Origin of the sequence: Dyadobacter sp. 22481 (assembly GCF_052044875.1) — a bacterium.
Taxonomy (GTDB): Bacteria; Bacteroidota; Bacteroidia; order Cytophagales; family Spirosomataceae; genus Dyadobacter; species Dyadobacter endophyticus.
This window is the reverse complement of record NZ_JBQENV010000002.1, coordinates 633,260-690,930: the sequence shown is the minus strand read 5'-3', so window position 1 is coordinate 690,930 and position 57,671 is coordinate 633,260. Positions and strand designations below refer to the sequence as shown.

The 57,671-nt window shown below is 48.7% G+C and carries 45 protein-coding genes and 1 pseudogene (2 of these 46 running past the window's edge); 22 read left to right on the top strand and 24 right to left on the bottom strand.

Translation table 11 applies throughout. The features are described 5' to 3' along the window. The 3 genes from ACTJJJ_RS12955 to ACTJJJ_RS12945 form a co-directional block, all read left to right on the top strand. Positions 1–86, top strand: the 3' portion of a protein-coding gene (locus ACTJJJ_RS12955) for a lysylphosphatidylglycerol synthase transmembrane domain-containing protein (RefSeq protein ID WP_188934553.1). It extends 952 nt beyond the left edge of the window; only the last 86 of its 1,038 coding nucleotides appear in the window; the start codon falls outside the window, past its left edge; the stop codon is at positions 84–86. Positions 87–166: 80 nt separating this feature from the next. Continuing rightward, positions 167–655 carry a D-glycero-beta-D-manno-heptose 1-phosphate adenylyltransferase gene (gene rfaE2 / locus ACTJJJ_RS12950; RefSeq protein WP_426292899.1) on the top strand — a complete coding sequence of 163 codons (489 nt, stop codon included), beginning with the start codon at positions 167–169 and terminating at the stop codon, positions 653–655. Positions 656–663: 8 nt separating this feature from the next. Beyond that, the gene (locus ACTJJJ_RS12945) at positions 664–1,338 is read left to right on the top strand and encodes a zinc metallopeptidase (protein WP_188934557.1); all 675 of its coding nucleotides are present in this window, start codon (positions 664–666) and stop codon (positions 1,336–1,338) included. A 205-nt stretch (positions 1,339–1,543) separates the two neighbouring features. Here the strand turns inward: ACTJJJ_RS12945 and ACTJJJ_RS12940 are convergent, their stop codons facing one another. Then, complete coding sequence (locus ACTJJJ_RS12940; protein ID WP_440702007.1) at positions 1,544–2,713, bottom strand: FG-GAP repeat domain-containing protein; 1,170 nt, start codon at positions 2,711–2,713, stop codon at positions 1,544–1,546. 160 nt (positions 2,714–2,873) lie between these two features. On the opposite strand from ACTJJJ_RS12940, the gene gcvT reads away from it, so the two are divergent. The 8 genes from gcvT (at position 2,874) to ACTJJJ_RS12900 (ending at position 12,251) form a co-directional block, all read left to right on the top strand. Beyond that, positions 2,874–3,956, top strand: a complete 1,083-nt coding sequence (gcvT, locus tag ACTJJJ_RS12935; RefSeq protein WP_440702006.1) for a glycine cleavage system aminomethyltransferase GcvT — start codon at positions 2,874–2,876, stop codon at positions 3,954–3,956. A gap of 30 nt (positions 3,957–3,986) precedes the next feature. Then, complete coding sequence (locus ACTJJJ_RS12930) at positions 3,987–4,697, top strand: 2-phosphosulfolactate phosphatase (protein ID WP_188934563.1); 711 nt, start codon at positions 3,987–3,989, stop codon at positions 4,695–4,697. A gap of 21 nt (positions 4,698–4,718) precedes the next feature. Further along, on the top strand, positions 4,719–6,710 hold the full coding sequence (locus tag ACTJJJ_RS12925; RefSeq protein WP_440702005.1) for a hypothetical protein: 1,992 nt from the start codon (positions 4,719–4,721) through the stop codon (positions 6,708–6,710). 9 nt (positions 6,711–6,719) lie between these two features. Continuing rightward, positions 6,720–8,546 (top strand): PorZ beta-propeller-like domain-containing protein, encoded by a 1,827-nt coding sequence (locus ACTJJJ_RS12920; protein WP_440702004.1) that lies wholly within the window; start codon positions 6,720–6,722, stop codon positions 8,544–8,546. A gap of 48 nt (positions 8,547–8,594) precedes the next feature. After that, the gene (locus ACTJJJ_RS12915) at positions 8,595–9,248 is read left to right on the top strand and encodes a uridine kinase family protein (protein WP_188934569.1); all 654 of its coding nucleotides are present in this window, start codon (positions 8,595–8,597) and stop codon (positions 9,246–9,248) included. 24 nt (positions 9,249–9,272) lie between these two features. Further along, positions 9,273–9,989, top strand: a complete 717-nt coding sequence (locus ACTJJJ_RS12910) for a hypothetical protein (protein WP_188934571.1) — start codon at positions 9,273–9,275, stop codon at positions 9,987–9,989. 136 nt (positions 9,990–10,125) lie between these two features. After that, positions 10,126–10,281 carry a lasso RiPP family leader peptide-containing protein gene (locus ACTJJJ_RS12905; protein ID WP_188934573.1) on the top strand — a complete coding sequence of 52 codons (156 nt, stop codon included), beginning with the start codon at positions 10,126–10,128 and terminating at the stop codon, positions 10,279–10,281. 260 nt (positions 10,282–10,541) lie between these two features. Further along, positions 10,542–12,251: an asparagine synthase-related protein gene (locus ACTJJJ_RS12900; protein ID WP_440702003.1), complete on the top strand. Its 1,710-nt coding sequence runs from the start codon at positions 10,542–10,544 to the stop codon at positions 12,249–12,251. 59 nt (positions 12,252–12,310) lie between these two features. Here ACTJJJ_RS12900 and ACTJJJ_RS12895 read toward each other — a convergent pair whose 3' ends face one another. Continuing rightward, a complete protein-coding gene (locus tag ACTJJJ_RS12895; RefSeq protein ID WP_440702002.1) occupies positions 12,311–15,649 on the bottom strand; it encodes a C25 family cysteine peptidase in 3,339 nt (1,112 codons plus the stop codon). A gap of 41 nt (positions 15,650–15,690) precedes the next feature. Further along, positions 15,691–18,651 carry a C25 family cysteine peptidase gene (locus tag ACTJJJ_RS12890; protein WP_440702001.1) on the bottom strand — a complete coding sequence of 987 codons (2,961 nt, stop codon included), beginning with the start codon at positions 18,649–18,651 and terminating at the stop codon, positions 15,691–15,693. A 386-nt stretch (positions 18,652–19,037) separates the two neighbouring features. On the opposite strand from ACTJJJ_RS12890, the gene ACTJJJ_RS12885 reads away from it, so the two are divergent. Both ACTJJJ_RS12885 and ACTJJJ_RS12880 read left to right on the top strand, forming a co-directional pair. Beyond that, positions 19,038–19,619, top strand: coding sequence for a hypothetical protein (locus ACTJJJ_RS12885; RefSeq protein WP_440702000.1), 582 nt, complete (start codon positions 19,038–19,040; stop codon positions 19,617–19,619). 235 nt (positions 19,620–19,854) lie between these two features. Next, on the top strand, positions 19,855–21,381 hold the full coding sequence (locus ACTJJJ_RS12880; protein ID WP_440701999.1) for a malate:quinone oxidoreductase: 1,527 nt from the start codon (positions 19,855–19,857) through the stop codon (positions 21,379–21,381). A gap of 50 nt (positions 21,382–21,431) precedes the next feature. On the opposite strand, the pseudogene ACTJJJ_RS12875 reads toward ACTJJJ_RS12880, so the two are convergent. From ACTJJJ_RS12875 to ACTJJJ_RS12830, 10 genes and pseudogenes are all read right to left on the bottom strand, one after another. Next, positions 21,432–21,608 (bottom strand): annotated as a pseudogene (locus ACTJJJ_RS12875) (Uma2 family endonuclease); the annotation flags it as partial. A gap of 27 nt (positions 21,609–21,635) precedes the next feature. Further along, entirely contained in the window at positions 21,636–22,481 is an 846-nt protein-coding gene (locus ACTJJJ_RS12870) for a sugar phosphate isomerase/epimerase family protein (protein WP_440701998.1), read from the bottom strand. Between the two features lie 6 nt (positions 22,482–22,487). Further along, positions 22,488–23,660, bottom strand: a complete 1,173-nt coding sequence (locus ACTJJJ_RS12865) for an FG-GAP repeat domain-containing protein (protein ID WP_440701997.1) — start codon at positions 23,658–23,660, stop codon at positions 22,488–22,490. Positions 23,661–23,728: 68 nt separating this feature from the next. Continuing rightward, positions 23,729–27,301: a PVC-type heme-binding CxxCH protein gene (locus ACTJJJ_RS12860; RefSeq protein ID WP_440701996.1), complete on the bottom strand. Its 3,573-nt coding sequence runs from the start codon at positions 27,299–27,301 to the stop codon at positions 23,729–23,731. A gap of 161 nt (positions 27,302–27,462) precedes the next feature. Beyond that, the gene (locus tag ACTJJJ_RS12855) at positions 27,463–28,470 is read right to left on the bottom strand and encodes a T9SS type A sorting domain-containing protein (RefSeq protein WP_440701995.1); all 1,008 of its coding nucleotides are present in this window, start codon (positions 28,468–28,470) and stop codon (positions 27,463–27,465) included. Positions 28,471–28,485: 15 nt separating this feature from the next. Further along, on the bottom strand, positions 28,486–29,553 hold the full coding sequence (locus ACTJJJ_RS12850) for a tail fiber domain-containing protein (RefSeq protein ID WP_440701994.1): 1,068 nt from the start codon (positions 29,551–29,553) through the stop codon (positions 28,486–28,488). Between the two features lie 52 nt (positions 29,554–29,605). Next, the gene (locus ACTJJJ_RS12845) at positions 29,606–30,673 is read right to left on the bottom strand and encodes a tail fiber domain-containing protein (protein ID WP_440701993.1); all 1,068 of its coding nucleotides are present in this window, start codon (positions 30,671–30,673) and stop codon (positions 29,606–29,608) included. Between the two features lie 286 nt (positions 30,674–30,959). Beyond that, entirely contained in the window at positions 30,960–32,195 is a 1,236-nt protein-coding gene (locus tag ACTJJJ_RS12840; protein WP_440701992.1) for a DUF6786 family protein, read from the bottom strand. 2 nt (positions 32,196–32,197) lie between these two features. Continuing rightward, positions 32,198–33,280: an L-rhamnose/proton symporter RhaT gene (gene rhaT, locus ACTJJJ_RS12835; RefSeq protein ID WP_440701991.1), complete on the bottom strand. Its 1,083-nt coding sequence runs from the start codon at positions 33,278–33,280 to the stop codon at positions 32,198–32,200. 86 nt (positions 33,281–33,366) lie between these two features. Beyond that, positions 33,367–35,634 carry a T9SS type A sorting domain-containing protein gene (locus ACTJJJ_RS12830; RefSeq protein WP_440701990.1) on the bottom strand — a complete coding sequence of 756 codons (2,268 nt, stop codon included), beginning with the start codon at positions 35,632–35,634 and terminating at the stop codon, positions 33,367–33,369. 123 nt (positions 35,635–35,757) lie between these two features. Here ACTJJJ_RS12830 and ACTJJJ_RS12825 point away from each other — a divergent pair, with 123 nt between their 5' ends. The 3 genes from ACTJJJ_RS12825 to ACTJJJ_RS12815 all read left to right on the top strand — a co-directional run bounded on the left by ACTJJJ_RS12825 (position 35,758) and on the right by ACTJJJ_RS12815 (position 38,534). Continuing rightward, positions 35,758–37,065, top strand: a complete 1,308-nt coding sequence (locus ACTJJJ_RS12825) for a UDP-N-acetylmuramoyl-tripeptide--D-alanyl-D-alanine ligase (protein ID WP_440701989.1) — start codon at positions 35,758–35,760, stop codon at positions 37,063–37,065. 216 nt (positions 37,066–37,281) lie between these two features. Beyond that, complete coding sequence (locus ACTJJJ_RS12820) at positions 37,282–37,833, top strand: peroxiredoxin (protein WP_188934604.1); 552 nt, start codon at positions 37,282–37,284, stop codon at positions 37,831–37,833. 110 nt (positions 37,834–37,943) lie between these two features. Beyond that, positions 37,944–38,534, top strand: coding sequence for a carboxymuconolactone decarboxylase family protein (locus tag ACTJJJ_RS12815; protein WP_426292878.1), 591 nt, complete (start codon positions 37,944–37,946; stop codon positions 38,532–38,534). 89 nt (positions 38,535–38,623) lie between these two features. Here ACTJJJ_RS12815 and ACTJJJ_RS12810 read toward each other — a convergent pair whose 3' ends face one another. From ACTJJJ_RS12810 to ACTJJJ_RS12780, 7 genes are all read right to left on the bottom strand, one after another. Further along, positions 38,624–39,379, bottom strand: coding sequence for a carboxypeptidase-like regulatory domain-containing protein (locus ACTJJJ_RS12810; RefSeq protein ID WP_440701988.1), 756 nt, complete (start codon positions 39,377–39,379; stop codon positions 38,624–38,626). Then, positions 39,379–40,209 (bottom strand): TapB family protein, encoded by an 831-nt coding sequence (locus ACTJJJ_RS12805; protein WP_440701987.1) that lies wholly within the window; start codon positions 40,207–40,209, stop codon positions 39,379–39,381. The genes ACTJJJ_RS12810 and ACTJJJ_RS12805 overlap by 1 nt, the downstream gene beginning before the upstream one ends. A 57-nt stretch (positions 40,210–40,266) precedes the next feature. Next, positions 40,267–40,737 (bottom strand): hypothetical protein, encoded by a 471-nt coding sequence (locus ACTJJJ_RS12800; protein WP_440701986.1) that lies wholly within the window; start codon positions 40,735–40,737, stop codon positions 40,267–40,269. Continuing rightward, the gene (locus ACTJJJ_RS12795) at positions 40,724–41,047 is read right to left on the bottom strand and encodes a hypothetical protein (protein ID WP_440701985.1); all 324 of its coding nucleotides are present in this window, start codon (positions 41,045–41,047) and stop codon (positions 40,724–40,726) included. Before ACTJJJ_RS12795 ends, ACTJJJ_RS12800 begins: the two co-directional genes overlap by 14 nt. A gap of 106 nt (positions 41,048–41,153) precedes the next feature. After that, positions 41,154–42,623 (bottom strand): PKD domain-containing protein, encoded by a 1,470-nt coding sequence (locus ACTJJJ_RS12790; protein ID WP_440701984.1) that lies wholly within the window; start codon positions 42,621–42,623, stop codon positions 41,154–41,156. Positions 42,624–42,772: 149 nt separating this feature from the next. After that, positions 42,773–43,495, bottom strand: coding sequence for a LytR/AlgR family response regulator transcription factor (locus ACTJJJ_RS12785; protein WP_188934619.1), 723 nt, complete (start codon positions 43,493–43,495; stop codon positions 42,773–42,775). A 5-nt stretch (positions 43,496–43,500) separates the two neighbouring features. After that, on the bottom strand, positions 43,501–44,598 hold the full coding sequence (locus ACTJJJ_RS12780) for a sensor histidine kinase (RefSeq protein ID WP_440701983.1): 1,098 nt from the start codon (positions 44,596–44,598) through the stop codon (positions 43,501–43,503). 311 nt (positions 44,599–44,909) lie between these two features. Here ACTJJJ_RS12780 and ahcY point away from each other — a divergent pair, with 311 nt between their 5' ends. Then, positions 44,910–46,226, top strand: coding sequence for an adenosylhomocysteinase (gene ahcY, locus ACTJJJ_RS12775; protein WP_188934623.1), 1,317 nt, complete (start codon positions 44,910–44,912; stop codon positions 46,224–46,226). A gap of 78 nt (positions 46,227–46,304) precedes the next feature. Here the strand turns inward: ahcY and ACTJJJ_RS12770 are convergent, their stop codons facing one another. Further along, on the bottom strand, positions 46,305–47,180 hold the full coding sequence (locus ACTJJJ_RS12770; RefSeq protein ID WP_440701982.1) for a mechanosensitive ion channel family protein: 876 nt from the start codon (positions 47,178–47,180) through the stop codon (positions 46,305–46,307). 269 nt (positions 47,181–47,449) lie between these two features. Between ACTJJJ_RS12770 and ACTJJJ_RS12765 the strand changes: the two genes are divergently transcribed. Continuing rightward, a complete protein-coding gene (locus ACTJJJ_RS12765; protein ID WP_440701981.1) occupies positions 47,450–48,265 on the top strand; it encodes a hypothetical protein in 816 nt (271 codons plus the stop codon). Positions 48,266–48,337: 72 nt separating this feature from the next. On the opposite strand, the gene ACTJJJ_RS12760 is transcribed toward ACTJJJ_RS12765, so the two are convergent. After that, a complete protein-coding gene (locus tag ACTJJJ_RS12760; RefSeq protein WP_188934629.1) occupies positions 48,338–49,126 on the bottom strand; it encodes an SHOCT domain-containing protein in 789 nt (262 codons plus the stop codon). 196 nt (positions 49,127–49,322) lie between these two features. Between ACTJJJ_RS12760 and ACTJJJ_RS12755 the strand changes: the two genes are divergently transcribed. Continuing rightward, positions 49,323–50,210: a hypothetical protein gene (locus tag ACTJJJ_RS12755; RefSeq protein WP_440701980.1), complete on the top strand. Its 888-nt coding sequence runs from the start codon at positions 49,323–49,325 to the stop codon at positions 50,208–50,210. 350 nt (positions 50,211–50,560) lie between these two features. After that, entirely contained in the window at positions 50,561–51,415 is an 855-nt protein-coding gene (locus ACTJJJ_RS12750; protein WP_440701979.1) for a hypothetical protein, read from the top strand. A gap of 56 nt (positions 51,416–51,471) precedes the next feature. Here the strand turns inward: ACTJJJ_RS12750 and ACTJJJ_RS12745 are convergent, their stop codons facing one another. Both ACTJJJ_RS12745 and ACTJJJ_RS12740 read right to left on the bottom strand, forming a co-directional pair. Next, positions 51,472–52,560, bottom strand: a complete 1,089-nt coding sequence (locus ACTJJJ_RS12745) for a M48 family metallopeptidase (RefSeq protein WP_440701978.1) — start codon at positions 52,558–52,560, stop codon at positions 51,472–51,474. Positions 52,561–52,577: 17 nt separating this feature from the next. After that, entirely contained in the window at positions 52,578–53,531 is a 954-nt protein-coding gene (locus ACTJJJ_RS12740) for a YjgN family protein (RefSeq protein WP_440701977.1), read from the bottom strand. Between the two features lie 162 nt (positions 53,532–53,693). On the opposite strand from ACTJJJ_RS12740, the gene ACTJJJ_RS12735 reads away from it, so the two are divergent. Both ACTJJJ_RS12735 and ACTJJJ_RS12730 read left to right on the top strand, forming a co-directional pair. Further along, on the top strand, positions 53,694–53,945 hold the full coding sequence (locus ACTJJJ_RS12735; protein WP_440701976.1) for a filamentous hemagglutinin: 252 nt from the start codon (positions 53,694–53,696) through the stop codon (positions 53,943–53,945). A gap of 145 nt (positions 53,946–54,090) precedes the next feature. Next, on the top strand, positions 54,091–57,671 hold the 5' portion of the coding sequence (locus ACTJJJ_RS12730) for a carbohydrate-binding protein (RefSeq protein ID WP_440701975.1). It continues 595 nt past the right edge of the window; 3,581 of the gene's 4,176 nt are visible here — the first part of the coding sequence; the start codon lies at positions 54,091–54,093; the stop codon falls past the right edge of the window.

Here is a 57,671-nt window from a genome sequence, read left to right as displayed (position 1 = left end):
TGATCGGCGCATTGGCGTTCCTGTATGTACTGATTGTGAACAAAAACAAGGTCGAAGAGCCGGAGCAAGTATCTGCCGCAAACTAATTGTAACTTTAATAGTCCGGAAAAATGGAAATGGAGTATGTTACGTTATTCCATTTCTTAAATCCATATTGTCTTTTACGATGAATTTGACAGAAAGCAAAATCCTGAGACTAGAAGAAGCGATCCCGACCGTTGAAGCATGGCAACGCGCCGGACAAAAAGTTGTTTTCACCAACGGATGTTTCGATATTGTGCATCTCGGGCACATCGATTACCTCGAAAAAGCCCGTGCATTGGGCGACAGAATGGTGCTCGGCCTGAATACCGACGCCTCGGTAAGCCGCCTCAAAGGCCCGCTCCGCCCGGTGGTGAATGAATACGCAAGGGCACGGTTGATGGCAGCGCTCTCGTTCATCGATGCTGTCATTTTGTTCGACGAACCGACTCCTAGTCAGTTGATCGAGGCCGTAAAACCTGACATTTTGGTAAAAGGCGACGATTATACGGTCGAGAACATTGCTGGCGCGGATTTTGTTTTGGGTAGAGGAGGTGAGGTAAAAACGATCGCCTTGGTACAAGGCTACTCGACTACCGCACTGATCGAGAAAATAAAACAAGGATATAAATAACGATAACTATGGGACTTTTGATTGCTTTGATCGTAATGGGCGTCAGCTTTTACGTGCAATGGCGTTTGAAGAGTAAGTTTGAAGAATATTCACAAGTGGGGTTGAGTAACGGAATGAGCGGTAAGGAAATCGCTGAAACCATGCTCCGGGAAAGCGGCATTTACGACGTAAGAGTGGTGTCCGTGGAAGGACGCCTGACCGACCACTACAATCCGCAGGATAAGACGGTCAACCTCAGTCCCGATGTATATTACGGACGTAGCGTAGCGGCCGCGGCTGTGGCGTCCCACGAATGCGGGCACGCGGTGCAACATGCTACCGCATACAGCTGGCTGCAATTCCGCTCGCAAATGGTGCCATTCCTGAGCGTTGCCTCGCAATACATGCAATGGATCATATTGATTGGTGTATTGCTGATCAATACTTCTATTATTCCGTTGACCATTGGTGTAGCATTGTTCGCGGTAACTACATTGTTCAGCTTTATCACATTGCCGGTTGAATACGACGCGAGTAACCGTGCATTGGCGTGGATCCAGAAAAACCGTATTGTGAACGAACGTGAGTATGTTATGTCTGCCGATGCATTGAAATGGGCAGCCCGTACTTACCTCGTAGCAGCAATCGGTTCCCTGGCCACATTGCTTTACTATGTGAGCCTGTTAATGGGCCGTCGTGATTAAGGCTAAAATATTGTAAGGTGATACTGTCATCCTGAGCGAAGTCCGTCTGTCATCCTGAGCGAAGTCGAAGGATAATTGCGATGGCGCCTTGGCCCTTCGACTCCGCTCAGGGAGACAGTGTCATTGCTTCGCTCACGGTGACAGTAATATTGCTTCGACTTCGCCCAGGATGACAATCGTTTTTGCATGAACTGTAAATCCAGCCCTATTTCTTCCGCTGGTTCCAATACACCACCAGATTATGCGTCGCCCTGCCTGAGGCGATAATGTCCAAATCTCCATCGCCGTCCAGATCCGCTGGTAGCAGGTCTTCACAGGCGATCTTGATCTTTTCATCCAAAGTATATTCCGCCCACTTCTTGCCATCGGGATCAGCTCCCACATAGATCCGAACACCGGTTTCGCCGGTCACATTCGGGTTGCGCCAGCCCATTACCACCTGGTCGCGGCCCTGGCCGAAGAAATCCGCGCAGGCCAGCGCGTGGCCTTCCTTAATGCGGTCGGTGAGTACTGTGCGGCCGTCCTTGGTATAAACCACCAGCTCATTGCCGTGCATAGGCTCGATCGTAGCGGTGAATAACTGCCTTTTGCCCAGACTCCCAGTTCTGATCTCCCCTACCCCGCGCTCCGGCACCATCCAGTTCCCCGAGGGCGCCCAACCGTCGGCCCCGTCGAGAAATACCTGCACGCCTTCCTTGCTGGCAATGGACAGCCCAGCCATTCTGCCGGGAATTTCCATCGGCTGAAAGTTGTGGGTCATGTGCATGTTGGTTTCAATCAAATTGTAGGGCCAAATACCTTTTTTGTTTTCAGGAACATCGAAAACGATCAGCTTTACTCCGGCACCGTTTCCACCGGTATTTCCTTCGCCATGCAATGGTAAAACGGCCAGCTGATATTCACCGTCCGCTTTTCTGACCCAGTGCATTCTGTGAATAGTCACTTCATGATGCAGGCGCACCGGCTCCCAGGGTTTGGTGCGGTCGTCGGAGGCAACCATATAGAATACCGCTCCCGACGTTTTCAAATCCTTCGTTTCGGAAGGATTCCAGCCTGCACCTACGGCCACTTCCACCCTCCCGTCGCCATCGATGTCGCGGGCGGCGATGCATACGTTATCCTGCTCGGTGAGGTCCTTCGCGATCACGTAGCGCGTCCAGGCACCGTCTTTTTTCCCGGGATTTTTATACCATACGACTTCTTTCTTGTCGGCCAGGAGAATATCCAGCTTCCCGTCGCCATCCACGTCGCCGGAAGCCACGCCGTAGCCGATGCTTACCTTGTCATCAATCGTCTCGCCGTTGAAAGTGGCTGTTTGTGCAAATGCGCTTCCAGTTATTGAAAATGCTATCGAGAACAATAATCGTTTATTCATATTCCTGAAAAGCGGCCACTGCCGATGGGTAAAAGTTTTGACCTATTTTTTAACAATATACTTCAAAATGAACTCCACAGACATTGAAAAAACAGTTTTTTGTGTCGCTTTGCCCTGCATTACCTACTTTTGTGAATTATTGTAAAACCAAATATCCTTCATGAAAACAGTCCCTTTACATCAGCTCCACATGCGTTTGGGCGCAAAAATGGTCCCGTTTGCAGGTTTTGAAATGCCTGTACGCTACTCTTCGGATCTGGATGAACATCACACCGTAAGAAATGCCGTGGGTGTTTTTGATGTATCGCACATGGGTGAATTCAGTATAAAGGGGCCTGGTGCGCTGGCATTGGTGCAGAAAGTAACCTCCAATGATGCTACTGCGTTGTATGATGGAAAAGTGCAATATGGTTATCTCCCCAACGCCACGGGCGGTGTCGTCGACGACCTGCTTGTTTACCGCATTGCCGAGGATGATTATTTCCTGGTAGTAAATGCATCCAATATAGAAAAGGACTGGAACTGGATCCAGAGCCACAATACCGAAGGTGTAGCGATGGAAAACCTCTCCGATTCGCTTTGCCTGCTGGCCGTTCAAGGGCCGAATGCGACTGCCGCATTGCAAAAACTGACCGACGTGGAGCTCGCCTCAATGGAATACTATACCTTCAAAATCGGGGAGATGGCGGGTATTAAAGACATTATTATTTCCGCAACGGGCTACACCGGCGCGGGAGGTTTTGAGATATATGTAAAAAATGAGGATGCCGAAAAAATGTGGAATGCCATTTTCGAAGCAGGCGCTGAGTTGGGTATCAAACCAGTGGGATTGGGCGCGCGCGATACGTTGCGACTTGAAAAAGCATTCTGCCTTTACGGAAACGATATCGACGATGACACTTCGCCACTGGAAGCCGGCCTGGGCTGGGTGACCAAATTCACAAAGGATTTCATCAATTCCGAAGCCTTGAAAGCACAAAAAGATGCGGGTTTGAAAAGAAAACTGATCGGCTTCGAGATGATCGACCGCGGCATTCCGCGCGGACATTACGAGCTGTGCGATGCGGAAGGTAACAAATTGGGCGAAGTGACCTCGGGAACACAATCGCCTACGCTGCAAAAAGGGATCGGATTAGGCTATGTGCCCTCGGAGTTCAGCAAAGCCGGCACCGAAATTTTCGTAAAAGTGCGCGACAGGCTGTTGAAAGCACAGATAGTAAAAACACCTTTTGTAAAAAACTAATCCCTCCTATTCAGTCCGATTGCATTTTATATGAAACAACTTGACGTTTGTCTTACTCCCGATTTACTTCATCTGCACAAGCTCGATAATTCAATAGTGGTAGTGGCCGATATTTTCAGGGCTACTTCCTGCATGGTAACCGGCCTCGCTTACGGCGTGAAAAGCATTACGCCGGTCGCCAGTGTCGAAGAATGTAAGTTTTTGCAAGACAAAGGGTTTATAGCCGCGGCCGAGCGGGATGCACGGAAAGTGGAAGGTTTCGACCTGGACAACTCGCCGTTCAGCTACATGCACGAAAGCCTGATCGGCGCACAGATAGCCATGACGACCACCAACGGGACGTTGTCTATTTCAAAAGCGAAATCATCGGCAGTGAAAGTGATGATCGGCTCGTTCCTTAACCTAGGCGCGTTAGCCAATCACCTGAAAACGGAACCTTACGACGTATTGGTGCTTTGTGCCGGCTGGAAAGGCCGTCCTAACCTCGAAGACACCTTGTTTGCGGGCGCGCTGGCAGAAGCATTGAAGGACCAATTTATGCTACTCGAAGACGGAACCCTGATGGCGCAGCGTTTATACCAGCAAAGCAAGGATAACCTGCTAGCCAGCGTTTCAAATTCCTCGCACGTACGGCGCTTGCAACGCCTGGGCATTCAGAAAGATATTTCCTATTGCTTGCAAACCGACCTCTATGATATCGTACCAGTGCTCCGCGGAGGAACACTGGTGGCTATGAACTAATATTTACTCAATCGAAACTGCATGTACAGACTAGTTTTTACGATTTTTTTCGGGTTACTGCTCCTTGCAGGTAAGGTAGAAGCGCAGAGAAGAAACAACACACCCAGAAAAACTTTAATAACGCCTAAAAAGAAGGCAACCACTCCTGTGAAACCAGCGGCTGGCGTTCCAGCGGCTGGCGCCCCAGCCGCTACCAAAGCAGATAGCTTGCAGCAGATCCCGGCCATTGCTACCCCTGCTGCGGACACGGCGGTCGGGGACACCACAATGCCGAGTGCAATTTCGGCCAGTGGTGATACGCTGACCGAGGCCGCGAACGAGGCAAAGCTCCCGGTGGAAAAGGCCGATAGTATACATGCCTACAAGATTACAATCGAAGATATTTCGTACCTCTCGGTATGCCCGGGCACCAATATCACCATCCCGTTCAAAACGGAAGGCCCTTTCGACGAAGGCAATACCTTTATCGCGCATATTATCGACGCAACGGGCAAATCCGTGCCTATTTCACTTCCTGTGAAGAAGAGTCCGGTTAAAGCCGTGATCCCTTCCTACAAAGTGGGCGGCGAAGTTTACCGTATTCAGATCATTTCTTCTATTCCTGTGATAAAGAGTCAGGAAGTTCCATTAAGACTCCTGCAAGCGCCGGCAGCAAAGATCGACCTGATCGACGGGACTCAAACCGTCCGCATCATGCCCGGACAGGAAGCGCACCTGCGTGTGAACCTCACCGGCGCCGCACCATGGTCGTTCCGGCTTTCGGATAGTACCACCGTACTGCAAACGCTTTCGAACCCACATTATATTACTGTAAAACCAACGGACGTAAAAGCTTACCGTGTGACCGGCGTTTCAAATGCTTGCGGAAGCGGCACTACTTCCGGTGAGGCTATTGTGAATGTGAACAATAACCCGGAGCCCAAACTGGAACTGAAAGAGATCGAGAAAATCGCGAAACTTTGTGCGGGCGTTCCTTTTCAGGTGCCTTTCAATGCAACGGGGAAATATAAGGAAGGAAATAAATTCGTCGTTCAGATCGCTGAGCGGAGCGGTGCTTTCAAGAACATTTCAACACCCGACTCATCCGGCTATATTACCACTCAAATCCCCGACACGTACAAACCGGGCGAATACCGGCTGCGCGTAACTTCAACGGCTCCGTACCTCGTAAGCCAGACGACGAACATTTCGATCATGTCGCCTACCGTGGCAACCCTGCAAAAGGATTCATTGAGACTGGGCGAAAACGAATCAGGGCAGCTTACTGTGAAGTTCACCGGCGGAGGCCCGTGGTTTGTGCTGCTTTCGGACGGTACTTATGAGAACAATATCCAGGAATCACCCCATAAGATTAAGGTAAAACCATTTTACGACACCAATTACCAGATCAGTTCGGCAGGTGGTCTTTGTGGCGTGGGGAAATTCTCAGGCTCGGCGAAAGTGACCGTAAAAAGCCCGCCGGCAAGCATCACACTCGAAAGATTACCGCAAAATATGGCCTGTGCGGGTTCCACCATTGATATTCCCTACAAAACGGAAGGCAGGTACAATCCGAACAACAAATTCACGGTTCAGATGACCGACAAATCCGGAAGATTCGTGACCTTGCCCACGACGGTCACACCTACCGGCATGCAGGTTAAAATTGCAGCAGCAGCGCCGGGAGACACGACGAGGATCGAGAAAATCCGCATCGTGTCCTCCTCCCCAGCAGTTTCGAGTGCCATTGAAGAACTGGAGGTAATCGCTCCCGACAAAGCCGTTGCGGAAGTATCCGGACGCGGCACGGTTTCGGCAGGGCGTTCTACCCGCATTCAATTGAGATTCAAAAATGGGCTTCCACCCTGGTCATTTACGCTTTCCGACGGCACGACGATCAACGGTACATTCCTTAACCCGTATCTGATTTCCGTATCGCCGGCTTCTACCACAGAATATACCATCAACTCACTGAAAAGTGGATGCGGTACGGGTACCGGGCGGGGTTCGGCAGTCGTGACGGTGGAAAACTAGCATTCAGCCATGCTCAAAGGGAGGATACTATTTTTTTTAATTGCCGTCATATCCGGCCCTTCGCGCATTCTCGGACAGACTTTGCCGTTAGGCGAATGGCAAAGCCATTTTCACTACCTATCTGCCAGACAAGTCGTTGAAGCAGGTTCGCGGATTTACTGCGCTTCCTATAATGGCCTTTTTTCCGTAAAAACCGAAACCGGAGAACTACGGGCGCTTTCCAAAGCCGACGGACTCAGCAATACCGGGATCGGCACTATGGGTTACCTGCCTGCCGCCCGGCTCTTGTTACTGGCTTACCGGAACGGCACGATCGATTTTGTTTACCTTAATGAACAATCCGAACCCGAGCAGATCGAAACCTGGGATCTTTTGAACAACACGCAGGGATTGCCGGCTGATAAAGCCATTCGGCGCATTGTTTTCAGGGATAATCTGGCTTATGTCGCAACCGGTTTCGGGGTGCTCGTTCTGGATACTCAGCTTCGGCAGGTAGAAGAAACGTATCGCTATATTGGCCCCAATGGTACGCAGATAGCTGCAAGCGATCTGACGTTTTCGGGAGATTCGCTTTTTGTCCTGAATGCGCAAGGCATTCTGGCGACCTCTATGGGTGAAGATCTGAACCGGCAATATTTCGCAAACTGGAAATCGATAGCGAGTCCGGGTAACGTTTCAAGTATTGCGTTCTTTTCCGGTGCCATTCATGTAGCTGTTTCAGGAAAAGGTATTTTTAAATATGAAAAAGGAGTTTGGAAACTCGTCTACACTTCCATTGCACCTGCATTGCGTATCCTGGACACTGGGGATTTGCTAACAATTACGACCGGGAGCACCGTACTCACGCTCGATCCGATTTACACCTCCCAGACTTTTAGCAGCCCGCTTTTCGCAAACGTCCGGTCAGGTATTCGTCAAGGAACGAAAGCATTGTGGTTGGCCGATCAAAAAAATGGTCTGATCTCCAATCGGTTCTCAGACTTTAAACCGGTTTCTCCGGCGCAGGGCGATACCACCATTTCACCCCGCCCGGATTCGACAATCACCGACCTCAATGGCCTATCATGGACCCGACTGCCCGAAACACTGGGTGGCGGTATTAGGGTAAACAGCGCAGATGGCTTACGAAGAAAGGTACTTTCAACATCCATCGGCAGCGGTGCATTACCTGCTTCGAAAATCAACAGCCTCGCGCTGGATCAGGACGGGTTTGTCTGGTTTGCCAGTGCTAAAGGCGCTGGTTATTTCATCCCGGATGGGGTTCTGGAAGCAGCCCGCGTAGATGCGATCCTGCCTATTTACGGTCAGCGAAAGCTATTCAACAACGAAGAATGTACGGCCCTGGCCGTTGAACCGGGTAACCGGAAATGGATCGGCACGCGAACTGGTCTTTACCTTTTCAATGCAGATGGTACCGAGCTGCTCAGAAAATTCACTTCTGCCGACAGTCCGCTACCATCGGATGTGATCCGTACGCTGCGGTTCGAGGCGGAAAGCGGATTACTTTTCATAGACACTCCCGCCGGAATGGTCTCCTACCAAAGCGATGCAAAGGCCCCGACCGAAAATCTGGGGCGTATCACCATTTTCCCCAATCCAATTCGACCAGGCTATTCCGGCAATGTGGGAATCAGCGGTCTTACCAGCCAATCGACCATCAAAATTACCGACCTTGCGGGCAGACTTGTCTTTGAAACGCATTCCGAAGGCGGCCTTGCCTCCTGGAACCTCAACGATTATACGGGACGCCGCGCGCGGGCTGGTATATATATTGTGCTCGTCGTCTCGGCCGATGGCTCTGAGCGACAGGCGGGTAAATTGGCAATTATTAATTAAAATCATAAATTAATCCATGCGTTCAGACTTGCGGGCGCAGCAGACTATATGACGTCGAATCAGGAAAAAACGCCTTACATCGTAGGCATCACCGGCGGCAGCGCCTCGGGGAAGACCTATTTTATGAAAAACCTCATCGACGCGTTTGGTAAGGATGAGATCACACGCATTTCGCAGGACAATTACTACCGGCCGATCCACGAAATCCCACGCGACGAAAATGGCGTGGAGAATTTTGACTTACCCGAGACCATCGACCATCACCTTTTTGCGGAGCATATTGCTGTTCTCCGGGCAGGGCGTACCGTACAGCAGAAGGAGTATACTTTCAATAACCCGTTGATTACACCGGAGATCCTTGTTTTTGAACCAAGGCCGATTATTATCGTTGAAGGTATTTTTGTTTTCTATTTCCCTGAAATAGCCAGGCTTATCGATTTGAAAATTTTTGTCGATGCCAAGGAACATGTTAAAATAAAACGGCGGATTATTCGTGATAATAACGAGCGGGGTTACGACCTCGACGACGTATTGTATCGTTGGGAACATCATGTCGCTCCGACTTACGACAAATTTATACTTCCATTGCGTGCAGAAGCGGATATGATCATCAATAATAACTCCCGGTTCGATACCGGCTTGCAGGTGCTTATTGGCTTTTTGAAAGGAAAATTGGAAGAACAATACAAACACTCATCATAGTCATCTCTAAATTCAAGCGAGTTAATGAAGAATTATTTACCGACAATTTGGCGGGCCTTTTCAAAACACATCACTATTCTTGCGATAGCTTCAATCACTTTTTCCGCCTGTGATGACGATACCGAACCTGTTGACCCGTACGAATATTACCCGCTGACAATCGGGCACTACCTGGTCTACGAAGTCAACCAGGAGGTGTACTCGACAGGCCAGCCCGCCCCGGTTGTAACGAAATGGCAGGAAAGGGACGAAGTCGACAGGGTTGTTTCCGATTCGGCCGGGATTGTTACTTATATTATTGCAAGATCGACCCGCAATTCGGCGACGGACTACTGGCAAAAGGTGAAGGAGTTTGCTGTACATAAATATCCGGACAAGCTAGTGACCAATGTTGACAATCAGCCGTTCCTCTCGCTCACGTTCCCGATCAATTCGCGCATTACCTGGAACGGCAACAGCTATAACAACCTCGATGAGCAGGATTCTTACTATGAGCCGGGATTCAAATCTGTCAAAATCGGTGACCAATCATTCGATAATGTCCTGACCGTCGTCGAGCGCAAAGACACGTCGATCATCAACCGATACGTAACTATCAAACAATATGGTCCTGGCGTAGGTCTTATTTCCGATGATCAGACCACCTTCGAACTGTGCCAAAACGACGAATGCATCGGTTCCGGGAAAGTGGAGTCCGGCAGTCACAAATCACGGAAAATTATAGAGTACGGTAACCGGTAATCATTGGATATCCGTCCGTACGGTCAGTCAAAACTTGATTTTTTCATATTCGTTGTCAATAAAGCTTGCAAATTCGATTTATATATATAAATTTACGACGGATACTGGTATTAATCATTTCAATAACCGATAAACAATGAAAACATTGACATCGCACTCTACACAGACAAAAAAGTCTTACCGCAAGCCGGTCCTCGTACTTCATGGTGACGTTAGAAAACTCACTAAGGGTAAACTTGGAAGCCTTCCAGACGTTGAACCTGGAGACAATAAATTCTCAAGCGAGGGTTAATTAGGGGGTCATCAGACGCATTTGATTTCACATTGGTACTTCAAGGTGTTGTGTGTTTTGACGAAAGTGGGCATGAATTGCTTGCTTTTGGTGACAAATACAAAAATAAGCTGGAAGGTAGCAATGTAACAGTAGCAGAAACAGGGTTTAAGGAAAGTCCCTTTTATTCGTTCATACTGGGAATTCAAAGGAAAGAACTTTCTGAGCCGGAATGTTTAAGTAACCTGTTACTTAAACATTCCGGCTCGTTTTATGCCCGATTGAAGAAACTCGATGAGTCTGAAATAGCCCTTTCTGTTGGTGCCTGGGTCGACGAAGAACGAGAAACGATTTGTCTGGCGAGGGATGCGTTTAGTCCTGTGCCTCTTTATTACCTGCATATACCAGGCAAATTTGCGTTTTTTTCCACAAATTTATCTTCGATAGTTAATTCTGACCTGATCAGGAAAAAATATCTGGAACTAGATGTGTTCCACATCCTGGCGCATCTGGATCTCAGAATAGAACGTTCATTATCCCGCTCATCGGGGACGTTTTTCTCAAATATAAAGACGGTTCCGCCTGGCCACATGGTGGAGTTAGGCCCTACAACGGTAACGATCCAACGATACGCCTCTTTCGATCCTTCTAAATGGAAATCGCTTAAAACAGCCGACGAAGTAGGAGAAGCCTTGTTCGGGGTATTCCGGCAAAGCGTAAACCATTGTTCGCTGGGTAACGAAGGGAAGCCGTTCGCGTCACATCTGAGCGGTGGTCTCGATTCGTCTTCTGTGAGCTCCATGCTGAGATTTATTAATCCTCACGCTACGATTCACACGATACATAACAAATCAAAGTACCCTGATGCCGACGAAAGTGCCTATGCACGAGCGGTTGCTGAAAAAATAAACTCGGTGCACCATGAGGTATTTCAATCGGAAGAAGATCTGAACCTCATAAGGCTGCAAACCTCCCTTTCGGCCCAACCGCTGGGATCCAGGCTGTCTCCCGCACTCTTATCTACCATGCTTTTATACGCCCGGGACCTTGGCAGTAAGGTCCTGCTAAACGGAAGCGGTGGCGATTCGATTGTAGGGAGCGGGATGGAAGTCTTTTTGCATGCTTTTAAGACCAGGAATTGGCCGCTTTTGAACCAGTTGCTATCGAAGCGCGTACCGTTCTTTACCCCGACTATCTTTGAAGGATGGGAAACATTCTCATACGACAGAAAGGATTTCCTGGTTAAGCAATTCTACTATTACAACAGAATTACCAGGGCAGGGCGCTCTCCCCTCACACTTGCCAAAACGTATTTTGAGCTGGCCAGAAACGTGGACCTATCACACTCATTCATGCTGAAACGCGGGCTCAAAAACTTGTTGAATAGACGAAATAAGCCCAACGTAAATGGCCAGGTGACGTTGGGAAATGATGAGCTTCTTGAGTTAAAAGACTCGGAATCCACATTTTCGTATGCACAGTCACTGCGGGGCGATTTAGACCCGCTGCAATATGGTGCCCTGTTCGACGACGTCTTCAATCCGATGGTAAGCTGGTCGGCGGAGAATATGTTCGACCTTGGTAATCACTATGGCATTAGCAGCAGATCCCCTATGAAGACCAAGGCACTGTTCGAGCTGTGCATGTCTATTCCGGATTTGATTAAGTTTGGGGAAGGCCGGGGCCGCGAACATTTTAGGACGGCTATGAAAGAACTGCTTCCGCCTGAGGTGTATAACCGAACGAGCAAGGCCACACTCTCGTCGCAATACGGGCAAGATATGACGCTAAGGTTGTGGAATCAGGCCAAGGAATCGATTATGGATTCAACGGTCCTCTGGGATTTTGTTGACAGGAAAAAGCTCCTCCATGAAGTAGAGATATTAAATAATCCCAATATATCGTACGATCAGAAAACGAAGACCTGGCAGCACCTTACCCGTGTCGTTACGCTATCGTCCTGGCTGGATTGGCTATCCGCAAACAAATAACCGCCGCCAACAAATTGCTGACAGCGGCATTCAGAATTTCACAATACCGTCTTCGGTCCTTATCGGATAATGACAATCCTACCCGTCTTCTCGAACTCGGTCCCCGAAGCGTTTTTGGGCGTTATTTTAATTTTATAGACATACAGCCCGGAGGTAAGTGATTCCACTTGCATATACCAGGTAAATTTCTCTGTAACGTCGGTATCCATTACCTTTTCAAAGATCTGATTCCCATTCTTATCGAAAAGGAGCGATTTTATTGACGCTCTTTCCACTCCGTAACTTCCCATTGCGGCTTCAAAGCGCAAATACGTAGTGGCTGGGTTCGGGCTTGCAACAACTTCGACTCCCGTTGTATTTCCTTCACTCACTTCAAAGAACAATTGGTATGGTTGAACAGTGGCATTTGAGGCCATGTCTCTCCCATTTACCAACAACTCATACTTGCCAGTGGAAAGCCCTGTCGACGCGTAACTCAAGCGAATTGAGTGGCTGGTCACCGAGTCGATGGTCACATTCGGATCAGAGATGTTAATTTTCTTAAACTTGCAGCTTTCATCCTGGCAAGCTTTCAGAAATACTTCGATCAGACTTGTATCGGCGACGACTAATCTATCGTCTTCCAGATCAACAGTAATTCTCGGATTAGGCCTGATCACCTCATTATTTTCCAATTGCCTGCCATTAAAATTTACGCTCAATACAGGTGGAACAACATCTTTAAGCGCCGTCGCAGGATACGCCTTCTCGTCTTTTGCACGGTCCCAGTCGATAAGCAATTCGGCGATGTTATTTTTTCGCGTCATCTCCGACAGCGTTATCTTGGGATCGATCACTACCTGAACGCTCTGGAGAATCTTGTCATTCACAAACGTTACTTCCAACGTATCGGAGTAAGCAAAGGCCTGAACAGTCTCTGTTTTGGAAATATTTCCTTCCTTATATCGGTAAGAAATCTCCACAGGTACCTTCCCTCCTTTCTGAAATCTGCCTTTGTTAGAAAGTACGGTCCGCAGTCTCAGGTTCGCTGAATTCCCGATTGTTTTATCCCCAAGTTCAGAATGTATGGAGATACCTTCGTCTGGATCGACGGCATAATCGGGTTTGTCTACCGTAATCAGCCTAAGCGCCGGATCGCCCTGAAGTAATGACTGATGAATGTTGGCAATAGCATATGCACCCTTGTCCGTACTTGCTATTTTCTGAGAAACGGCTAACTGGATTTTGCCTATTGTTTGATTGACCATGTCAGGATTGGCAAACATTTCCTGGTATAACTGGCTGAGATAATCCTCGGAAGGGCTTACAAAGCTCTCAAACGAGTTAGCCATGATTGCGATCGCTCCACGTCTCGCTGCCAGCAACCAGTCCATCGACAAAGAATAACGGTCACTCGTATTAGCTGCCGGATTAAACCTGCCGCTAAAAATGTTACCAACCCCGCAGCCATTGAAATACATCATCGGGTATCTCAGCGCGTTGCTATACGCCCTTACCTCGTCGGTAGCATAGCCCATGTCGAGGTCGGTAATTGTCGTCGAACCGTGTCCAAAATACGTGATCAACCCAACGCCCGCATTAACTTCCGGCGTTATGTTAACTTTTTCAGGCTCAATAATACCCTGTTGCTTGACAAATGCGGTAACCTGACCTCCCAGCTGTCCATCCGTTACGACGGGAACCAGGTTTTTCAACATGCTTTTAAGTTGCGTGATTTCCGAAGTTGTTTTTCCTCCATTCAAATGAAGAACCTTTTTTCTCCATCCCAACTCTCCAAATGCATTGGATTCATATTCTTTAACCTTTTGAAGGTAATCTCTGATATTATCGTTGGTGACTGCGGGTATTCTGCCTATCGGCACGCTCGGGATATTAGCCGGAGTGCCACCTAAACCCTCTACCAGCAGCACATCTGATCCGGGATATCCAATTGTTGGGACTTCATCGGGAAGTTCCCGCTTCATTCTTTCGTTGTGTGTGATAGACTTGCCTATGAGCAAGATTTGCTTATCTCTATTTCCCTGCGTAAGCATGAAGGCGACAAATTTTCGGATACCGACCGGACTTGGCTCGCCGTAGTTAAATTGGTTGTAAATATCCTTAATGCCCACCACCAACGTCTTGTAGCCGCCTCCGGCTGTACTCGCCCGATAATCGGCATATAGTTTCGCCCCTTCAAACAGGTTCTCGCTGGTTATGATGATGTAGTTTGCAGCAGCCAAATCCAGTTTTGTGAACTTTCCTGAACTCATATTTGCAGCTGCCACCGTGGCAACTTCACTAGTCACTAGTAAATTTGCCGCTTTTCCCGCCTGACGGTTAAATGTAAAGTCCGACAAACTTCCCGGGTATATAACGGGACGGTCTTCATTTGTTATATCCAGAATTTGCGCACCGGCTGGACCATTCTTCAATCCGATTCGGGATGTCTTAGAGGTGGTCGCCGGGACAGTAAATTGTAGCGTTTTCAGGCCTGCCATGTCGAGATCCTGTGCGTACGAGATCGTAAAGTAGGCTGGCGAAAAACGGTCAAGCGCGTCCTGGCTAACAGATTTAAAAGACAAAACACCCTTCCCATCAGTACCAACATCCTCCCCTTTCAATTCAAATGATGTTTCTACCCCTGCAAAGCCCGCATTGCTGACAGTCTGTACCAGTCGAAGGGATTGCTCATTTTTACCAACATAAATTTCGATATTCCTGGTATTGTTGCTTCGCCCATGCACGAGCAATTTCAAAATAGCTTTATCAGCCCCCGACTTACCCAGCTTGCTCAGTGTGAATGCATAGGGTACTTGCTTTTTGCCAAGCTGCACTTTCGCCGTTTTACTGGCGGCAAGCTCGAAGAAACTGTTAAAGAAGCTGGGACGTATCGGAAATTCTGTACTTAACGAATATTCTTGCAGAAAAACATTGGGGGCTATCGCCGTTGCTTCAGTGAATAGTGGTGTGGCGGGGTTTGTGGCGACACTCTGTGTTTCAGCTCGCAACCCGGCGGCGTCTCCATTGATGAGAAAGTAAGCGCTTTGGTCTGAGTAAAAGCTAAAAAATGGGTTTTTCCGCGAACTCATAGGCCGGTAAAGCAATGAATCCGTTTGCCCATCATTAGGTACCGCGTAGAAGGTAATTTCGCTTTTAGAGGTGCTTAGAATGGCTACCTGCTGTCCGCGGTGCCATAACTGGAGCTTCTCCGGCGCGGTTGTAGAAAAGCCGGCAGGAAGCGATGTGAAGGGGATCTTGTAAATCCCCTTCTGTGCTATCGCTATTTTGACATAAGGTTTGTCATAAGGAATCCAACTATTGGCGTATGGTGCTCCCCATTGAGCTAGTACTTCAAAACATTGCAAAAACAATATTACTGTAATAGCTATCCTCGTCTTCAAACCTGTGTGCAACATACCTAACAATAGTTCTTTCCTTCTGATACTCGTTTCTACTTTTATTTTTTCAACACCTTGCGCAGGTATACGTCATCATTTTCGGTTGAAATTTTGATAATGTATTCGCCAGACGGAAGATTGTCAAGGTTTACCTTAGCTCCTGTTCCACCTCTCTGATAGAATGTGCCCTTATGGTCCATAACATCCCAACTCTTGATCTTGGTTGGCACATTTAATTTCAATTCTACTTTGCCGACAGTTGGGTTTGGCCATACTACCAGCGCAGAAGTGCCTTCTCTTGTCACGGATACGATTTTCGAATAGGTAATTTCACCTTCTACTGTTTCTCCATTTACATCGGTAGCCCGGTCTACCTGTTTCAGGCGGTAGTAGTTTGTTCCCGCAAACGGATTCAGGTCGGTGAACTCGTAAGATGTTGGCACGTCGCTGTCACCTCTTCCTTCCATCGAACCGATCGCCTCGAAATTTTTCGCATTGTAACTTCTTTCAATTACAAAGTGGCTGTTGTTCCTTTCTGAGGCAGTTACCCAGGTTACATTCACCTTTTCGCTTCCTGCCGCCTTTGCATCAAACGAAACCAGGCTTACCGGCAGAGGACCTTCTGTTACCAAAATGCGCAATGCGGGGTCACCCTGAAGAATAACCTGGTGAACGTTAGCCCTGTCAGCGTCATAGTACGAGGCAACCCGCGAATTCTGGCCAACATTATAGGTATATCCCAAGCCTTTGGTTTCCAGCGCTACTGCACGCAGGATCTGCCCGATAGTACCACGATCCGCATCCTTTTCACTGAAGATTTTGGGATACAGGCGATCCAGGAACTGGTTCGATGTGGAGGCATAAGCATCCCAGTCGTTTCCAAATACCACAATAGCACCTGCATTGGGGGCCAGCAGCCAGTCGAGCGACAACGGCCTTTTTCCTGATGAACTAGGATAGTTCGGAGGAATAACTCCACTGACCGGCGTGTATCTGTTGCTAAAAATATTATTTACTCCGCATCCGTTGTAAAACAACACCGGGTATCTGCCCACATTCGCATAGCCCTTGGTTCCATCGGTAGCATAGCCGAAGTTAAAATCAGTCGCATCAACGTTGCCGTGGCCGAAGTAGGTAATCATACCTGCCCCAATCCCGTTCAGATCACCCGAAAGCGTTGTTTGCTCAGTGTTTGCGGTTATCGGGGTTTTCTTTCTTTGTATCGTATCTCCTAAAAAAGGCGCATTAAGAATCGGACCGCTGATATCTGTTAAATATTTCGCAAACGTTGTTACTTCACCGGCGTCCTTACCTCCGTTAATGTGTATCACATTTTTCCGCCATGCCAGGTCTTTTTGGGCTTCGTAAGTTTTCACCTTTGCCAGGTAATCCCTGACCTGCTGGTTGGAAATCGCTGCAATCCTTCCAACCGGGATTACAGGCACGTCATCAAGTGAGCCTCCCAAACCATCAGCCAGCAATAAATCCGATCCGGGAAAGCCTATCGTCGGAATTTCATCCGGAATTTCGCGAACGCTCCGTTCATAATAGGTAGTGGACCTTCCCAGCAACAACAGAAATTTATCGGTGTTGGTATCAGAAACAAGGTAATCGACAAACCTTCTGATTGCAACGGCGCTTGGCTCTCCGTAGTTAAACTGATTGTATACGTCTTTAATTCTCTGAACCAACGGCTTATACTTCCTACCCGGCGTTTCAGACTGCCTGTATGTCGCATATTCATTTGCCGAAGTGAACAGCGTATCGGAAGTAATGATCAGATAGTCAAAATCTGTTGGATTGATTTGCTGGAAAGTAACACTTGTGGGGGTTCCGGTAAGAACTTCTGTTCCGGCGAACAACTTCATGGCATTGCCATTTCTCGAAACCATCATGTCGGCAGCCGCCCCGTTAATAATCCTTGGGTTATGGTTATTTGAGACGTCGATAAACCGCAATGGGGCCTGCGGCGAACTGGCAGGAGGATTGAGTACCGTAAAACGGGTGTTGCCACCTGATGCAGGAAAATTAAACTCGTATGAGGTCAGTCCCTGCATATCGATGTTTTGATCGTACGTTACTGTATAATATGAGACCGAAAAACCATCCGCTCCAGCGCCGGTCCCACGGAAGCCCAACAAACCTGTTCCGCTCGCATAGTCCGTATCGAGTATTGTGAATGGGTAGTCGGTATCCAGGAAACCTGCAACACCGGCTGATCCCACTACCCGAAGATTGGCCGCATCCTTACCCACGCTTACCTCTACGCTCGAATTGGCGGTGAACTGGTATCCCCGGCCTTTGAGGTGTACATTAACTTCGGGGGCATTCGACCCGTATTTCGAATTGATTGAAAAGGCAAACGGCTCGGCTACATAACTGTTAGTAAAAAGCGCCGGTTTAGCATTGACCGTACGCACAGCCAGGTTATTCCCGATCCTTGTACCGGTTCCTGCTTTCCCTTCTTCAAAATAACTATTCAGGGTAGTAGGACGCGTAGGATAACTGGTCATGTGCGAATTCTCGATCACGAACTTTTTCAAAAACGTGAACTTGTGAAATTCCTGCTTCGCAAGACCAAGATCGGGCGCGAGCGTTTCCGTTGTTGCCACCGGTCGGGGGGTTGAGTCAAATGTCAGGAAGTAAGTGCTTTGATCTGAATAAATGCTGAAATAGGGATTCTTTCTTGTAGTCGGCAAGCGGTACAAAAGCGCATCAGAAGCCCCATCATTGGGAACACCATAAAATTCAACCTCTGTGTTGGAAGCGCTCACCAGCGTCACTTCTTCGCCCCGATGATAGAGATGAAGAAAATTCGGCTTGTTTTTGAAAGCGTCCGGTAAAGTCACCTTGTATAGTCCCGCCTTGGACACGGTAATTTTTACCCATGTCTGACCATACTTTCCGTCTAACCATTCATTCCCGTACTTCCCACTCCAGGGCGACTGCGCAAATCCGTTTAATTGAATTAGTAGTGAGGCGGCAATGAAAAAAAGAGTAGTAAACCTTTTTGAGCTCATAAAGTCCTGTTTAAATTATTTTTGTGTGATTTATTCTTTGGTTTCCCGAATGCGTAGGAACCAGGATGTTCGCAATTCATACGCTTATTAAAGCTACAACATCTTTGATACCGCAGCAAATATACTTATCAAAATGTAGTAAGCCGCTTATCCGGGGGCTATTATGTTTCCAGACGCGGAAACATTCGGCGGTTACTTATCTCACACGATCGTACAACGCAAAACGAAGCTTTACTGGTACAATTTTTTAGTCTTATTTAGCACTCGGCAATTATTCAATGAACAAACGCAATTCAAGTGTGTCTTTTAATCATTGTTATTCGAGTTAATTCATGCTTTATTTGCTAGAAAATTCTTTCTCACTTATAAACTAAACTCATACGATTATGATTAAAAGACTGACTTTTATCGCTTGGATAGCACTAATCGGTCTGGTAACAAGTTGCGATGGCGACAAGGGTGATGTTGGACCGGCAGGCCCTGCAGGCCCCAAAGGTGAAACCGGAGCCCCAGGCAAAGACGGCGAACCCGGCAAGGACGGTGTTGGCGCTAAAGAGATCGTTGCGACGGCGGTAAAAAGTACGAATGGAGGATACACCCTGGGTAAGGCGAATCTGACATCCGCCGATACCGCGATGATTTCCAAAAGCGTAGTGGTTCTTTTCATTAAAAGCCAGGGAGCATGGTGGTCCCAACCAGGTATCGTTCGCTTTCCTGATAACAAATGGACGAACTTTACCTTCGTAACGATTCTCAGAAATTTGACATTGTTTGTTGATATCAGACCGCTGACCTGGTCTGAACAACAGGAGAAGGCGCCAGAGCGTGACTTTGAAGCTATTCGTGCTGTGATAATACCTGCCGAAAAATTGAGATTGAATGCTGAAGTAGATATGAACAACTACGAGGAAGTTGTATCAGCATTCGGAATAAAAGAATCAGACATTCTGGAAGCGGACGTTAAGTAGTCGGCTTCATAAGGAGAGAAAAGGCGATCCCAGGGGTCGCCTTTTTCTTTTTCTCACCTCGCTTTTGCAACATAGAAAGTTTTAATTGCCCCCTGCCAAGAAGTTGCAAACCACCATAACTTTTATTTTTTAAATTATACTATTTTCGAAACAAATATTGTTAGGACGATTGTTACCTAATAGTGATTTGTACTTTTCCGGGCTTAGGCCTTCTTACCATATTTCTTTTTTCGTGATGAATACCAAAAAGTCTTCAAAAACGAGCTCACCTGACGTGGTTTTGATTGGGGCAGGCATTATGAGCGCTACGCTCGGGGTTTTACTGAAAAAGCTTAATCCATCCATTACTATCTCGGTTTTCGAACGTCTTGACCGCGTAACTGCGGAGAGCTCAGATCCCTGGAATAATGCCGGCACAGGCCATTCCGCTTTCTGCGAATTGAACTACACGCCACAATTGGCCGACGGTTCGGTCGAAACCAAAAAAGCCGTTAAGATCGCCGAATCGTTCGAGGTATCGAAAGAATTCTGGGCATATCTGGTCGAAAATGGTGTGATTGATTCACCTGATACATTTATCCACAACATTCCCCATTTGAGCTTTGTCTGGGGTGAGGAAAACGTGGAGTATCTCCGCAAACGCTACGAGGCTTTGACAAGCCATCACTTGTTCCAGGGAATGGAATATTCCGAAGACAAGGATACGATCGAAGCCTGGATGCCGCTGGTAATGAACGGCAGGGCTGCCGACGAAAAGGTGGCCGCGACCCGCATGGAGCTCGGCACCGACGTCAATTTCGGCGCACTGACGAAAGCGATGTTCGATTACCTCGAAAAGCAGGATGGCGTCAACCTGTTTCTCAATTATGAGGTCGACGATCTTTCCCGCAAGAAGGACAACACATGGCAGATCGAGGTGAAAGACCGGGCAACCAGGAAAGAGAGCAAGATTACTGCCAAGTTCGTATTCATTGGTGCAGGCGGCGGCTCGTTGCCATTGCTGGAAAAGTCTAATATCCCGGAAGGCAAAGGCTTCGGAGGTTTTCCTGTGAGCGGACAATGGCTAGTCTGCAACAAGCCTGAAATCATCGAAAAGCACCAGGCAAAAGTATATGGTAAGGCTTCGGTAGGCTCGCCCCCGATGTCGGTCCCTCACCTGGACACCCGCATTATCGACGGCAAAAAAGCATTACTTTTTGGACCCTATGCCGGATTTTCGACTAAGTTTTTGAAAAACGGATCTTACCTGGACCTTCCGCTTTCCATTAAACTGAACAATATTAAACCCATGCTGGCCGCGGGGCTGCATAATATCCCGCTGACCAAATATTTGATCGATCAGGTGCGGCAATCACCGGAGGACCGCCTGGAAGCGCTGAAAGATTACTTCCCCGAAGCTAAACTGGAAGACTGGAATCTTGAAACGGCAGGTCAGCGCGTTCAGGTGATCAAAAAAGATAAAAAGGCTGGCGGTGTTCTCGAATTCGGGACCGAAATGGTGACCGCTGCGGACGGTTCGCTGGCTGCATTGCTGGGCGCTTCCCCGGGCGCATCTACTGCGGTATCGATCATGCTGGAATTGATTCACAAATGCTTTGCAGAAGCGAAGTCCCCTGAATGGCAGCGCGAATTCAAGAAAATCATTCCTTCATTCGGCAAATCACTTTCCAAAGAAAAAGACCTGGCCGCTAAAACGCGCGCCTGGACCACCGAGGTACTGCATTTAAGCGCCTCGCATCTGGAAGAGGAAGTGACCGCGTGATTCAGAATTTATATAACAACAAAGCCCCGGGGTTACCTGGGGCTTTGTTGTTATTCTGCAAATATTTCGGAAAGATTGATAACGAGATCGGGAAAAACATCCGACTGCAACATTTGACCATTGTTCTTCGGGTGTTGTCCCCTATACTTGCCTGATTCGTCCAGCAAAAAAATATTAACGTGACCATATTCCGGGTAAACTACCCAATATTCCCGCACGCCACTTTCCTCATAAACATCTAAATAATCAACTGGTCAAAACGCCAGCGAACGCAGAAATCGCAGCCCTTCCACGGCGATCGCTTCGCGCGAGGGCTCTACTTGCCGCCATATGGATGCGGCTTTGGCAATGACCTTCACATCCGGTGTGAACGATTCGATAACAATATCTCCCTGGTAATGGATATGGTCCAATGCGGCAAAAATACGGTCCCAGTTGATCTGATCGCCACCAGGAGTTCCGCGGTCGCTGCCGGAAGCGTGCAGCAGGCCCAGCCTGTTACCGGCCCTTTGAATGGCCAGCGCAGGGTCCTTTTCTTCCAGATTCATGTGAAAAGTATCCAAATGTACCTGTAATGCATCGCTACCGACGGTTTCAATCATCCGCAGCGCCTGGTCGCAGGTATTGATAAAATCGGTTTCATAACGGTTTAGAGGCTCGATAGCGAGTTTTACACCGTGCTTCTCGGCAAAATCAGCGAGCGTTTTGAGGTTACCCGCTACCAGCTCCCATTGTTTGCGTCTTTCATCGTCGGGGACGAACTCGGCACGACCTATTGCAGAATAAACGGGACCCACCACAAGCTTACTTCCAAGCACCGGCGCAATGCGGATAAGTGCCTCCACATACTCGATGGACGTCACCTGTTCCTTACGCGTACCGCGCAGGTCACGCCCCGGCCCGGTTGCCGCGCACACCGACCTGCATTCAAGCCCACTGTCATCCAATGCTTTTCGAACCAGTTCCGGGTCGATGTCGCCAGGGTCTTCCAGGGCTATCTCTACAAAATCAAAACCCCAGTTTTTAAACTGGGGAAAATATGAGGTGCTTTCGTTCGTGAATGGTGAAGAAAACAGATAGGTATTGATACCAAACTTCATCGGTGGTTACTTCCCTTTTTGCTGTGTAAAAATGCGTACACCTTTCTTGTTGCCGGTGACGATGTCCAGCAGGCCGTCGCCGTTCAGATCTTCGACCGTCACATGCAGGCCTACCCCCGAGTTATCATCAATATCGTGCCTGATCCACGTCGGCACTTTACCGGGCTTATATTCAAACCATGAAATAAAAGGCGGCTCAAATTCTCCCGGATCATTACCATTGTGGGCGAAATAACGTTTTCCGGTAATAAAATCGGGGTGGCCATCGCCATTCATATCTTTTAGCGCCAAACCGTGCGTCTGTGAAATCGTTTTGTCGATCTCGTGATGGATCCAGACCGTTTCCTTGCCTTCCTTCTTCTGCTCGTGCCACCAGATACCGTAGTTATGCGCCGAAGCGCTGAGCACGTCGTTGAGGCCATCGCCATTCAAATCGAGCACATACATTTGCGAGCAATCCTGGCCAAGATCGGCTGGGTGGAACTTCCAGTCCTTGTCTTTCGGGTATTTGGCAGGCCCCTCCTCCGAGCCCTCCCACCAGCCGCTTCTCACTAGCACATCCTTGCGCCCATCGCCATTGATATCGCCATAGCCGATCCCATGCGTATACATATGCGTGGAGTTGTTGGGATCGTTGCTGATCACATATTTCTCCCAGGTCGTTTCGCCTTTTTTGGAAGGACATTTCAACCAGATAACCTTCTTTCCCGTCGGGTCATTGCAAAGCAAGTCCTGCCGCCCGTCACCATCGATATCCACCAATTGTGGCGACTCGTTTCCTACCGACGAATAAATGGTGTGCACCGGCCAATGTCCCGGCTTGTTTTGCGGATTCTCATGCCAGGCGGCAGCTTTGCCCGGCCAGTCGATGCGGATGAGATCTATCCAGCCATCCTGGTTCACGTCCATGGCAAAATCCAGGAAAGAATCGCTGTAACTGCCATTTACAATAAATTCCTGCGGCTTGGCCAATTCGTGTTCCTTCCAGTCAGGCGCTTCGAACCAGTAAGCGCCCGAAAGTATGTCCTTTTTACCATCTTTATTCACATCGCCCATCGCGGCACCTTCTGCGATGAACCGTTTGGTAAGTTCGGTCTTCTTAAATATAACAGCTGATCCGCTCTTCCCTTTTGTCTGCGCGGATGCATTTGTCCCGGCAAAGACAACTATATTGATCAAACAAAACCACTTTAAAACTCTTCCGGTTAATAGCATCGGATTTATGGGTTAGGATTAATACTCAAATATCATTTTACCCCCAGCAGGTATTCAAGCAGCGCATAAAAGTCTTTTTCAGGGATGATATTCCGGAACTGATCGGGCATTAACGTGTATTTAGATGCCCGGTATTCCTTCATATCGCCCTTTACCACCGAAAACTCCTGCCCTGTCATATCCGCGAACACGATTGTCTCGCCTTCCGTTCTGCGGTACAAGCCCGTAAGGGTCTTGTCATTTTTCAATGTGATATTATAAGTACGAAACGCCTCAGTTATATTCCTGTTGGGGTCAAGGATTTTTTGGGTCAATGCCTTATGGCCCCAGTTTCCGATGCCATCGAGCTGCGGACCGACAAGCCCTCCCGAGCCCTGGATCTGGTGGCAGCCGCTGCAATTCTGCACAAAAATCACTTTTCCTGCGTCAGAAAATACGGTAGCCGGTTTGAAATTCGCAATGCGCGCGTCGATAAGCTTCTGGCGTTCTTCGCGCTCGTTGGCGCTGGCTGTCAGCAATTGCCGCATTTGTGTTTGCTGGGAAGCATTTGCATTATTGGTAAGACGCTCCTGCACCGGAACCTCCGCTGCAATATCCGCGCCAAGCTCCTCGTCTTTAAATGCATTCAATAAATAAGTGATGCCTTCCGAAGTATTGGCCAGCACCGTTGCAATCACGATCTGAAGATTACGTGCACCGCTAGCCAGTTGATTTTTCAAAGTTTCATATACAGAAGGCGATGCTGCCTGGCCCATCGCAACGGCCAGCTTCTCCCTTAAAGTTGGTAGCTCCGCAGGATCATTGAAAACATTTGCCAGAACATCAACATTCCCCTTCGGATCGATATTCATCAATGCGCCCGCGGCTGCACTCCTTACCGTATAATCCATCCATTGGGTTTGCAAAATGCTTCTTAATGCTGATTGCAGGGATTTGATACGATATTCTCCGGCAATTTCCGCAGCTGTAATTCTTTGCTCCGAGTTGGTGGACGGGCTTTTCTCGGGAATAACAACGACCGCCGGTTCAAAATGCCCCACACCCACAGAGCCCGTTTGCGAGCTGTCGGCTGCCTCGATATACCCCATTTGCCCCTCATATCCAGCCAGGTTGAATGTCGCATTGCGGATAAGCTCCTTAAACTGCATTGGCACCGGCTGGTTGACCCGGTATTCCGCAACTACTTTCCCGCTACCAGCCAGCCGGATTTTCACCGAGTTTTTTGAAATACCCTTTCGCTCAGCCCGGTTGTGGACATCATTATCAAAAACGTTCATTTTCAAAGTCGCGGGCAACTTAAACGGCACCGAATACAATGCCGACTGGGGTCCGTAGCCTCCTCTTTCGCTTAAAACAATACGAAATGCGGGCATTACGTCTACAAGGAAGTGCTCCGAAACCGTCCATGAATTGACGGGGTCGACGTTCTTCGTTACCTTCCTGATTTTCCAGATTTCTGTTTCGGCAGAAATTTGGGTCAAAAATTTTCCCGCCAGTTGCTCACCCCACGATACCATTTTGGGACTTGGCGATACACCACTTTGCCGGATGCCCGCCTGGATGGTCCGATAAAGCGACAATTGCTTTTCCGGTTCATTTTCAAACCTCGTGGTGATCAGATCGATCGCTTTCTCGACCTGATAAGGTGCCGCAAGGCGGCCAATGTATTCGAGATTCTTGAGCAGATCCCCTGGATCGAGCTCGTGCGTGAGCGTGTAGTCGAGCACAAATGCCGCACCCGCGGAAGATGGCACATCGAGCAGCGCTCTGTTCAGCAATGCCAGCTGCGCGTCGGTCCACCGCATGGCCGGAACGCGCCACATCACGCTGGTGCTTTTCAGGTTATTTCGCAGGCCCAGCAGCGCTGTATAGCGTAAATGTGTGTCCTCCTGCGGCGTTTTTTCATACAAATCCATCAGTAATGCCAGGTTTTCCGATTTAGGAAAGCGCGACAAGACTTCTGCCGCCGTTCGCCGGATAAACGGATCGCCGTTTTTCAAAGCTTCGGTAACCTGCTGGTAATGGGCATCGGAAATGGCATCGCGTTCGCTCAGGATACGCATTGCGTGGGTTTTCACAACCGGTTCGTGATGTTGCAGTGCATTGTCAAGAAAGCGGTCGTCGAGCGCGCCGAGGCGGTGCAATATCCATAACGCATGTACATAGGAAGTTGCTTCAGAATTATTTGCAAGAAGCCCTTTTACGGGTTCAATCGCCTTTCCTTTCCAGGTATCGACAATCCGGTCGGCTACTTTCAAGCGGGTATTCAGCTGCGGATGTTTCAGCCCTTGCAGCAGCTGCCCAATCGTCGCCGTCGACCAGTCGGTAACAGGTAAATTATCATGCGGCTCTGTGCCTTTATATGTTACTTTCCAGATCCGGCCGTTCACCCGGTCACGACCCGGGTGATTGAGAGCAACCTCATAATGCCCGATGATCCTGTTATAAAAATCGGCGATATACAAAGCTCCGTCCGGTCCGACTTTAATGTCCACCGGCCGGAACCACGGGTCTTTGCTAACCAGGAGCGGCTCCTCCTTTTTCGAAGAAGGCGTCGAGCCATTGAAAGTCACTGTGTTCCGGTCAATGCGGCAGGTGACGACATCCCCGGTAAAGAAACTGTCGCGGTATTTGGCCGGAAACTGCGTTCCGGTGTAATAAACAAGCCCCGCCAGTGCGGTCGAACCCAGGTCGTATGTCATCATCGCCGGCGCAAAGCCCAGCCCGACGGGCGCTTTCTTGCCAAAATGCGGGTAATCTCCACCGAAAATAAGCTGGGTAATCGGTTTTGTATGACAATCCACCGAATACAAATATCCTTTCTCATCATATGCGTAGCCAAACGGGTTCACGCGCCCGAACGTCGTCTGCTCCACATGGCTTCCGTCCATTTTCACCCTGAAAGTATTCCCGGAAGTCATCCGTATCGAGTCTCCATCCGAACCTGCGATATTCGAAATATTGGAAAACCCATGGCACACATGCAGCCAGCCGTCGTACCCGCGCATGAGGTTGTTCACCATTCCATGCGTATCCTTATGCCCAAAGCCGCCAAGCAATATCTCTCTACTATCTGCCTTGCCGTCATTGTCTTTATCCTTTAAATGATACAGGTTGGGAATACTATACGCGATCGCACCGTCCGCCACCGGCATGATGCCGATCGGGATATTGAGGTTATCATCAAAATGTGTGAAAGTATCTGCCCGGCCGTCGTCGTTTTTATCTTCGAGGATCGTAATGCGGTCTTTTCCGTCGCTTTCGCCCGCAGCCACCGGGTATTCCGAGGATTGCGTCACCCATAATCGGCCGCGGTCGTCGAATTCCATGTTCATCGGCTTGGTAATATCCGGCTCGGAAGCGAAAAGCGTCACTTGGAAGCCCTCGGGCAGCACAAAACTAAGGCGCTCTTCCTCCGGCGTTTTGAAACCTGTTGTCCGGATATGTTCAGCATAAATATCAGCCTCTGCTTGTTGAGGCGCATTCGTTACAGTTACATTCTGGCCGGATTTGTTTTGAGGAGGTTTGCAACTTTGTACTTGAAACAATAGGGAGGCGGTCAGTACGACGAGACCGATTTTGACAGGACTTTTGATTGTCACCATACGATCAGCAGAAAAAGCAGGGTTGAGGAATTTCGTTGAATAGGGTATTGGAAGAATAAACCAGCAAGCAGGTCTATTTTACTTTGATGATGGTATTTAAATTAAAGAACCGGGCTGTGCACACAGCCGCTGGCCATGCCACAACCCGGCAGTCGTTCATTTCAGTACTTTATAAAATGTACCCGTTCCGAAGAACCATCGCGATGTTCGATTGCCAAGATGTAACTACCGGCTCCAAGGTGGTTGAGCGAAACATATTTTTCCTTCAAACCGTCTGCCGCCAGCGGCTCCCGTAACACAATGCCCGCGGCATCCAGGATCTTAATTTTGGCCACCTTCGACCAGTCTTTCACACGCACTTCGAGCCGATCGACGGCCGGATTTGGGAAAACCGTGAGTCCGCCACAATCCCACAGCACCTTCCTGATTTGGCTAAATGCAAAACTGCCATCCCGGTCGACCATTTTTAACCGGTAATAATCGTCGCCAGTAACCGGATTACTGTCAGTGAAATGGTATTCGGCTTGCCCTTTACCCTCTCCCGCCGAGCCTACACGCCCCAGCTGCTGCCATTCATTCGCATCCCGGCTGCGCTGAATTTCAAAGAAATCGCTATTGGTTTCATAGGCCGTTTTCCAGGTTAGCCTCACCGCTTTCTCCTCCTTTTGCGCATCAAAAGCGATGAGGGTTACGGGTAATTCGCTTTGCCCGTTTACGAGCGTGAGCAACTTAATATCCAGGTCGGCCACGTCTTTTGAAACATAATGCAACCCCAAATCGCGCGTGGAGCCCGTCATGGTTACAAACGCATTTTGATCAGAAAACGAATTAGCCAGTTCCAGTAAAGATTCGGCATTTCCGTTCAATTCGGAAGGGTGGTAAATCACGCCGAGATTCCCCTCGAAATTGACGGGCTTGTTAAAAACATAAGTTTTCAAAATGCTGGCCTGGGGATCCCCCGGTATAGCTGTGTGTTGAACTTCCAGGGAATAGTTGTCACCCAGGTTGAGGCCTTCGGTGGGTATCAAAACCAGGCTATCCACTGAGAAAACCGTCCCAATATTGACAAACAAGCTATTTCCCGTCACAAATTGAGCCTGAGCAGCCAACCTCGTCAGAAAGAAAACCAGGCATATTAATAAAGCTTTGATATTCATAACGATCGTCATAAGTGTGATTGAAAGTTATCTCCTGGAAACCAATGCCCGGCTTCTTTTGGGGCGGGTTAATGCTAATTGGGACTTAATACCTGCAATCTCCGCCCTCAGATCTTCGTTCCGTTGCCGCAAATGATCCGTCCTTTTGACCAGCGCCTGAATGGCTATCAGGTTCACGCCGTCAAAATCGGCCTGGTTGATCGTTGTGTCGTTACCGATCGTCCCGTATGCGTCCTGACCGAATGCATGAAAGAAGTCCTGCGCCATCGGTCCATAATGGCGGAACGTTTTGGGATCTTGCCCTTTGTAGTTCCAGGAAGTCAGTTTCATATCCCTGATTTTTCCCAAAAAGGCCTCGCCATTTATGGGAGAGAAGTTTTCCTTTCGGTTAACGTCAGATAATACCTGCCAAGAATTGCCACCAGACGCCAACGATATACCGATTGTCTGGTTGCTATTGGAATAAAAGCGATATCCGCCAGCAAACCTCATAGACATCTGATTCTCCAGATTACTCTTCAAAATCACGCTTTTACTATTATCCCCAAAGACGAACGACCCCTCCTTACTATCCGTCGAGACCATATTCCCCAAAGCGACGGAGTTGTCGCCGCTTGCCGTTGCCGCCACGCCGTGAGCAAAGGAATAATTGCCCGACGCCGCCGTGTTTTCTCCGCTGGCAAATGCGGCCTTTCCGGACGAATTGGTTCTCAGCCCGAAAGCGGCGGAGCCTACTCCGATTGCAAAAACTTCAAAGCCACTGGCAAAAGAATAGTTCCCGATAGTCTGAGGATCCAGCCCGCTGTTTCCGACCCGTTCACCCAGCGAGCGAAAAGCCGCCTTGTCGTGGAACCACTTCATTTTGTGCTCGACGGAATCAGGGAAAGCGGGATCGTAATAAGGATTAAACTCCGGTTTCAGGCGTACGCTCGTAGATAATATAGATCCATCGTGGATATGCAGCATTTCTTGCGGTTGCTGTGTACCTACGCCTACCTGGGCGTGTCCCGCCACAGGCAACATTGCGAACAAAGCCAACGCCAGTTTCCGCATATGACGTAAATCACATGGGGGATTAAGAAAGAATTTGTTCATAAGCGTGTTTGGATAGTAGTGTGAAAGATTTAAAAACAGATTGCCGGCCGACCTATCGCTTTGCAACAGTGATGCCAACGGATATTTTGGCTTTCCGGCCCTTGTTCGCCGACAATTTCAATCGGAGCATTGCCACTTCGGTCGCCATGTCGTCGTTCTCTTTTTCAAGCTCATCCGATATTTTGACCAGCTCCTGAATCGCCACCAGAATAACCCCGTCCAAATCGGCCTGGTTAATGGTGGTATCCGTTCCGATGGTGCCATGAGCATCGGTGCCGAATGCCTTGAAGAAATCCTGCGCCATCGGCCCGTAATGCCGAGAGACGTTCGGAGTCTGCCCCTTATAGTTCCAGGAAGTAAGCGGCATTTTTGAAATGCTTTTTAGAAACCTGTTGCCTTGAACAGGAAGAAAATTTTCCTTTTTGCGGACGTCCGAAACGACCGTCCAAGCATTGTTGCCGGGAGACAGGATCATACCGATCGTGAGTGCTGCATTGGAATATAACTCATAACCACCGCCGAAGAGCGCTTTAAACTGATTATCGCTCGTATTCTGCGCGCTTCCATTTGCATGCCCAAAAATGAAACTTCCACTTTGATAGTTGTTGCTAAGGTTGGTACCCATTGAAATGGTATTTGGCCCATCTGCGACGGTAAAATCCCCTTGGGCAAAGGACAAGTTACCGCCAGCAGTAAGCGCCCTACCCGCGGCGAAGGAACCGAACGCGGTAGTGCGCGCCCGCAAGCCAAAAGACGAAGAGCCCAGCCCTGAGGCGTAGGAATCGTATCCCGTTGCCGAAGAAAACCTTCCCGCATTCAAAGTGTCCAGCCCGATGTTGTAAAAACCTTTCCCCAAAAACCTAATCGCACTCTTCGCATGAATCCATTTAAAAGCATGGATCACTTCGTCGTCGTCATTCAAAAGTGGGGCATAAAAAGGGCTGGTTTCGGGCGGAAACTTCGGTGTGACAGACAGTATTGTTCCGTTGTGCACATGCATTTTTGCTCCGGGAATTTTGATGCCAATACCCCATTGGGCGTGGGCCTGCCCGGAAAAGACACAATGGAGCGCTATCAAGCCTATGATTGTAATGCGCCATGCTTTTTTTAAATTTTTCATCGTGCATGATTGTAAAGTTGAACATCAGACATCTTTGAATGCCGAATCTCAACCAAAAGCCTTACAATCACGCAGATCGATACCCAAGTGGGTCAAAGCGTTTATTTACCGGAGTTACGCCCGGTAACAACAGCCTACGGGGCTGATTAAAAACTCGTTGCGGCTTGGCTGAAAATCTTCACGACCACCACTGTTTATATTACTGCTTCATGCATGCAGCAACTTTGTCTATTATCGTAACGATTATGCATATACGATAACAAAACCATCCTGCCGCATCATGCTTTTATTTAAAAACTTCTCCGATTTGATCAATATTCACGCCTAGCACCTTTTGCGCAATGACATTCAGCGCAGCCTTGTCTCCCTCGAAATGGAATGTACTCTGGCGGTGCGTGATCGACTCGCCTTCCTTCAATGCCCGTACCGATGAATTCGATTCGAGTTCGTAAAACGGGCCCATTTGCGTACCGTCGGCCAGTTTGCCATCATTATAGGCATTCAATGCGTCACCATTGTAAGGGTCCTTATGCAGTTCCCAGGTCGATTTCATGTACTCGCCCTGCGGATCGAGATCGAATTTAATGATGGTAAGCATACCTTTTTCCGCATCGTAGCTCCCGGCCACATTCCGGGCCGATTTCGGGGCGATACCGATCTTGCTGCGATGCTTGCCGTCGGCTTTGAGAAACAATAGCGAGTCTTTCACAACGAGCCTGTCGGCTGGTATTTTACCAAAATAATCGTCGGTAATGAGCGGCTTTTCGGATAATGCTTTCGAAAAAGGCGCGATAATAGTCGTCTGGTCCGATGGCCGGAACATGCCTAGCAGCCAGATACCCAGCATCCCGCTTTCCGGTTTCCATTCTTCATCCTTGTTGGTGATTGAATTAGTGGAGCGGTAGGCGACGGCCTTCACGCCGCTTAATGTGGGCAAATCGAGCAAATCAGCGATATTTTGCTTCGTCAGCATCTGGACCTCCCGGCTGATCCCGATCACGAACGTCTTGCCATGATAATTCTCGATCATCGCATCGACCTGAAACTTCACCGACGAAGCATCCGATTCGGCGACTTTGTAGGCGACCGTATCGATCAGCGCCGGTGTCTGCCAGTTCTCAAAATCGAAGGTTTGCCCTTTTTTAAAGTACACAGAAAACTGACCACCTTCCGGAGACAGCCAAAAACGCTCTTCGCCGCCAAACCCGTTCATATGCGGCTGGTACACTCCGCTTTCGATGAGCTTGTAGTTGATCCAGCCGTAGCTGTTGCCGGCGTTGCCGTTGACGGTGCTGGTCATCACCCTGCCTTGAAAGGCAGGGTTAATAAGTGCCCGGGCATCGGCATTGTCCGGGGCCGTTAGGACGATGGTTTCCTTATGTTTCTTTAAAAATGCGAGGTCGTAGCCGAAAGTACCGGCTGCCTGCGTTTGCTCTGTTTCCAATTTATCGCTTTTATTGTTCGTCGAACAGCCCGCAGCCGCCATCATCGCAGCCAGCATGACCAGATAATGCGCTTTCATGGCTATTCTCTCAAATAGTTACCATAGCCGACGATCAACACCGAGAGGACAATCACCAGAATACCGATGATGATCGAGGAAATGGTCTTTTTGGATACTCCTTTCCACTCTTTCAGGACTAGTCCCCATGAGTTCGCCACCAGAATAATGAATGCCATGTGCAGGATCCACGAGCTTGGTCCATTGCCTAACTTGCTCTCTCCCATGCCGTAGAAAAAGAATTGAAGGAACCACGTAGTACCGGCCAGTGCCGAAAAAATATAGTTCGAAAGCAGCGGTGTCGACGAATCGGTGTAGTTGCCGAAGGTTTTGTTGCGCGCATTGAGGATCATGCACCAGATGAAGTTAGTAGTGAGGCCGCCCCAGAGGATTACAACGTAAGTGACATTGTTTTGGAATAAAAACTCGCCCTCGCCGGGATTGGCTGCTTTCCAGATCCCGTTCGCTTCCTGCGCCATAATCTTGCCGGCGTCGATCCCGAATGCAAAACAGGCGCTGAGGATACCGGAAATAATGGAAACCGTTAAACCAAGGCCTATTTTAAACTCGGTATTATCGGCAGCCACATGGCCGGTTTTCCGTAAATCGGCATCTTTCATCGCCCCGGACTTCCCGCAGATAACGATCCCGATCACGCAGACCAGCAGACCAAGCAGAACCATCTGGCCCCAGCTTTCACTAAAAAGCATCGAAATCGTATCCTTGCCCGGTTGCGGGTTGAACTCGTAGTAAACCGAGGGGATCAACGCGCCGAAAACCGAGCAAAGCCCGAGGATGATGGAGCTTCCGAGCGCGACGCCCAGGTACCGCACGCCCAGCCCGTATGTGAGGCCGCCAATGCCCCAGAGCACGCCGAAAAAGTAAGTCAGAAAGAGAATGCCGCCATTGGTGTGGGTGATGATTTCAGTATACCCCGGAATCGTAAGATAAGCGGCAAGCGGCGGCACGATAAGCCAGGAGAACAGCCCGCCGATGATCCAGTACGATTCCCAGGCCCAGCCTTTGACCTGCTTGTAGGGAATATAAAAACTGCCGGAGGCGAAGCCACCGATGAAATGGAAAATAACACCCAGAAGAGCTTGCATGAATAATTTTTGAATTTTATCATGTAAGAGCGTTTACCCGGGTATCTACTGGCAAACCAGGCAAGTCTTTGAAACCCTAACTTTTCTCAATCTCCCACCACAACCTTCCTGACAACCCGGCTGTTACCGACATTAAACTCGACCAGATACAACCCGCCGGGCCATTGCGCGGTAGATATTTGCTGCACCTCCTCGGCCCGAATGAGGCGGTTCCGGACCATTCGCACACCGCCGGCCGTAAGAACGTCGAATGTGCCGGTTTTAGAAGAGTATATTTTAAAAAACGCTACGGAAGGATTCGGAAATACCTTGACCTCCGCCTCATGGCCCGGCTCGACACCTGTAACCGACACTGGCAGGATGTTAGTCAGCAAACGCACTCCGCCGGCATTGTTCCCGATCGCAACATCCGGCTTCTTGTCGCCATTCAGATCGGCGACGGCCAGGGAGAGGTAATTACCAAAATTGACATTGCCCGGTTGGCCGTTCACACTTACGATAGAGTTGGCCCGGTCGGTCCATTTGCCCCAATCGGCATTGTTAAATACGCGGATCGTGCCGGTGTGATCGACCGTGGCCAGATCCGGTTTGCCGTCGAGATCGAAATCGGTAACAGCTACTTGCGAAAAGCGGCCGGCGAAATTGATGCCCACACCTGCAAATGAGTCGGTTTCAAGTTTGAATGTGTATTGCTTGTTGGTTCCGGTGTTAGTGTAATAATAAATGTTTCCCTGTGTTTTACCAATGAGTAAATCGAGGTCACCGTCGCCATCTGCATCGTAGAAATAGGGAGAATCGCCGGTTTGCAGTTCCGCGGGTAATGCAATGGTGACTGCGTCGGCGAGGTTCAATTGCGCTGCCGCGCCGGTTGTTCCTTTGTTGGGGATATAGCGGTATTCGAGTTTGAGATTAGAAGTGGCAGTGGCTGCAAAACCAAGATCGGCGACACCGTCGCCATTAAAATCCGCCCATTGTGGCTTGATATTGTAGACAGACAGCTTAGAAAGCAGTTGGAGGTAGTCCTGCGATTCTATACTAAAATCTGGTGCGGCAACGGTGCCATTATTTTTCAAAAACCATAAACCTCCTTTATAACCGCCGGTAACCGGCATTCCGCTTGTTCCGATGAGCATATCCAGGTCGCCGTCGCCATCGATGTCGAAAAAAGTTGGCGCCGCATTTTCACCGACATCGATCATCTGGTCCTGCAAGAAGTTTTTCCGTACCAGTTTGAAATTGGGTTTGTCGCTCGTCCCTTCATTATGATAATACCAGCCCGAGGATTTAAAATCCGTCAGGTTGATATCATTGGCCGGAATACTGGGCGCGATGAGCAGGTCTTTGGCGCCATCGAAATCCACATCTTCGTAGAATGCTGCCGGAAAAATGTGCATTAAGACCGGATCCGTGGCCGGATACGAATTGGTGAAACCCGTAAAATTGGCAATAATGCCTTTGACGGAATTGGGCAGGAAAGAAATATGCTCGTTGCTCACGTGGCCGGCGAGGAGGTCCTTGGCACCGTCGCCGTTCAGGTCGTGGAGCAGAATGGAGTTGCCCGCGTGCAGGATGCGCGCGGGTGCGGCCTCCCGATTCGAAGGATCGGTTACCACGCCGCAATCGACGCCTACCACGAAATCCTCGGCATCGCCTTTGTGAAAATTACCCCAGCAATCGCCGTTACGCTGAAAAACCGGGCTGGCCTGCGTGCCTAGGCTGTCGCGAACGCCGAATTTTTCCATGCTCAGGTTCTGATGCAACTCAATATAGCTTCCTGAAAAATCGAAGGTCAACAGGTCGAGATCGCCGTCATCGTCGATATCGGTAATGGCGGGAATGTCGGTGCCCGATACCTGCATATTGATGTTCCCCGAGAAGCCTTTGGTATACAAGACGTCGCGCACGAGCTTCCACGACCATGCGTTGGCCGTTTTAACCTGCTGATAAACGACAATGCCCAGGGAAGTGCTCGCGAAAAGGTCTTTCAGGCCGTCGCCATTGTAGTCGGCGAGGATCATCCAGTTGTCGACCTGCGGAAAAAGCGTTTCGTAATACGGCGCGTGGATGAACGTCTTTTTGCCTGCATTCACAGGATCAGGGCCGGCCAGAAACGTGGTAACCTTGCTATTGGTGCGGTCGTAAACGACCAGATCCTCGTCGGCATCGTTGTTCAAATGCATTTTCAGGTATTGCGAGGCATTGAGGCCTCCACCCCAGGGATTCGTCATTTTCACGCCTCCGGCCGACACGCTTGTAAGGGTATCGAGTTTGAACCACGACTGTTGCGCCAGCAAATCGGAAGGTGGGTAAAAGCAAATGAAGAAGAGGATGAGGGAGGTAAATTTGGTTCGCATCGTTGAGGAATAATCTATTAGTTTTGCATGTTTCCGCGGACGCCACGCGGGTTCCGTACCTGGCTTGTTTGTCCTAAACCTAACGAAATAAGCCAGCATAACTTTATAACGAGCCGACAATTCATGTATACTTCCATAGAAACGCTTTACGATATATACCGCAAAGGCGCCAAAGTTTCCACCGACACCCGCCAGATCACCGATGGCTGTATTTTCTTCGCGTTGAAAGGCGATAAATTCGATGGTAACCAGTACGCGGCGGAAGCTTTGCAAAAAGGTGCGGCCTATGCCGTGGTAGACGACCCGAATGTGGTTACCAGCGACCGTTTCCTGCTTTTCGCGGACGGCCTTACCGCCTTGCAGGACCTGGCGAAGCATCACCGCAAAACCTTCGGCTTCCCGGTAGTTGCATTAACCGGCTCTAACGGCAAAACGACGACCAAGGAGTTGATCGCGAAGGTGCTTTCGATGAAATATAACACCTACGCCACACGCGGGAACCTCAACAACCACATAGGCGTGCCCCTCACGATCCTGTCGATCGATCCGGCAAAGCAGGAAATGGCGGTGATTGAAATGGGTGCCAACCACCAGCAAGAGATTGCATTGCTCGCCGGCATCGCACAGCCTACGCATGGGTTGATCACCAACATCGGAAAGGCGCATTTGGAGGGTTTTGGTGGAGTTGCGGGCATTATCAAAGGCAAGGGGGAGCTCTTCGATTACCTTTCCAAAAAGAAAGGCACCGTATTCGTGAACGCGACGCAGGATGTGATCATGGACATGGTGAGCAAACGCCGGGCATTTGGCGAGATCGTATTCTATTGTTCAGAAAACAGCACCGTAAACCCGACGCTGACGGAAGAAAACCCGTTTGTTGTGTTCAGCAACGGTGGTAAAACTGTGACCACCCATTTGCCCGGAAGATACAATTTTGATAATATCTGCGCCGCACTCGCCGTCGGCAAGCACTTTGGAGTGACTGACGAGGATGCGTACGAAGCCGTAGCCACCTACGAGCCGGACAATAACCGCTCACAGATCGTCAAAAAGGGTAGCAATACCGTGATAATGGATGCTTACAATGCGAATCCGTCATCGATGGCCGCGGCCGTTGCGAATTTTGGAAGAATGGAAGCGCCGCGTAAGATCCTCATCCTGGGCGATATGTTCGAGCTGGGCGATGCCGCGCCGGAGGAACATTTAGCATTGGGAAAACAGATTGCCGGTGAGAACTTCGATGTCGTAATTCTTGCAGGAAAGCTCATGCAGCACGCATTGCCAGCGCTACCAAAAGCCTACTATTTCCCCGATAAATTCTCTTTGCACAACTGGATTATGGATAATCCACAAGAAAATACACATTTCCTCATCAAGGGCTCACGGGGGATGTCGCTCGAAACGGTACTTAGCGTAATGCCCGATAAATAATTTATAATTACAGTTGTTATTAGTATAATTATATTGCAAAAATCGATGGCATTATAAGCCATATTTATAGCTTCTCTATTCCTATAAATAAAACTAAATTCATTTAATTAAATCAACTCTTTCCTGGCATAGTACCAGGATGGGGTTTGACCCATGTACTCATCGTTCGTAGTTTTGTAACACCAAAAAATACAATTTATAAACAAACGAGCAATCATGGCTAATAGACTGTTATCAGTAGGATCGGAATTCCCGGAATTCAAAAAGACATCCGTAGTATCGCTTGAAAAAGGAAACGAATTCTACGATATTACCTCAGAAGACCACAAAAACGCTGAGAAATGGATGGTTATGTTCTGGTGGCCAAAAGACTTCACTTTTGTGTGCCCTACCGAGATTGCCGAGTTCAACAAACACACTTCGGACTTCGCTGACCGCGACACGATACTGATTGGTGCTTCTACCGACAGCGAATACGTGCACCTGGCATGGCGCAAAAACCACGACGACCTTCGCGACCTGCAATTCCCTATGCTGGCCGACACTTCGAAATCATTGGCAGAAGAACTGGGTATCCTCGAAGCGAACGAGAAAATTGCTTACCGCGTAACTTACATCGTCGATCCACAGGGCATCATCCGTTGGGTAAGCGTTAACGACCTTTCAGTTGGCCGTAACGTATCTGAAGTATTGCGTGTACTCGATGCATTGCAAACTGACGAGCTTTGCCCTTGCAACTGGCAAAAAGGCGAGGCTACACTTGCTTAGTCAGCCCATTGAAAGCAGTTCACAAGCGGGTGATCGTTAGTACGCCGGTTCTGTGAACTGCTTTTTTATTCACCTGCGGGAAAACCTTTCCGCTCAAAATTCAAACGAATATGTATCCATTTGCAGCCACAGGGAACACGAAAGAGTCCCTGTATAAAGAGGTCAATTTGCCTGCAGAATTTGAAAGCGTGCTGATCAACAAGCTCGCGGCGCTTGACCACCGTTACCTCAAAGACCTGAAAATCAATGTAGGCAATGTCTTGAAATCCCAGACACTCAACCGCAAGGAAGCATTACTGCTTGCATTGTCGGTAGCAGTGAATGAAAAGAACGCGGCGCTGATTGCGGCGCTGGAAGAACTGGCTAGCCAGGAAGGTGCGGACGAGAAGGAGATCGCGGAGATAACTGCCTGTGTCTCATTGATGAACGCGAACAACGTATTCTACCGTTTTCGTCACTTCATGCACAAGGAGTTTTACGATAATGCACCTGCGGGCATCAAAATGAGCATTATGGCAAACCCAGTGCTGGGCAAGGAGTTTTTTGAACTAACCAGCCTCGTTGTTTCAGCATTGAACGGCTGCGAAATGTGCGTGACCTCGCACGAGCAGTCGGTCCTGAACCACGGCGGTACGCAGGCACGTATATTCGATGCGGTTAGGCTTGGTGCAATCTTCAAGAGCTTTTCTGTTTTGATATAAAACAAAACTAGCCAGGTCTTAAAGATCTGGCTAGTCCCAAATTATCCATCCTATTTCTCTATTGTTTTCTCTTTGGATACTGCATCGCTCTACTCCATGTAGCTGATGTAGAAGGAGTTTCGGCCCCACATCGTACTGGGCTCGAAATCGATCACCAGCTTGCTTTCATACTCATCTTCCGAAAAGTGATTGCGCAGTTTCAGCGGTGCCTTGCCGCCTTCTCCGTTGTAATATGCTGTAATTTCATACCGTCCCAGAGGAATGTCAACCAGGTAGCCATAAGTCTTTGAATAGGGCTTCCCCGACTTCATTTTCAAGGTTTTACCCTTGGAACCGTCGATGAGGTCCCCTACCGGCGTGAGCGTAAACTCAATGTTCTCTTCGTCGTAAATGCTGCTGTAAAGCGACTTGTTCAGCCCGACCGTCGCGCCGTAGTAACCCTCGCCTTCCGGACGCTCGCCGGCAAGTTTCCATTGGAAATTCCGCACGGCGCCGTCGATACTGAACCCTTCGTAAACGTCCGGGTCCAGGTCCAGCTCGTAGCGGCGGCCATTGTACTGCTTCACAATCTGTGCCGAAGCCATGAATGTGCCTACCTTCGGCAGCTGGATCTCGTAGTTACCATTCGCATCGGTATTTCCCAGGGAGTAAGACGCGTAGATCATGGTATTATCGATCACCACTTCCACTCCCTTCACCGGCTTGCCTTCCGTATCGGTCACTTTTCCGGTTGCATACCCCTTTTTCGAACCCGGTCCATCAATGCCGGGCTCGTCATCAGTGGTGCAGGCAGCAACGAGCCCTACGATCAGAGCGCATTGCAGCATTAAAATCCATTTTCTCATTACTCAATCTTACGCAGTTCGGTCGTAGATGTGCTCTCCTCGCCTTTTTCGATCGTCTTTACAACGCCCACACCGGGAGCCGTCCAGAGTGTCACATTCACCAGCTCAGTTGTGATTTCCGGCTCGGTTACCTCGGTTTCGAACTTGGTATAAACTTCATATGAGTACTCCCATTTGGTGCATTTGAATTCGCCAGCCGGTGTAGTGATCGATTCTTCGGCTACTGCTTTTCCGTTTTTGTGCGTCATGCGCGCTTCGAGCTTGCCCAGTACCGAGCCTTCGTCCCCTGCCGGAATTTCCAGTTCTAGCAACAGCCTGATCGGGTCGCCCTTAAATGTGAGCGGGCTGTTGACTTTGCCGTTGTTTTCGAGGTACTGGAATTGTGGAAAACCCGTTACCTTCATTTCGGAAATGTAAGCGACGTCGTTGATCGCGTTTACCATTTCTTTGATAGCAACTGGATATGGTAGCTCGTTGGTCGTTGTGCCTCCCTTCGCATAAGCTTTGGACATGAAGGTTTTTTCCTCCTCATTTTCCCGGATAAAGTTGCTGATCGTGTGGACGTCCATCCCGGCGGAGTCTTTGGTACTCACGATTTTAGTAATCATATCGCCGGTTGAACCTTCGGAATCGGTGATCTTGTACGTATAACTTTTATCCTTTGCCGGAATGAACGCCTTCTCCGTTCCGCCACCATCTCCGCCGCCGTCGGGATTCGGGTTGTCGTCGTCCTTACACGCGGCGAAGGACATTGCCAGCACGGCCAGCGCCAGGGCAGATTTCGCAAATCTGCTTAGAACAATTGAGGGTGATTTACTTTTAAGTTTCATGGCAATTTTAGATTTAATACGAATTGATATTCAAATAATTAAGTGCTTAAAAATTTTCTACAGGCATACATACAGCATGAGTACCACAAAACCCGCCACCACGAGCGAGCCCCGTAGGAATATAAATTTCATCCACTCGTCGCGGGCGTTGACGTAGCCCTGGTGCGTATTCAGGAGATCGGCGTTGATCAGTACATTCACCGGCTCACTGCGTTTCAATGCGAGTGCCAGATCGGCGACCAGCAGCAGAAAGGCGACCAGGACCGGCCCGTAGGTAAGTAGTCCGCCAGCACTAACCGTCAAAACCAGCCAGGTAAGCGTGGTCGCAAGCGAAGAAATGTAAAGGGCCCTCAGCGGCCGCCTTACGCGCGGGTCGACGGCTTTGCGCAACTCGATGAAGCTTTCCGGCGAAATATCGAAAAGTGCCTTCCCGAATCCGACGCGGTAAAAAGCGCCCTGTGCGGCCACGAAGAAATATAACACCAGGCCAATGGCCTGCACGATATTCAGCATTTCAATCGATTTCATAAAGCTTGATCGCCGCCTGGCCTGTTGTATCTTTTTCCAGCTCTTTGCGGAGCTTTTCATTGAGGTATTTTCTAACGGAAACCTTCCTGACGTCGAGCAACGCGGGTTCGGTCGTTTCCGACACGAGGTGGTTGCTGTGGGCGTAATATCTGACGATCGTCGATTTTTTATCGGGCGCTGTCTCGGTCACCCAAAACCCTTTTTCGGGGAATGGCTGGCGGGCGGAGCGAGTCGCTTTGCTCACAGCCTGGTTTTGAATACTTGCAGCGACCAGTAGCCCAGCAAGCATATAATGTGTTATGATTTTCATGGCTATAATTCATTTCATCCGGTCGATGCGCTTTCCGGGACCTGGCGAGAAACAGCCAGGCCGTCAGGAGAGCGGGTGGGACCACCACAAGAAGCATTATAAGACCTTACTCTTTCAGCAGCTTCGCTTGCGCGTTGTCTTTGAACGTGTTGACGGTTTCGACATCGCCATTGACGGTGCCCTGGTAGTTGACGAAGATGCCGTAGCCACCACTGTTGGCAATCACCGATTTGCGGATCGTCATGCGGGACTGTCCGCCGTAGATAGCAATGTTCGCCTTCTTGCCCGACACAATCGCAATGTTACCGCCGCCTGAGACTTCGGCATTTTCGATCACGTTTTTATCGCTGGTAGAGAAGCATATCATCCCTTTCCAATAGGCAGCAACGTTTTCGGCACCACGGATCACGATTTTGTTTGTTTCTGTTCCAACCGCATTGAAATAACCGTCGTCGATAGTGATGAAACCTCCACGTCCCACTTCGATGATCACGCCGGGCAACAATTTCCAGTTGGCGTCGGAAGTCACATTTTCAAGGAAACGATAAGGAGTCTTGTCTTTAAAACCTTTCCATACTACTTCCGAGGCGGCATTTTTAGGCAGAGACGAGGCGAAGATCTCCACCACATTGCGACCGTTACCGTTCGTGAATTTGGAATCCGTGTCAAGGTTTTTCACGTTTTCGGCACCCATAAGGATCCCGGCTTCCGTATTCTCTTTGAAATTGTTCTTTTCAAATGAACCGAGGATTACCGCATGTTCGAGGTAAAGTCCGTAACCGGCATTTTGCTCAAAAAGACAGTGTTTGATATTCACTTCCGCGCGACCGCCTCCCAAAACTGCCATACCGGCTTTGGTCGTAGCATAAAGCGGCTTGCTACCTGCGTGCAGTACCTGCACATATTCAAGTGTATTCGCGCTGCTCGACGAGCGGAAGGTTACGCCGGCCCAGAAACCTTTGGTAGTTTCCTTCCCGATGAAACGGATAGGCTTCGCGGAATCACCTTTTGCGATGAGGATACCACCGTTGTCGTTGATCTCCAGACGGGTATCACGTGCAAATGCGATGACAACACCCGGCTTGATTTCCAGTTCCGCATTCACCGATACGTTCGCATTCACGATGTAATCCGGAATGGCCGGGTTGTCGATGCGGTCGTTCAGAGTCAGTTTGGCGCGGATGTTGGCATCGATCACGATCGGTTCGATCACCGTGGCCGTAATCACAACTTTATCCTTGCTCTGCCCATTGGCATTGCTGATGGTCAGTTCCACTTCGTACTCGCCCGCAACATCGGCGGTAAATGTAGGCTTGGCGGTGTTGGCAGCGGCCAGGTTGGCGGCGCTACCTGCCGGTTTTTTACTGAATGTCCAGCTGAATTCAAACGGCTTGTTCTCGCTGTCGGCGGAAGCACTGCCGTCGAGTTTCACAACAGAGCCTGCGTTTACATTCTGGTCCGCCCCTGCTTTGGCGGTCAATGTGTTGGATGGTTTTACATCTTCTTCTTCCTTGCAGCTACCCAGCAACAGGGCAAAGGACAAGGCTGCCCAAAGAATTCTTCTTGCTTTTAACATGGCTAATATTCCAAAAGATTTAAATGAATTTTACTTCCATTTCTCAATGGCGGTGCAATTCTAAACCGATTTGGCGAGCATGAGAAGGCTGGGAAAGCGAGTGTCGATCAATAGCTGGTTTTGTCGACAAACGCCTTTTGCAGCGCCGTTTAAAATGTGAGCTTGAAGCGGCGCTGGCAGTCGTTGCGGAAGTTGCGGCCAATGGGCAGCTCCTTACCGGCGATTTCCAGCTTGTGGGAATGGTAGCTTTCGACTTTATCGACCGAAACGATAAATGAGCGGTGAATGCGGATGAAGGCGTCCTCGGGCAGGAGTTCTTCCAAAAGACTGATCTTCTGTTTCGAAACGAGTGCCTTGTCCTTCAAAACGACTTTAATATAATCCCGCAAACTCTCGATCCAGTAAATGTCGTTGACGTTCACCTTGACCATCTTGCGGTCTACTTTTAAATACAAAAACACATCCTGAGTTGTCGGCACCGCTTTTTGCGCTACCGAAACAGACTGATTGGTAATATTCAAACCCGTAAAAACCTTGTCCATCGCCCGCAGGAAGCGCTCGAAGGGAATGGGTTTCAGCAGGTAATCCACTGCATTAAGGTCGAAACCCTCGACGGCGTAATCCTGGTAAGCCGTCGTAAAAACGACTTTGGGCGGGTTTTTAAGGCTTCTAAGCAAGTCGGTTCCTTTGAGGCCGGGCATTTTTACATCCAGAAACATGAGGTCGATCTTCTGTTGCTGCAACACCTGGAATGCCTGAATGGCGTCCTGGCAGCGCGCCGCAACTTCGATCTCCGCGAAATTGGCGAGGTAGTTGTCCAGTACTTCGATAGCGTGTGGCTCATCGTCCACCAGAATGGCTTTCAGCTTCATAAATATCAGATTTCCAAACGTTTGTCAAGATCAATTTCCAGAATCACGGCGAATACATCTTCCTCGTCCATGATTTTAAGGTTATGGGCCGAAGGATACAGAATTTCGAGCCGTTTGCGCACGTTCGCCAACCCTATGCTCACATGATGCGGGCGATCGTCGTGCACGGCGGTTTCGGGTTTGCTGTTCGAGATCTTGAATTTCAGCGCATTGTTCTTCACCCGCAAATCCATATTGATCCACGCCTGCCCGATCTGCTCACTGGCGCCGTGCTTGAATGCATTCTCGACCAGCGGCAGTATCAGCAACGGCGCGATCTTGGAATCGGGCGATAAGCCGTTGATACTGAAATTAATATCCAGCCGCTCCTCGTACCGGATCTTTTCCAGTTCGATGTAACTTTTGAGTATACTGATATCCCTTTCCAGCTGTACAATCTCCGTATTGGCCTCATAAAGCATATAGCGTAATATCTCCGCCAGGCCCATTACCACCCCCGGCGACTGTGGCGATTGTTTGAGGGTCAATGCATAAAGGTTATTTAATGTATTGAACAAGAAATGCGGGTGCAGCTGGCCTTTCAGGAAGTTCAGCTCGGCCTCCATCGCTGCTTGCCGCCTGTCGAACCACATCTTGAAAAACTTCACCGACAATGCGATCCATACGAAAATATTGGTCTGCTCGAATGCGCTGATCAGGTACGTGGGCTTCAAAAGCTGCTGTTTGAACGTTCCTTCCAGCTTCCGCCAGACAAACGTCGGGTCGTTCTTTTTTACCGCATTGTAGATGATCGGGTCGGCGACGAGTATTTCCATCAACCTGAAAGCCAGCGTAGAACCAATGATGATCAGCAGGAAAAGGAGCGCAAAATGCACATATTTCTTCCGGTCGAAATACCGGGGGATGATCACGTAGGCGATCAGGTAGAAATAACCGATGTGGATGGGCATAAATAGGGCTACGATACCGACTGTAAGCCAGTAGTCGGGCATACCTGCACCGTAAATGATTGTCAGGATCGTCAGTACGGCGAGCCAGAACAGGATGTGCAGTAAAATTCTTTGATGCCTGGTGTAACTAAGTACCGGGGAAACAGGGCGCATGTAACAAAGATAACGATTTAGGGGGCCAATGCCGGCTTTGAAAAGCATTGTCGACCAACATCATACTATTGTCGACGAACGGCATTTATAAGGTGCTCTTCCGGGTAATTGTTTGGTGTACAGACAAAATATCTTCGCCAACCGGTGAATCACAGGGCTGTCACTTCATAATGCGGCCATATTCAGCCTTTGAAAGATAAAATATCCAAATTAGGCCCATAAATCAGAATTTGTATCTGCAAATATTCCCTCTGGTGGTTTTTCTACTTAGTTTTGTATTAAAATCAAGATATTAACTAAACTGTAAAATAATGGCAACGTCAACCGAAACGTACATTCCGTACAAGGTAAAAGACATCTCGCTGGCCGAATGGGGCCGTAAAGAAATCACATTGGCAGAAGCGGAAATGCCTGGTTTGATGGCTATCCGTGCTGAATACGGTCCGTCACAGCCTTTGGCAGGTGCGCGGGTTGCGGGTTGCTTGCACATGACGATCCAGACTGCAGTTCTGATCGAAACGCTTACGGCATTGGGTGCGGAAGTTACCTGGTCATCTTGTAACATCTTCTCTACGCAAGACCACGCAGCAGCGGCGATCGCAGCAGCGGGCATCCCTGTTTACGCATGGAAAGGAATGAATGAAGAGGAATTCAACTGGTGTATCGAGCAGACTTTGTTCTTCGGCGAGGAGCGCAAACCCCTCAACATGATCCTCGACGACGGTGGTGACCTTACCAACATGGTATTCGACGAATATCCTGAGCTGATCGACGGCATCAAAGGTCTTTCGGAAGAAACGACCACCGGTGTTCACCGTTTGTACGAGCGCTACAAAAACGGAACGCTTCACCTGCCTTCTATCAACGTAAACGACTCGGTTACAAAATCTAAATTCGATAACAAATACGGCTGCCGCGAGTCACTGGTTGACTCTATACGCCGCGCAACCGACCTGATGCTTGCTGGTAAAGTAGCGGTAGTAGCAGGTTACGGCGACGTAGGTAAAGGCTCGGCCGAATCACTCCGTGGTGCAGGCTGCCGCGTACTCGTTACTGAAATCGACCCGATCTGTGCATTGCAGGCTGCTATGGACGGTTTCGAAGTAGTAACTATGGACGAAGCTGCCGACCGCGCGAACATTTTCGTGACTGCAACCGGTAACTACAAAATCATCACCGACCGTCACTTCCTCAAAATGCGTGACAAAGCGGTAGTTTGTAACATCGGCCACTTCGATAACGAAATCGACATGGCTTGGTTGAACAAATCTTACGGCCACACCAAATCGCAGATCAAACCACAAGTTGACATCTACAACGTGGAAGGCAAAGACATCATCGTGCTGGCAGAAGGCCGTCTGGTGAACCTTGGCTGCGCAATGGGTCACCCGTCATTTGTGATGTCCTGCTCATTCTCAAACCAGACTTTGGCGCAGATCGAGCTTTGGACCAACACGGCTGCTTACGAGAAGAAAGTATACGTTCTTCCAAAGGCGCTTGACGAAAAAGTGGCTGCATTGCACCTTAAACACGTAGGCGCGAATCTGGATATCCTTTCAGATGAGCAGGCTGCTTACATCGGTGTATCCGTAGAAGGTCCTTTCAAAGCGGAAACTTACCGTTATTAATATAGGATTGATATTGAAAAGACCGGCTGGTTCGCGTAACCGGCCGGTCTTTTTTTATGCTTTTTGCATTCCCTGGATTTACGCCTCTGGTTTTCCGGGTGACGCCGGGGGCAGGTCGACAGGCCTCGCTGGCGTGGGAAACGAAATATTATTCTCATCAAAAACCCGCTTCACTACTTTCATCGCCGCACTTTTCGCCGGCCCGGGACCTATTTTGTCCTGCCGGATCCAGAAAAGTATTTCAAAATCGATACTCTTCTCCGTAAAACGCGTGAAGTTAAATTCGATCACTTTGAGAGGGTCGATAAAATCCAGCTTCCTGATCACGCTAAGCGCAAGGCTCTCCACTACCGCCAGATCGTCTTTATAGCCAATGCTACCCTCCATCCGTACACGTCTTTCGCCAGAATGCGTGAAATTCAGGATCGGCTTTTGGAAAATATCCTTGCTAGGCAGCTCCACTTGCTGACCCTCGAAGTTATCCAGCTTCACCGACCGGAGGCCGATAGAGAGCACTTTCCCTGTGTAGCCATTTGTTTCGATAACATCCCCTACCTGGATGGGTCGTTGGATCGCGATGAATGCGCCGGAAATGAAGTTGGTCGTAAGATCCTGGAATGCAAAACCTAGCGCCAATGCGAGCACGCCTGCACCTGCGAGCAATGACGTCACGGTTTTATCCAAACCCAGCACACCTAATGCGAAAAAGAAACCGGTTGTAATGATCGCGATCCGGGTAATGGTCGATATTAGTCCCACGAGTGCAACATTCTGCGATGCATGGCCTAATATCCGTTCAATAAACTTTCCTCCCAGCCTTGACAGAAACCTGAAAACGATCAGGATAATAATGGCTATGAGAAGGTTCGGCAAGAGGCGGTAAGCGTCCACCGTCCAGCGGTCGAGTTTGACGGCAATGGGGTCTACTATTTTGGAAATTTGTGCGAAAATCATCTTTTAAATTAATACTGCACGGGGCCTCGAACTAGTAAACCCGGCGCATTTTAAACAGGCTGCGGCCCAGAAATGTTGTGCGGCACGCAAAAATAAGCATTAGGAGCCGCTTTTTACATCACGCCATCCTCTATAACACCGCAAGCTTCCCCGAACCGACCACTCGCCCATCGGATTTCATTCTCCAGATCCGGCCGACCTATGTTTAATGGATTTAAAATCATTTTTTTCAACCATTAACGCTTATTATTATGAAACTACTTCGAGGCATGGCCATTGCGGCCACAGGCATTTACATGGCAGCGATGATGAGCGCCTGCCAGACAGGAAATGAAACCGCGCTTAATCCGCAGACACCTGCGACGATATCGGACCGGAATGCGAAGACAGCGGACATTCTGCTAATCAAAGATGGAGGTAAAGACCTTGCCTATGCAACTGTGGGAAGGCCTGTTCTGTGGAAAGAAATTGATCAAAGCTTAAATAGCTTCTGGGAATTTACCTATACTGCACAAAACGTGACGGCCACAAAATACAATCAGACAACCAAACAGCAAATGGATGTCGACTTGTACACGCTTGATGCAAATGGGCTTTGCACTCAAAGCTCCACTGACAAAGTCTTCAACTATGAATACAATGTTAACGGCCAGCTAACAAAATGTTACAACAAATTTGAGCCTAATGAACGGCAAGAGTTCGCCTATGAAAATGACCCAGCCGCACAGACGAAATCTCTTTCAAAAGTAACGTTCTATGATAAATTCAATATCAAAAAGAGGGAGACTACATATAGTTATACAGCGGGAGGTATTATCCCCGACCTAAACCCGATGAATCCGGAATGTCTGCCGACCAATGGCAGAAAGTACTTGCCGATTTTTGGCAAGTTCAACACGAACCTCGCGAAATTGGTCACTGACAATACGTTTTTGTCTAGTGGGACAAAACTGATGACCGCCTTCTTATACGAGTACGCCCTTGACGCCGATGGCAGGGCAAACACTGTAACCCTTAAGAAAACTGATGGAACTATCATTTCCGTAACCCAAAGGAAGTATTCTTCTCCCGTGGGGGGCATTTAGTCGCAATAAGTAAAGACCAGGCTTGGTAGCCGAAATTACCAAGCCTGGTGTTCGTCTACAAAATCAACCAAATCATAACCTCGCTAGCAACTCCTCCTTCTTAGCCTTAAACTCCTCCTCCGTAATCTGCCCCTTTTCAAGAAGCACATTCAGTTTTCCAATCGTCGAAATGATAATATCCTGCGGGCTTTGATCGCCACTGCGCAAGTCGGCAGTTGCAGTTACGTCGTAAGCGATTTCCGGTGTTGGCTGGCTCGGTTTGCCCGGATCAGAAACAATTTGTAGACTTTCAAGGTCGACCGGACCGTCCTTGCTTGTAAATCGATAGGAACTCCCTGAGCCTTGCTGCTGGGAAATACCGGATATCTGATGATGCTTGGTATCATAGATCGTACGTTTCCCATTCTCCTCAATGACCAAACGATGCACAGCCTCAAAATAAGCGTAGCGGAAATTGTTTTGGGAACCGGTAGAAGTTGGAGTACCGAAAACCGTTGGCCACGATGTGCTAACCTGCTTCTGCGATGCCCCCGCAATGTCGTTTGCGGCTGAACTGCCATTTGGACCATGAATTGCCTCTTTTTCTTCGAACAGGATATTCGTCGCAACGAGAGCCGCCAGTTCGTTACAGAGCTTGTCCACAGTCGCGCGCAGGCCGCTGTTAAACATATCTCCTACCATCGTCATTCCGCCCTTCATCCATTGGCCCTGTCCGCCCAATTCCGCAATGTTGAATTGCGCCATCGTCCCATTTCCCTGAACAACCGCTTTCAGGAGCGATTCAACGGTTTCCGGACGCAAATTATATTGGCCTGCAATGCCATCGACTTTTCGCCGACCTTCCTGAGTGAGTTCTTTCATGATATATTGAGTTTGAGGAGGGCATTGCAAAAACGATGCCACCCTGACCCAAAACGACAGAAATTCGAGCAAAATCACACTTTCCAAACCGGCAACTAGCCCGCAAGCCCCGATCGGGTATCGCTTTTTCAAGCTGTCGAAGTGCAGGCTATGTTTGAAGAAGTTAAATCAATTGTTCAATTCAATTAACGTTATTATGAAACTAAACAGAACCACCACATTGGTCATCCAGGGTATGTTAGTGCTGGGCCTGCTCGGCGCCTGCCAGAATGAAGACGTGATGACACCCGCCGACACAATCGGAAACACTTCCGGCGACAACAATGCAAAAGTTGCGGCAAGTGAAATCAAACTTGTAAGCGACGGTGATAACAACCTGCAATATCACAAGACAGGCCGATACACAGGCTATTTATCAAAGGTTAGTGAGCCGTCTTATTACACCAACTATTCTTATAACGACAGCGGCGTTCAGGGAGATTACTGGATTACAAGTAAACGTTATACAAAATCGACCAACACCCTGATTAAAGAAATTCAATATCACGTGGTCAACAAAAGGTGTATTAAAAGTTTCAATATCACAGACAATCAAAATTCTATTTACAGCTATAATGAAACAGGTCGGTTAAACACCATATCTCGCGAGGGAAGTAGTATAAAAGTTGACTTTAATTACATTTACGACGCCGCTGCCGACGCCGAACGTCTCACTAAAACAACTTATTCGAATAGTAACGGAGCGTACAAGGAAGTTTCTTTTTTATATTCGATTGGATCGGGCAACTGGGCAGTCGCTCCGAAGCCCGACAAATATTTTTTAAACCCCGTTCATTCAGATCTAGATAAATACCTTCGAATTTTCGGAAAATTCAGTGATATGCTTGTCCAACAGGTCACAATAACTCCACTACCGTATACAAACCAGACTAAGCCATATTACAAATATTTCTATTCAATCGACAGTGACGGATATGCCATATCCCGCTCGCAAGAGTATTACCCGCTTGGTTATGGCAATCAAGCTGGCAAGCAATCGACTTACGCTGCTTTGAATTATATGGCATGGGTACCAGGGATATAATTCAGCTATTCATTTCTTAATTTAAACAAAAGAGACCGTCGACCTGGCGGTCTTTTTGTCTAAAATGCCTCTCACTGCAAGTAATTGTATTAAACTATATAATTAGAGTAGTTTTTAGTATCAAATATCTGTTTTTTCTCCAAAAAACAATCCTAAATAAGTATCCTATTAACTTCTAAATTACCCAAAAATATAACTACAAAAAACGAATAAATGAGTAGATTAATTAAATGTCGTTTACCATTAACATACCAACACACACCGTTAAGCCAATAAATTTTCCCATTCTTTCGATTACTACTAAGTTTGAAATGAAAACTATTTTTTATTAATCTATTATCACAAAAATTATGAAACAAATTCACATTGCAGGTAACTTATTAAAGAGCCTGATGCTGGCGGGGCTGCTGACGGCATGTACCAACGACCAAACGATCGTCCCAGCCGAAACGGCAGGCGTTGAAAGGAATGAACAGAATACAAAACTATCCTCTCTACTCAGGCTGATAGACGACAATGGAACTTCGATACAATATATCAAAAGTGGAAAGTTTCTTGGAAAAACCTCAAAGGCAATTGCCATCAATGATCGTTACGAATACACTTACGACGACAATAATCCTGCCGGAGATTTGTGGATAACTAGAAAGAAATATGCCAAATCGAACAACGCGCTTTTAGGCCAAGTGAAGTATAAAATATCCAATGGAGTCTGCATATCCAGCGAAGACAATGTTGCCGGCGATTACTTCGAGTACAAATATACAGCGCAAGGATATTTGGATGAAATAAAGTTCTCTCACAATGGCGTGTACAAGAATTTATACAAGTACTCTTACAATTTCAACAATGCAACTGGCGTCTATCGGTTAACAAAAATTACATTGCAGAACGCTCAATCGGCAACTCTGTTCGAACAAACATTTGCATATACCGCAAATGCCGATAATTACCCAACGCCCGCCAAACGAGAGCATATTGACAAATACCTACCCTTCTTCGGAAAATTGTGCGACGTACTTCCACAAAAGGTCTCTTTGCAGTGGGTTGATCCTAATGCATTAGATAGCGAACAGGAATTTACTTACACAGTCGACGGTAACGGGCTTGTAAGTACAAAGGTTACGCAGCTGTCTACAAATAATACTCCTAGTGGGAGTATTACCGAAACTTTTAAATATTCTGCAAACTGGCAAGGAATATAAATAGAAGAACGCAGTCGAATAATTTTTACTGTCATAGCGGGGCACTTTGTGGCCCGCTATTTATGTTCAGCAGCGGCAATAACCTGCCAATATTTTTCTAATTCTCTATTCGCAACTACCCCCTTCTGCCCCCTCACCATCATTTCCGCCGCCCGCAACCTCTCCCCCGTCAGCGGATGCGTACTCAGCAATTTCAAACTTCCCACATCTCCATGTTCGCTTTGGAGTAATGCGAATAAATCCACAAATCCTTGCAGGCGGATCCCGTTGCTTTGCAGGACATCCATTCCTTTGCTATCCGCTTCGGTTTCGAGCTCCCGGGAATAGGTGAGGTTCGCGAGGGCGTTGGAGTTGTCAGCGAGAATGGTGACGATGCCGTTGATGTCGTTCAGGAGCAGGGAAAGGAACAGATAACCGCCCAGGCTTCGGAAAATATTGCGCAGGGAGTGCCGGTAATGCACATGCGATACCTCGTGCGCAAGCAATGCAGCAAGCTCTTCTTTGGTTTTCATTTTACGAAGAATACCCTCGAATACCACGATGTTGCCGCCGGGCAGGGCAAATGCATTGGCGTCGCTTTCTGTCACGACGGTCACGCGGATCGGATAATTGGTTTTAAAGTCGATGGCTTTGGCAAAGTCATTCAGTTTGGCCGTCAGCTGGTCGTCCACCTCATAGGCACGAATCATATTCTCGTACATCGTGTCTCCCATTTTTATCTCTGCGCTCGTGGGGAAACGCGCAGCCACCGCGCCAGCCAGCCAGGGAAGTCCAAACCAGTAACCAAGGCCTATCAGCATCAATACGGTGAAAGCCACGCCAGCGATGGCGGTATTATTCAGCTTAAAAATATCGGTAACCCGCCTTTTGAAAAAGGGCCGTTCGGGGTAGCGTTTTTTGAGCGATTCCGGCAGATTTCCGTCTTTGCATTCGATAGTTTGCTGCGGAAATTCTCCAAAACGGAAAATAAAGAGATGGCTGAAATTCTCGTCCGTCACGATGCCCGGCAACGTCCATCGCACCGAAGTGAGCTCGCCCGAGGGATCACGGTAATGAATGAGCCAGTGATCGGGCATAAGGGTGAGCGTCGCGTCGTGCGCGATGGACAGTCTTCCGTCGTGGTAACGGACACTAAAATTGTACATGAAGCCAGCAGAATCGGTTAAACAAGCCCAATATCGATCATATCCGCGAGATCCTCACCGGTCGCATCGCTATAATCAGCTTCGGTCTGAGTGATCGCATTGACATCCAGAGGACCATCGATATGAATATTGGAAAACACAAATTGCATTGCCCGCACAATCGCCCAGGGCGTTGCCAGGCCAAGGCTCAGAATGATGATCAGTATATTGACCGCGATCAACTTAAAATACCCTCCGGCGGTGGCTGTCGAGCGGAAAGGCAGCGCCGTTTCGCCCTGGTACATCCGGATGTTGTTTACATAATAGGCGAAAAGGTCTTTTGCCCACCAGAAAGAATAAATTCCGAAAGTGATCAGCGTCAGCATATAGCCTTTTAAATTCATCCAGAAAAAAGCACTGCCTTCGCCTTCGTATGAAAATGTAATACTTCCGAAACGCAGGTGTTTGAAAATATATTTCCGGATTTCAATGACAAACCACGCGCCGTAAATGCCAAATGTACATAGGGTAATAAGGCTGCCTACGATAAACATATTCAGAAATTCCTTTCTGTCTCCCCGATAACCAAAATGGATACCCCGCCACGACGACCGGGATGTTCTGTAACGAAGCGCACCGTGAATGGCAATGGGGATCAGGAGCAGGAACCCGATATAAAAGACAGCCACGCCAATAAGTGTGATGGTCATGTTACGCGTTGCCGCGGCACCAAAAAGAATGCAATAAAGGCCCAGGAAAATCCCGATCGCTTTGATAAAACCGATAAACATTTCCTTTCCTGTTCCATGAAACGTAAAACGGCTTCCTTCGAATTCGGATTCCTCATACAAGTATTTCAATAACGCGGCCCTTGCCCAGGGATAGTAAAGTCCGAGCGTGACAAGTGTTAAAAGAATATTGACAATGTAAATACCGAATAGTTTGGCACCCTCTCCGTAGAAGGTAACCTGGCGGGTTTCGTGCTGTTCCATTTAGTTAGATTTGAATTTGAAGAGGGTCAAATATAAAAATTTCAATGTACTAATAGATTAATCAGCCGTTATCAGGCACAAAAATTTGAAAACCAGTTATTCTCCGGCACAGTTATTTTATCAGACTACTCACATTTCATTTCATCAAAACAACTGGAAATCATGGATATTTATCAATTGGCTAACGAATACCTGGATACCACGAATGGCGGGGGCGATCCGCGCGAAACGCCGCCGTTCGACCCCCGCCCTGAGGTGCCGTCACCTGACGTACCCGAAGAAACCCCGCCTTATGAACAGGATCCAGAAACACCGCCTGTCGAGCCACAGCCCGAACTCCCGCCCGTAGAACCCATTGTACCAGAGATAGAACCACTGCCGGGCGAGGAGCCGGGCATCCCGGCATTTAAGTAACCGACTTTTACAGAATGTTTTATTTTGAAGTTATTTCATAACTAAGCAACTATATTTAAACGGGCGCTACAAAAAGTACTACAAAAATTGTAGCCGAAATTAAATTCATCGTATCTTCACTTAAATTTATTTGTAGACCCGACGAATGGCTAAAATTTTTACGCTCTGTTTTTTACTACTCTCTTTCTCTATTCAGGCTCAGTCAAATAAGATACTTCCCGGAAAGATCGAAGCAGAGGATTATACTACAATGAATGCCGTCGGCACCGAAAACACCTCGGACGTGGACGGTGGCCTAAATGTGGGCTGGATTCAGGACGGCAGCTGGATGGATTATGCAGTGCAGGCGCCGTCGGCGGGCTACTACACATTCAGGTTCCGCATTGCGAATGGGTACAGCCCCGAAGCAACGCTGGCTTTGCAAACGGCCGGAGGCACCACGCTCGGTCGGGTTGTTCTGCCTCAAACCGGCGGCATGCAGGGCTGGAAAACAGTCTCTTTCGTGGCATTGCTTTCGCAGGGAAATCAGACGATCCGCATTTTGGCAGAAAAAGGTGGCTGGAATTTCAACTGGTTCGAGGTGAGCGGCTCCCGTGCGCTCTCCTCGGGAAAAGTGGAAGCCGAGAGCTTCGATGCGATGTATGAAGTGCGAACCGAAGATACCGGCGATGAAGGCGGCGGCCAGAATGTAGGCTATATCGACGATAATGACTGGCTGGACTATAACCTGAATCTCGCGAATGCGCGTGAGTATGAAATCCAGTTCAGGGTCGCTAATGCCTATGGGAACGGCGTTATTGAAATCCAAAATGCGTCGGGCACTGTGCTCGGGCAGGTAAATGTGCCTCAAACCGGAGGCTGGCAGAACTGGGTGACCATCAGTACGACAGTCCCTCTCCCCGCGGGCAGCCAGGTAGTGCGGCTCTTTGCACGAAATGGCGCTTTTAACTTCAACTGGTTCGCATTTGTATCTGCAAGTGCGCGAATTACGGGTACAATCTTACCCGCCAAAATTGAAGCCGAAAATTATGATGACTCTTACAGCGTACAACTTCAGAATACGGAAGATACCGACGGCGGCCAGAATGTAGCGTGGATCCAGGACAACAGCTGGATGGACTACGACGTCCATGTCCCGACCCCGGGCATTTTTACATTCAGCTACCGCATTGCAAACGGGTATAGCCCCGAGGCGACACTTGCGCTTAAAAACAGCGATGGCACGGAGCTAGGCAACATTTTATTGCCGCAAACGGGTGGTATGCAGGGCTGGAAGACGGTGAGTATGCTCGCCTCCCTGCCAGCAGGAAATCAGCGGTTAAAGGTTTTTGCTACCAAAGGCGGATGGAATTTCAACTGGTTCGAAGTGAAAGAATCCCGCGCATTGACGAGCAGAATAGAGGCGGAAACTTTCGATGTCGCGTCGGATGTCCGTACGGAAGTTACAGGTGATGTGGATGGCGACATTAATGTAAACTATATCGATGACAATGACTGGCTGGACTACAATGTGAATGTACCAACGGCCGGTACCTATACCATCAATTTCAGGGTAGCCAACCAGTGGGGAAATGGCAATATCCAGTTCAAAAACACAAACGGCACGGTGCTCGGAAGCGTGGATGTACCGCAAACCGGCGGCTGGCAGAACTATACGACCGTTCGTACGACCGTGCAGCTGGAAGCCGGTAGCCAGGTATTCCGCATTTTCGCCAATCGCGGTGCATTCAATTTCAACTGGTTTGAAGTAATCCCCGGTTCCGTTCAGGGCCAGTCCGTTATCACTTTTGAACCTATTTCAGACAAAAATCTCACCGATGGCTCATTCAACCTGACCGCCAGCAGTACCAACCCCGAGACTCCCCTGCAATTTACTTCTTCCAACCCATCCATCGTTTCGGTTTCGAATGCAACTGGTATCTGGAAAGCATCCATTCATAGTGCCGGACAGGTCACTATTACAGCTTCTCAGGCGGGCAACAATAATTATCTGACAGCGGAAAACGTAGCCAGAACGTTTACGGTTTCCGACAATTCCAGTCCTAACAACCCGGCCCTTGGCACCAAAATCCCGATCGACCCGAAGCGTTGGTACCAGCTCACCAATGCAGCCAACGGCCTCGATGGGTTGTTCGACGGCAATACGCAGGAGAATGTGCTCACGGGCTGGGGAAAGGTGATCAATAATTACGAAGCCTACTACCCGCTGAAAGAAGGGGAGCAAATTACGCTTAATGGTGTCAAATTCTTCGATTTCACAGGTAGTGCGCAGGATTTCCCCCTGGTACTTTCTGTAATTACCGATCAATGGGAACGCATTCCGGTCGCAACTTTTACGGGTGAAATTTACAATGGCTGGGTTGGTCCCTACCCCAATCGCCAGCTGTCCGGAGATGCGCAATTCAAGCTGGATCAGCCGATGAGCAATATCCGTTACCTGGTGATGACGATGTCGAACACATTGCCTACGGAAATCGAATTTTACGGAAGCTACACACCAGGTACTGAACCTTCGAAGCCAGCACGGACCAAGCACATTAAACTGAACGATATGCTCGGTGTGAATGGTTACGAATGGTATTTCCAGGATGGGGCGCATACCGAATCGCTCGTGGAATCGAAGGTGCAGGCTGCAAAGAGCTTCACCGGCCTGCGGCACTATATGGATTGGGAAAAGCTGGAATCATCGGAAGGCGTTTTCTCTTACAATCCGACATTGAGCGGAAGCTGGAACTACGACCTGATCTACGAACGCTGCAAACAGGAAGGCATTGAGGTATTGGCCTGTCTTAAAACACAACCCGGCTGGATGCGGGAGACTTACCCCGAAGACCAGCGCGACCCGGAAAATGTACCGGTGCGCTACGGAAAGAGCTTTACCGACCCGCTTTCGTACATCGAACAGGCCAGGGTTGCATTCCAATACGCGGCGCGTTACGGAAGCAACACCAACGTCGACCCTTCTCTTCTGAGCGTTTCAACCACTCCACGCTGGACCAACGATCCGGTTAATACCATCAAAATCGGCCTCAATCTGATCAAATACATCGAATGCGACAACGAGCGCGATAAATGGTGGAAGGGCCGGAAAGGCTACCAGACCGCCCGCGAATATGCGGCTAACATGTCGGCATTTTACGATGGACACAAAAACACGATGGGCGCCGGTGTGGGTGTTAAAAACGCCGATCCCAACATGAAAGTGGTTATCGCCGGATTAGTTACCGGTCCTGATTTTGTAAAAGGAATGGTTGACTGGTGCAAGGAATTCCGGGGCTACAACGCGGATGGCTCCGTGAATCTGTGCTGGGACGTTGTGAATTTCCACCTTTATACCGACAATGCATCGTCGAGCCAAAGCGGCACTTCTACCCGCGGTGCGGCGCCAGAGGTTACCAATGCGAAACAAATACTCGAAAATTTCGTCAAAGTGACCCGCGAAATCTCCAACGACCTCCCGATATGGAACACCGAGGCCGGTTACGATGTACATCAGGACAGCCCGCTTAAAGCAATCCCTATCGGTAATAAATCAGCGTTGCAGACACAAGCAGACTGGATTTTACGTACCTCGCTGTTTACCGCCCGCAATGGTGTCGAGAAACTGTTTTTCTACCAAATGTATGACGATAACGGCAGTGGCGGCATGTTCGCATCGGCCGGGTTCGTGAACAATGACCAGACTCGCCGGCCATCTGCCGATTATTTCCTGCAAACGCAGAAGCT

Bases quoted from the DNA above. Each gene is read 5' to 3' on its own strand.
- ACTJJJ_RS12890 (WP_440702001.1), bottom strand. From the start codon at position 18,651: ATGAGCTCAAAAAGGTTTACTACTCTTTTTTTCATTGCCGCCTCACTA.
- ACTJJJ_RS12785 (WP_188934619.1), bottom strand. From the start codon at position 43,495: ATGAAGCTGAAAGCCATTCTGGTGGACGATGAGCCACACGCTATCGAA.
- ACTJJJ_RS12770 (WP_440701982.1), bottom strand. From the start codon at position 47,180: ATGATTTTCGCACAAATTTCCAAAATAGTAGACCCCATTGCCGTCAAA.
- ACTJJJ_RS12945 (WP_188934557.1), top strand. From the start codon at position 664: ATGGGACTTTTGATTGCTTTGATCGTAATGGGCGTCAGCTTTTACGTG.
- ACTJJJ_RS12820 (WP_188934604.1), top strand. From the start codon at position 37,282: ATGGCTAATAGACTGTTATCAGTAGGATCGGAATTCCCGGAATTCAAA.
- ACTJJJ_RS12740 (WP_440701977.1), bottom strand. From the start codon at position 53,531: ATGGAACAGCACGAAACCCGCCAGGTTACCTTCTACGGAGAGGGTGCC.
- ACTJJJ_RS12860 (WP_440701996.1), bottom strand. From the start codon at position 27,301: ATGGTGACAATCAAAAGTCCTGTCAAAATCGGTCTCGTCGTACTGACC.
- gcvT (WP_440702006.1), top strand. From the start codon at position 2,874: ATGAAAACAGTCCCTTTACATCAGCTCCACATGCGTTTGGGCGCAAAA.
- ACTJJJ_RS12815 (WP_426292878.1), top strand. From the start codon at position 37,944: ATGTATCCATTTGCAGCCACAGGGAACACGAAAGAGTCCCTGTATAAA.
- ACTJJJ_RS12905 (WP_188934573.1), top strand. From the start codon at position 10,126: ATGAAAACATTGACATCGCACTCTACACAGACAAAAAAGTCTTACCGC.
- ACTJJJ_RS12885 (WP_440702000.1), top strand. From the start codon at position 19,038: ATGATTAAAAGACTGACTTTTATCGCTTGGATAGCACTAATCGGTCTG.
- ahcY (WP_188934623.1), top strand. From the start codon at position 44,910: ATGGCAACGTCAACCGAAACGTACATTCCGTACAAGGTAAAAGACATC.
- ACTJJJ_RS12795 (WP_440701985.1), bottom strand. From the start codon at position 41,047: ATGAAAATCATAACACATTATATGCTTGCTGGGCTACTGGTCGCTGCA.
- ACTJJJ_RS12825 (WP_440701989.1), top strand. From the start codon at position 35,758: ATGTATACTTCCATAGAAACGCTTTACGATATATACCGCAAAGGCGCC.
- ACTJJJ_RS12855 (WP_440701995.1), bottom strand. From the start codon at position 28,470: ATGACGATCGTTATGAATATCAAAGCTTTATTAATATGCCTGGTTTTC.
- ACTJJJ_RS12790 (WP_440701984.1), bottom strand. From the start codon at position 42,623: ATGTTAAAAGCAAGAAGAATTCTTTGGGCAGCCTTGTCCTTTGCCCTG.
- ACTJJJ_RS12810 (WP_440701988.1), bottom strand. From the start codon at position 39,379: ATGAGAAAATGGATTTTAATGCTGCAATGCGCTCTGATCGTAGGGCTC.
- ACTJJJ_RS12750 (WP_440701979.1), top strand. From the start codon at position 50,561: ATGAAACAAATTCACATTGCAGGTAACTTATTAAAGAGCCTGATGCTG.
- ACTJJJ_RS12765 (WP_440701981.1), top strand. From the start codon at position 47,450: ATGGCCATTGCGGCCACAGGCATTTACATGGCAGCGATGATGAGCGCC.
- ACTJJJ_RS12745 (WP_440701978.1), bottom strand. From the start codon at position 52,560: ATGTACAATTTTAGTGTCCGTTACCACGACGGAAGACTGTCCATCGCG.
- ACTJJJ_RS12840 (WP_440701992.1), bottom strand. From the start codon at position 32,195: ATGAAAGCGCATTATCTGGTCATGCTGGCTGCGATGATGGCGGCTGCG.
- rfaE2 (WP_426292899.1), top strand. From the start codon at position 167: ATGAATTTGACAGAAAGCAAAATCCTGAGACTAGAAGAAGCGATCCCG.
- ACTJJJ_RS12940 (WP_440702007.1), bottom strand. From the start codon at position 2,713: ATGAATAAACGATTATTGTTCTCGATAGCATTTTCAATAACTGGAAGC.
- ACTJJJ_RS12920 (WP_440702004.1), top strand. From the start codon at position 6,720: ATGCTCAAAGGGAGGATACTATTTTTTTTAATTGCCGTCATATCCGGC.
- ACTJJJ_RS12895 (WP_440702002.1), bottom strand. From the start codon at position 15,649: ATGTTGCACACAGGTTTGAAGACGAGGATAGCTATTACAGTAATATTG.
- ACTJJJ_RS12755 (WP_440701980.1), top strand. From the start codon at position 49,323: ATGAAACTAAACAGAACCACCACATTGGTCATCCAGGGTATGTTAGTG.
- ACTJJJ_RS12915 (WP_188934569.1), top strand. From the start codon at position 8,595: ATGACGTCGAATCAGGAAAAAACGCCTTACATCGTAGGCATCACCGGC.
- ACTJJJ_RS12760 (WP_188934629.1), bottom strand. From the start codon at position 49,126: ATGAAAGAACTCACTCAGGAAGGTCGGCGAAAAGTCGATGGCATTGCA.
- ACTJJJ_RS12850 (WP_440701994.1), bottom strand. From the start codon at position 29,553: ATGAACAAATTCTTTCTTAATCCCCCATGTGATTTACGTCATATGCGG.
- ACTJJJ_RS12925 (WP_440702005.1), top strand. From the start codon at position 4,719: ATGTACAGACTAGTTTTTACGATTTTTTTCGGGTTACTGCTCCTTGCA.
- ACTJJJ_RS12830 (WP_440701990.1), bottom strand. From the start codon at position 35,634: ATGCGAACCAAATTTACCTCCCTCATCCTCTTCTTCATTTGCTTTTAC.
- rhaT (WP_440701991.1), bottom strand. From the start codon at position 33,280: ATGCAAGCTCTTCTGGGTGTTATTTTCCATTTCATCGGTGGCTTCGCC.
- ACTJJJ_RS12735 (WP_440701976.1), top strand. From the start codon at position 53,694: ATGGATATTTATCAATTGGCTAACGAATACCTGGATACCACGAATGGC.
- ACTJJJ_RS12780 (WP_440701983.1), bottom strand. From the start codon at position 44,598: ATGCGCCCTGTTTCCCCGGTACTTAGTTACACCAGGCATCAAAGAATT.
- ACTJJJ_RS12800 (WP_440701986.1), bottom strand. From the start codon at position 40,737: ATGAAATCGATTGAAATGCTGAATATCGTGCAGGCCATTGGCCTGGTG.
- ACTJJJ_RS12880 (WP_440701999.1), top strand. From the start codon at position 19,855: ATGAATACCAAAAAGTCTTCAAAAACGAGCTCACCTGACGTGGTTTTG.
- ACTJJJ_RS12805 (WP_440701987.1), bottom strand. From the start codon at position 40,209: ATGAAACTTAAAAGTAAATCACCCTCAATTGTTCTAAGCAGATTTGCG.
- ACTJJJ_RS12930 (WP_188934563.1), top strand. From the start codon at position 3,987: ATGAAACAACTTGACGTTTGTCTTACTCCCGATTTACTTCATCTGCAC.
- ACTJJJ_RS12845 (WP_440701993.1), bottom strand. From the start codon at position 30,673: ATGAAAAATTTAAAAAAAGCATGGCGCATTACAATCATAGGCTTGATA.
- ACTJJJ_RS12870 (WP_440701998.1), bottom strand. From the start codon at position 22,481: ATGAAGTTTGGTATCAATACCTATCTGTTTTCTTCACCATTCACGAAC.
- ACTJJJ_RS12910 (WP_188934571.1), top strand. From the start codon at position 9,273: ATGAAGAATTATTTACCGACAATTTGGCGGGCCTTTTCAAAACACATC.